The sequence below is a fragment of the Denitratisoma sp. agr-D3 genome (assembly GCF_054658675.1).
Map to the genome: position 1 here is coordinate 107,822 of NZ_BAAGIA010000004.1, position 56,335 is coordinate 164,156.

51 protein-coding genes and 1 tRNA gene (2 of these 52 cut by a window edge) are annotated in these 56,335 nt (G+C 64.6%); 24 read left to right on the plus strand and 28 right to left on the minus strand.

Features of this window, described 5'->3' with window-relative positions; genetic code table 11:
- Positions 1-352, plus strand: the 3' portion of a protein-coding gene (locus ACYQ2U_RS12365) for a flavodoxin (RefSeq protein WP_459950685.1). The gene continues 206 nt to the left of window position 1, outside the view; 352 of the gene's 558 nt are visible here — the last part of the coding sequence; the start codon falls outside the window, past its left edge; it ends in the stop codon at positions 350-352.
- A gap of 247 nt (positions 353-599) precedes the next feature.
- Here the strand turns inward: ACYQ2U_RS12365 and ubiM are convergent, their stop codons facing one another.
- On the minus strand, positions 600-1,775 hold the full coding sequence (gene ubiM, locus ACYQ2U_RS12370; RefSeq protein WP_459950686.1) for a 5-demethoxyubiquinol-8 5-hydroxylase UbiM: 1,176 nt from the start codon (positions 1,773-1,775) through the stop codon (positions 600-602).
- Positions 1,776-2,137: 362 nt separating this feature from the next.
- Between ubiM and ACYQ2U_RS12375 the strand changes: the two genes are divergently transcribed.
- The 6 genes from ACYQ2U_RS12375 to ACYQ2U_RS12400 all read left to right on the plus strand — a co-directional run bounded on the left by ACYQ2U_RS12375 (position 2,138) and on the right by ACYQ2U_RS12400 (position 10,244).
- Positions 2,138-3,070, plus strand: coding sequence for a ZIP family metal transporter (locus tag ACYQ2U_RS12375; RefSeq protein ID WP_459950687.1), 933 nt, complete (start codon positions 2,138-2,140; stop codon positions 3,068-3,070).
- Positions 3,071-3,121: 51 nt separating this feature from the next.
- The gene (locus tag ACYQ2U_RS12380) at positions 3,122-3,586 is read left to right on the plus strand and encodes a Dps family protein (protein WP_459950945.1); all 465 of its coding nucleotides are present in this window, start codon (positions 3,122-3,124) and stop codon (positions 3,584-3,586) included.
- 429 nt (positions 3,587-4,015) lie between these two features.
- Positions 4,016-4,579: an alkyl hydroperoxide reductase subunit C gene (gene ahpC / locus ACYQ2U_RS12385; protein WP_459950688.1), complete on the plus strand. Its 564-nt coding sequence runs from the start codon at positions 4,016-4,018 to the stop codon at positions 4,577-4,579.
- 124 nt (positions 4,580-4,703) lie between these two features.
- A complete protein-coding gene (ahpF, locus tag ACYQ2U_RS12390; RefSeq protein WP_459950689.1) occupies positions 4,704-6,266 on the plus strand; it encodes an alkyl hydroperoxide reductase subunit F in 1,563 nt (520 codons plus the stop codon).
- 144 nt (positions 6,267-6,410) lie between these two features.
- Positions 6,411-7,616, plus strand: a complete 1,206-nt coding sequence (locus ACYQ2U_RS12395; RefSeq protein ID WP_459950690.1) for an ABC transporter substrate-binding protein — start codon at positions 6,411-6,413, stop codon at positions 7,614-7,616.
- 3 nt (positions 7,617-7,619) lie between these two features.
- Complete coding sequence (locus tag ACYQ2U_RS12400; RefSeq protein WP_459950691.1) at positions 7,620-10,244, plus strand: PAS domain-containing hybrid sensor histidine kinase/response regulator; 2,625 nt, start codon at positions 7,620-7,622, stop codon at positions 10,242-10,244.
- A gap of 34 nt (positions 10,245-10,278) precedes the next feature.
- Here the strand turns inward: ACYQ2U_RS12400 and ACYQ2U_RS12405 are convergent, their stop codons facing one another.
- Positions 10,279-11,811, minus strand: a complete 1,533-nt coding sequence (locus ACYQ2U_RS12405) for a protein adenylyltransferase SelO (protein ID WP_459950692.1) — start codon at positions 11,809-11,811, stop codon at positions 10,279-10,281.
- A gap of 446 nt (positions 11,812-12,257) precedes the next feature.
- Between ACYQ2U_RS12405 and ACYQ2U_RS12410 the strand changes: the two genes are divergently transcribed.
- The 5 genes from ACYQ2U_RS12410 to ACYQ2U_RS12430 all read left to right on the plus strand — a co-directional run bounded on the left by ACYQ2U_RS12410 (position 12,258) and on the right by ACYQ2U_RS12430 (position 20,420).
- On the plus strand, positions 12,258-13,553 hold the full coding sequence (locus tag ACYQ2U_RS12410) for a helix-turn-helix domain-containing protein (protein WP_459950693.1): 1,296 nt from the start codon (positions 12,258-12,260) through the stop codon (positions 13,551-13,553).
- 446 nt (positions 13,554-13,999) lie between these two features.
- Entirely contained in the window at positions 14,000-14,152 is a 153-nt protein-coding gene (locus ACYQ2U_RS12415) for a hypothetical protein (protein WP_459950694.1), read from the plus strand.
- A gap of 255 nt (positions 14,153-14,407) precedes the next feature.
- Positions 14,408-18,178, plus strand: a complete 3,771-nt coding sequence (hrpA, locus tag ACYQ2U_RS12420) for an ATP-dependent RNA helicase HrpA (protein ID WP_459950946.1) — start codon at positions 14,408-14,410, stop codon at positions 18,176-18,178.
- Between the two features lie 200 nt (positions 18,179-18,378).
- Positions 18,379-19,137 (plus strand): competence/damage-inducible protein A, encoded by a 759-nt coding sequence (locus ACYQ2U_RS12425; protein WP_459950695.1) that lies wholly within the window; start codon positions 18,379-18,381, stop codon positions 19,135-19,137.
- Between the two features lie 11 nt (positions 19,138-19,148).
- Positions 19,149-20,420: a mechanosensitive ion channel family protein gene (locus ACYQ2U_RS12430; protein ID WP_459950696.1), complete on the plus strand. Its 1,272-nt coding sequence runs from the start codon at positions 19,149-19,151 to the stop codon at positions 20,418-20,420.
- A gap of 317 nt (positions 20,421-20,737) precedes the next feature.
- Here the strand turns inward: ACYQ2U_RS12430 and rpmG are convergent, their stop codons facing one another.
- From rpmG to radC, 3 genes are all read right to left on the minus strand, one after another.
- Positions 20,738-20,905: a 50S ribosomal protein L33 gene (rpmG, locus tag ACYQ2U_RS12435; protein WP_459950697.1), complete on the minus strand. Its 168-nt coding sequence runs from the start codon at positions 20,903-20,905 to the stop codon at positions 20,738-20,740.
- A 16-nt stretch (positions 20,906-20,921) separates the two neighbouring features.
- Positions 20,922-21,158 carry a 50S ribosomal protein L28 gene (rpmB, locus tag ACYQ2U_RS12440; RefSeq protein WP_459950698.1) on the minus strand — a complete coding sequence of 79 codons (237 nt, stop codon included), beginning with the start codon at positions 21,156-21,158 and terminating at the stop codon, positions 20,922-20,924.
- A gap of 192 nt (positions 21,159-21,350) precedes the next feature.
- Complete coding sequence (radC, locus tag ACYQ2U_RS12445; RefSeq protein ID WP_459950699.1) at positions 21,351-22,031, minus strand: RadC family protein; 681 nt, start codon at positions 22,029-22,031, stop codon at positions 21,351-21,353.
- 39 nt (positions 22,032-22,070) lie between these two features.
- Between radC and coaBC the strand changes: the two genes are divergently transcribed.
- The gene (coaBC, locus tag ACYQ2U_RS12450; RefSeq protein WP_459950700.1) at positions 22,071-23,270 is read left to right on the plus strand and encodes a bifunctional phosphopantothenoylcysteine decarboxylase/phosphopantothenate--cysteine ligase CoaBC; all 1,200 of its coding nucleotides are present in this window, start codon (positions 22,071-22,073) and stop codon (positions 23,268-23,270) included.
- Positions 23,271-23,278: 8 nt separating this feature from the next.
- Entirely contained in the window at positions 23,279-23,728 is a 450-nt protein-coding gene (gene dut, locus ACYQ2U_RS12455) for a dUTP diphosphatase (RefSeq protein ID WP_459950701.1), read from the plus strand.
- A 73-nt stretch (positions 23,729-23,801) separates the two neighbouring features.
- Here dut and ACYQ2U_RS12460 read toward each other — a convergent pair.
- Positions 23,802-23,876, minus strand: a tRNA-Val gene (locus ACYQ2U_RS12460).
- 95 nt (positions 23,877-23,971) lie between these two features.
- Here ACYQ2U_RS12460 and gltX point away from each other — a divergent pair.
- On the plus strand, positions 23,972-25,363 hold the full coding sequence (gltX, locus tag ACYQ2U_RS12465; protein WP_459950702.1) for a glutamate--tRNA ligase: 1,392 nt from the start codon (positions 23,972-23,974) through the stop codon (positions 25,361-25,363).
- A gap of 6 nt (positions 25,364-25,369) precedes the next feature.
- Here gltX and thpR read toward each other — a convergent pair whose 3' ends face one another.
- A complete protein-coding gene (thpR, locus tag ACYQ2U_RS12470) occupies positions 25,370-25,936 on the minus strand; it encodes an RNA 2',3'-cyclic phosphodiesterase (protein WP_459950703.1) in 567 nt (188 codons plus the stop codon).
- 55 nt (positions 25,937-25,991) lie between these two features.
- Between thpR and amrB the strand changes: the two genes are divergently transcribed.
- The 3 genes from amrB to amrS are packed head-to-tail and all read left to right on the plus strand — an operon-like array spanning position 25,992 to position 28,439.
- On the plus strand, positions 25,992-26,804 hold the full coding sequence (amrB, locus tag ACYQ2U_RS12475; RefSeq protein ID WP_459950704.1) for an AmmeMemoRadiSam system protein B: 813 nt from the start codon (positions 25,992-25,994) through the stop codon (positions 26,802-26,804).
- Complete coding sequence (amrA, locus tag ACYQ2U_RS12480; protein WP_459950705.1) at positions 26,797-27,363, plus strand: AmmeMemoRadiSam system protein A; 567 nt, start codon at positions 26,797-26,799, stop codon at positions 27,361-27,363. Before amrB ends, amrA begins: the two co-directional genes overlap by 8 nt.
- Positions 27,345-28,439, plus strand: a complete 1,095-nt coding sequence (amrS, locus tag ACYQ2U_RS12485) for an AmmeMemoRadiSam system radical SAM enzyme (RefSeq protein WP_459950706.1) — start codon at positions 27,345-27,347, stop codon at positions 28,437-28,439. Before amrA ends, amrS begins: the two co-directional genes overlap by 19 nt.
- A 78-nt stretch (positions 28,440-28,517) precedes the next feature.
- Here the strand turns inward: amrS and ACYQ2U_RS12490 are convergent, their stop codons facing one another.
- The 7 genes from ACYQ2U_RS12490 to ACYQ2U_RS12520 all read right to left on the minus strand — a co-directional run bounded on the left by ACYQ2U_RS12490 (position 28,518) and on the right by ACYQ2U_RS12520 (position 38,299).
- A complete protein-coding gene (locus tag ACYQ2U_RS12490) occupies positions 28,518-29,267 on the minus strand; it encodes an outer membrane lipoprotein (protein ID WP_459950707.1) in 750 nt (249 codons plus the stop codon).
- 125 nt (positions 29,268-29,392) lie between these two features.
- Positions 29,393-31,360, minus strand: a complete 1,968-nt coding sequence (mnmC, locus tag ACYQ2U_RS12495; protein ID WP_459950708.1) for a bifunctional tRNA (5-methylaminomethyl-2-thiouridine)(34)-methyltransferase MnmD/FAD-dependent 5-carboxymethylaminomethyl-2-thiouridine(34) oxidoreductase MnmC — start codon at positions 31,358-31,360, stop codon at positions 29,393-29,395.
- 74 nt (positions 31,361-31,434) lie between these two features.
- Complete coding sequence (lysS, locus tag ACYQ2U_RS12500; protein ID WP_459950709.1) at positions 31,435-32,955, minus strand: lysine--tRNA ligase; 1,521 nt, start codon at positions 32,953-32,955, stop codon at positions 31,435-31,437.
- 96 nt (positions 32,956-33,051) lie between these two features.
- Positions 33,052-34,254, minus strand: a complete 1,203-nt coding sequence (locus tag ACYQ2U_RS12505) for a PepSY-associated TM helix domain-containing protein (RefSeq protein WP_459950710.1) — start codon at positions 34,252-34,254, stop codon at positions 33,052-33,054.
- Positions 34,248-36,680 carry a TonB-dependent siderophore receptor gene (locus ACYQ2U_RS12510; RefSeq protein WP_459950711.1) on the minus strand — a complete coding sequence of 811 codons (2,433 nt, stop codon included), beginning with the start codon at positions 36,678-36,680 and terminating at the stop codon, positions 34,248-34,250. The genes ACYQ2U_RS12505 and ACYQ2U_RS12510 overlap by 7 nt, the downstream gene beginning before the upstream one ends.
- An 84-nt stretch (positions 36,681-36,764) precedes the next feature.
- Positions 36,765-37,766 carry a FecR domain-containing protein gene (locus tag ACYQ2U_RS12515; protein ID WP_459950947.1) on the minus strand — a complete coding sequence of 334 codons (1,002 nt, stop codon included), beginning with the start codon at positions 37,764-37,766 and terminating at the stop codon, positions 36,765-36,767.
- On the minus strand, positions 37,766-38,299 hold the full coding sequence (locus ACYQ2U_RS12520; protein WP_459950712.1) for a sigma-70 family RNA polymerase sigma factor: 534 nt from the start codon (positions 38,297-38,299) through the stop codon (positions 37,766-37,768). The genes ACYQ2U_RS12515 and ACYQ2U_RS12520 overlap by 1 nt, the downstream gene beginning before the upstream one ends.
- Positions 38,300-38,547: 248 nt before the next feature.
- On the opposite strand from ACYQ2U_RS12520, the gene ACYQ2U_RS12525 reads away from it, so the two are divergent.
- The 5 genes from ACYQ2U_RS12525 to ACYQ2U_RS12545 all read left to right on the plus strand — a co-directional run bounded on the left by ACYQ2U_RS12525 (position 38,548) and on the right by ACYQ2U_RS12545 (position 44,231).
- The gene (locus ACYQ2U_RS12525) at positions 38,548-40,122 is read left to right on the plus strand and encodes a peptide chain release factor 3 (RefSeq protein WP_459950713.1); all 1,575 of its coding nucleotides are present in this window, start codon (positions 38,548-38,550) and stop codon (positions 40,120-40,122) included.
- Between the two features lie 11 nt (positions 40,123-40,133).
- A complete protein-coding gene (locus tag ACYQ2U_RS12530) occupies positions 40,134-40,739 on the plus strand; it encodes a DUF1415 domain-containing protein (RefSeq protein ID WP_459950714.1) in 606 nt (201 codons plus the stop codon).
- A 136-nt stretch (positions 40,740-40,875) separates the two neighbouring features.
- A complete protein-coding gene (locus tag ACYQ2U_RS12535) occupies positions 40,876-41,451 on the plus strand; it encodes a glycine zipper 2TM domain-containing protein (protein ID WP_459950715.1) in 576 nt (191 codons plus the stop codon).
- Positions 41,452-41,475: 24 nt separating this feature from the next.
- Positions 41,476-43,005 (plus strand): CYTH and CHAD domain-containing protein, encoded by a 1,530-nt coding sequence (locus tag ACYQ2U_RS12540; protein ID WP_459950716.1) that lies wholly within the window; start codon positions 41,476-41,478, stop codon positions 43,003-43,005.
- Between the two features lie 137 nt (positions 43,006-43,142).
- On the plus strand, positions 43,143-44,231 hold the full coding sequence (locus ACYQ2U_RS12545; protein WP_459950717.1) for a DUF484 family protein: 1,089 nt from the start codon (positions 43,143-43,145) through the stop codon (positions 44,229-44,231).
- A gap of 63 nt (positions 44,232-44,294) precedes the next feature.
- On the opposite strand, the gene ACYQ2U_RS12550 is transcribed toward ACYQ2U_RS12545, so the two are convergent.
- Genes ACYQ2U_RS12550 through ACYQ2U_RS12570 form a run of 5 tightly spaced genes read right to left on the minus strand, consistent with a single transcriptional unit; the run spans position 44,295 to position 47,754 of the window.
- A complete protein-coding gene (locus ACYQ2U_RS12550) occupies positions 44,295-44,504 on the minus strand; it encodes a hypothetical protein (protein WP_459950718.1) in 210 nt (69 codons plus the stop codon).
- Positions 44,505-44,537: 33 nt separating this feature from the next.
- The gene (locus ACYQ2U_RS12555; protein ID WP_459950719.1) at positions 44,538-45,530 is read right to left on the minus strand and encodes a COX15/CtaA family protein; all 993 of its coding nucleotides are present in this window, start codon (positions 45,528-45,530) and stop codon (positions 44,538-44,540) included.
- Positions 45,530-46,444, minus strand: coding sequence for a heme o synthase (cyoE, locus tag ACYQ2U_RS12560; protein WP_459950720.1), 915 nt, complete (start codon positions 46,442-46,444; stop codon positions 45,530-45,532). The genes ACYQ2U_RS12555 and cyoE overlap by 1 nt, the downstream gene beginning before the upstream one ends.
- A 9-nt stretch (positions 46,445-46,453) precedes the next feature.
- On the minus strand, positions 46,454-46,978 hold the full coding sequence (locus ACYQ2U_RS12565) for a hypothetical protein (RefSeq protein WP_459950721.1): 525 nt from the start codon (positions 46,976-46,978) through the stop codon (positions 46,454-46,456).
- A complete protein-coding gene (locus ACYQ2U_RS12570; protein ID WP_459950722.1) occupies positions 46,975-47,754 on the minus strand; it encodes an SURF1 family protein in 780 nt (259 codons plus the stop codon). The genes ACYQ2U_RS12565 and ACYQ2U_RS12570 overlap by 4 nt, the downstream gene beginning before the upstream one ends.
- Between ACYQ2U_RS12570 and ACYQ2U_RS12575 the strand changes: the two genes are divergently transcribed.
- Positions 47,753-47,941 carry a twin transmembrane helix small protein gene (locus tag ACYQ2U_RS12575; RefSeq protein ID WP_459950723.1) on the plus strand — a complete coding sequence of 63 codons (189 nt, stop codon included), beginning with the start codon at positions 47,753-47,755 and terminating at the stop codon, positions 47,939-47,941. The two genes, ACYQ2U_RS12570 and ACYQ2U_RS12575, sit on opposite strands and share 2 nt — an antisense overlap.
- On the opposite strand, the gene ACYQ2U_RS12580 is transcribed toward ACYQ2U_RS12575, so the two are convergent.
- From ACYQ2U_RS12580 to ACYQ2U_RS12620, 9 genes are all read right to left on the minus strand, one after another.
- Positions 47,936-48,817, minus strand: a complete 882-nt coding sequence (locus ACYQ2U_RS12580) for a cytochrome c oxidase subunit 3 (RefSeq protein ID WP_459950724.1) — start codon at positions 48,815-48,817, stop codon at positions 47,936-47,938. The genes ACYQ2U_RS12575 and ACYQ2U_RS12580 overlap by 6 nt on opposite strands.
- Entirely contained in the window at positions 48,814-49,383 is a 570-nt protein-coding gene (locus ACYQ2U_RS12585; protein WP_459950725.1) for a cytochrome c oxidase assembly protein, read from the minus strand. The genes ACYQ2U_RS12580 and ACYQ2U_RS12585 overlap by 4 nt, the downstream gene beginning before the upstream one ends.
- 9 nt (positions 49,384-49,392) lie before the next feature.
- Positions 49,393-49,518, minus strand: coding sequence for a hypothetical protein (locus ACYQ2U_RS12590; protein ID WP_459950726.1), 126 nt, complete (start codon positions 49,516-49,518; stop codon positions 49,393-49,395).
- Between the two features lies 1 nt (position 49,519).
- Entirely contained in the window at positions 49,520-51,115 is a 1,596-nt protein-coding gene (gene ctaD, locus ACYQ2U_RS12595) for a cytochrome c oxidase subunit I (RefSeq protein WP_459950727.1), read from the minus strand.
- 10 nt (positions 51,116-51,125) lie between these two features.
- Positions 51,126-52,325: a cytochrome c oxidase subunit II gene (coxB, locus tag ACYQ2U_RS12600; RefSeq protein ID WP_459950728.1), complete on the minus strand. Its 1,200-nt coding sequence runs from the start codon at positions 52,323-52,325 to the stop codon at positions 51,126-51,128.
- 355 nt (positions 52,326-52,680) lie between these two features.
- Positions 52,681-53,166 carry a hypothetical protein gene (locus tag ACYQ2U_RS12605; RefSeq protein WP_459950729.1) on the minus strand — a complete coding sequence of 162 codons (486 nt, stop codon included), beginning with the start codon at positions 53,164-53,166 and terminating at the stop codon, positions 52,681-52,683.
- Positions 53,167-53,257: 91 nt separating this feature from the next.
- Entirely contained in the window at positions 53,258-53,836 is a 579-nt protein-coding gene (locus tag ACYQ2U_RS12610) for a hypothetical protein (RefSeq protein ID WP_459950730.1), read from the minus strand.
- 103 nt (positions 53,837-53,939) lie between these two features.
- Complete coding sequence (locus ACYQ2U_RS12615) at positions 53,940-54,653, minus strand: ABC transporter ATP-binding protein (protein WP_459950731.1); 714 nt, start codon at positions 54,651-54,653, stop codon at positions 53,940-53,942.
- Positions 54,653-56,335 carry the 3' portion of a branched-chain amino acid ABC transporter ATP-binding protein/permease gene (locus ACYQ2U_RS12620; RefSeq protein WP_459950732.1) on the minus strand. 12 nt of this gene lie beyond the right edge of the window, so 1,683 of the gene's 1,695 nt are visible here — the last part of the coding sequence; its start codon lies off the right edge, out of view — the gene reads right to left on this strand; its stop codon occupies positions 54,653-54,655. The genes ACYQ2U_RS12615 and ACYQ2U_RS12620 overlap by 1 nt, the downstream gene beginning before the upstream one ends.

Here is a 56,335-nt window from a genome sequence, read left to right on the forward strand (position 1 = left end):
TTGCCTGGAACCCAATTGGGAGGAGTTCCTGGTGCAGATGACCGACGCCGACAAGGCGGCCTTCGCCGGCAAGCGCATCGCCCTGTTTGGCCTGGGGGCCCAGGAACGCTACGCGGACCGCTTTTGCAGTTCCTTGATGCGCCTATACGAAACCTTCAAGGGCTATGGCGCCGAGATCGTGGCCGACGACTGGAGCACCGAGGGCTACACCTATCAGCATTCCGCTGCCGCCGTGGGCGACAAGTTCGTCGGCCTGGTCATCGACCAGCGCACCCAGGGCATGTTCACCGACGAGCGCATCGACGCCTGGCTGGAGAAGGTCAAACCTTTGCTGGTGGAAAAACTGGCCTAGCCTTCTGGGTTTAACCAGTAAGAAAAACAGTGAGTTTTTCTCCGTTGGCTTTGGGGAATTACATACGCGATTTGCAGCATCGTCACGCCAAGTGACTTCCCCTCACCCTATCCCTCTCCCGCAAGGGGAGAGGGGACCTGCTGCCAAGCTTGTGACAAGTACTCTCCCTCTCCCCTTGCGGGAGAGGGCCGGGGTGAGGGGGGATTCAACTCAAGTAAGGGATTCCCTTTTTCTTTGGGGATGCGCCCTAGTTGCGATGGGCCAGCAAACGTCCCGCCACCTGCTGCTTGAAGAAGGGCAGATGGTTGCTCACCCGCAGGGCCAGCTTGCGGGCCAGTTTGGCGGGAGCGCGGTCGTCGGTGAACAGGGTGGCTACCGCGTTGGTGGACAGGAACAGGGGCAGGGTGGCTAGGCGGTGGTTGCGCTCGTAACGGGCGAGGCCTTGGGGATTGGCGATGTCCTGGCCGCTCTTGAGGGCGCCGAGGATTTCCTTGCCCAGGGTTTCCACGCTCAACAGGCCGAAGTTGAAACCGTGGGCGGTCACCGGGTGCATGCCCACGGCGGCATCGCCGGCCAGGGCAAAGCGACGACCGGTGAAACGGTGGGCATAGACGCCCACCAGGGGATAGCCGAAGCGTTCGCTGACCAGTTTCATGGCGCCCAGGCGGTGCTTGAGGCGGCGTTCCATTTCCCGGGCGAAGGCAGTTTCGTCCATGGCCATGTTGTGGGCGTGTTCGTGGCCGGGCAGGGTCATCACCACCGAGGTCACGTTGCCGTTGCAGGGCAGCAGGGCCACGGTCTGGCCGTAGTCAAACCATTCCAGGGCCACGTGGTCGTGGGGCTTTTCGTGTTCCATGCGGCAGACCATCATGGTCCGACCGAAGTCGTGCATGGAGGCACCGATGCCCATCAGGCGGCGGGTTTCCGAGAAGCGGTTGTCGGCGGCCACCACCAGCTTGGCGCTATAGGTTTCGCCGGTGGCGGTGCGCACGCTGGCACTGTCGGCGCCAGTGTCGATGGCGCTGAGGCTGCGTTGGTCGAGCAGGGTGATGTTGGCACAGGCGGCCACACCGTCCCACAGGGTCTGGCGGATGGCGTGGTTGGGAATCAGGAAACCGAGGGGATCGTCGGATTTGGGCGGCGGCGTGAAGTCCAGGCAATAGGCGGCGGAACTGCCATCCTCCACCCGGGCCTTGGCCAGGATGGACACCTCCGGCGCCAGTACGTCGCCCAGGCCGAGGCCCCTGAGCAGCTTCATGGAATGGTGGGTGAGGGCGATTTCCCGGCCATCGAACTTGGGATGGGCGATGTCATCCCGGGACTGGCGCTCGACGATGCCGATCTTGAGGCCAGAGTCCTTGAGGCCCAGGGCCAGGCTCAATCCGGCCGGGCCGGCACCGATGATCAGCAGATCGAAATCCATAGCAAGTCGCTCCCTGGCATTGTGAAAATCCGGCACTGTAGGTGGGGCGGCCAGGGTGCACATTGACCTTGGTCAATAGGTGACGGTAATGGATCCGATTGCCGAATTCATTGCCTTGCCGTAGATCCGCCACTGGTGCGGGTTTTCGCGTGATGATCGACGAAACGCTGGACTTGCGCGGCTTTCACGGGGTGAAGGTCTTTGCTACAGTGACCCACATGGTCGCGGGGGAATTTCCCTGTGCCCATCGACCGACCGGCCAAGGCCAGTCCGTCGGAAAACACCGGGCAGCATCTCGCCGAAACTGGGCGCGAACCCCGGGCTCCCTATCAACGCTCACCATTGATCGCCTTTACGCCGCCATGTCGCTAGAGTTTGTTTCCACCGCGCCCAACTGGTTTTCGCTGCTGCGCGACCATGCCCGGACCCACCGCTTTTCCGCTTTGGGTCTAGGCTTGGGCTTGGCTGCCGTCATCGCCCTGTTGCTGCAAAGCCTGGGTCAGGTGATCGGCGGCACCGCTGCACCGGGGCTGCGCCTGGCGCTGCTGGGGGGCGTGGCCGGCTTTGCCACCACGGCCCTGGGAGCGGTGCCGGCCATGGTCCTGCGCGGCTTGCCGCAGAGGGTCGAGGACAGTCTGCTGGGTTTCGCCGCAGGCATGATGCTGGCGGCCAGCGCCTTCTCCCTGTTGTTGCCCGGCCTGGAGGCCGGTGCCGAGATTCTCGGCAGCAAGGGCGGCGGCGCGGCGGTGGTGGTGCTGGGCATGGCCCTCGGCGTGTTGTTGATGCTGGGCTTGGATGCCTTCATTCCCCACGAACATGAAAAAACTGGCCCTTGCGGTCCCGGCTACGAACGATGCAGTCGCATCTGGCTGTTCGTCTTCGCCATCGCCCTGCATAATCTGCCGGAAGGCATGGCCATCGGTGTCAGTTTTTCCCAGGGCGACATGCGGGTCGGCTTGCCCCTGACCACCGCCATTGCCTTGCAGGACATCCCCGAGGGACTGGCCGTGGCGCTGGCCCTGCGTGGCGCGGGTTTCGCCTCGGGCTTCGCCGTGCTGGTGGCGATCGCCAGCGGCGTGTTGGAACCCGTGGGCGCGTTGTTGGGCGTGGGTTTGTCGAGCGGCTTGGCGGTCGCTTATCCGACGGGGCTGGGCTTGGCGGCGGGGGCCATGTTGTTCGTGGTGTCCCACGAGGTCATCCCGGAAACCCATCGCAACGGCCATCAGACGGTTGCTACCATGAGCCTGATGGCGGGTTTTGCCCTGATGATGGTGTTGGACACCACCCTGGGCTGATTTTTGAAAAGGAGAAGCAAAATGGCAACGAAAAAAACCAAGGTACCAACCATCGACATCGGCATCAGCGCCAAGGACCGGGAACGTATCGTCCAGGGCTTGAACGCCCTGCTGGCGGATAGCTTCTCGCTCTACCTGATGACCCACAACTTCCATTGGAACGTGACAGGGCCCCAGTTCAACAGCCTGCATCAGATGTTCATGGCCCAGTACACCGAGCAATGGAACGCCCTCGACCTGATCGCCGAGCGTATCCGCGCCCTGGGCTATCCCGCTCCCGGCAGCTTCAAGGACTTCCTCAAGCTCACCTCCATCAAGGAAGTCTCCGGCGTGCCCAACGCCGACGACATGGTGCGCCACCTGGTGGCCGCCCAGGAAGCCACGGCCCGCACGGCCCGCAAGCTGTTCGCCGTGGCCGACGCGGCGGACGACCAGCCCACCGCCGACCTGCTGACCCAGCGCCTGGAGATCCACGAAAAAACCGCCTGGATGCTGCGCAGCCTGCTCGAAGGCTGATCCGGTTTCACCGCCGCGACGGGGGAGGGTGCGCAAGCATCCTCCCCCGCGTCGTTTACGTCGCCGCTCGGATTGTCGTGGTGGATTCGGCTACGGCCTGTCGGAATAGGACGCCACCGTTCGGACCGTGAGTGGCGACGCCCCGTGTCCGGGCACCAGGCGTTTCGACAAGCCGATCCTGGGCGTGGTCGCAGTGCCTGGGTAAATGCGCTTATTCCCTCCCTTGCTGCCGACGTGCGGCGCGCTGACAGGGTGCGCCGCCGGGGCGGCATGGTCGTCGTTGAACGATAAATCGCGTCAAGGCACTTCAATAGGAAAGTAGTATTGAGATAATTTTAACAATTGATTTGATCAATCGATGTCGCCTCCCTAAGATGACTCCTGTGTTCAGTCACATCCTTTCAACGACGCAATCAGGAGAAATCGCAAATGGCAACCATCAATTCCGAAGTCAAGCCCTTCACCGCCCAAGCCTTCCACAACGGCAAGTTCATCAGCGTGTCCGACGCCGACCTGAAGGGCAAGTGGTCCGTGGTGTTCTTCTACCCCGCCGACTTCACCTTCGTCTGCCCCACCGAGCTGGGCGATCTGGCGGACAACTACGCTGAGTTCAAGAAGCTGGGCGTGGAAATCTACGGCGTGTCCACCGACACCCACTTCACCCACAAGGCCTGGCACGACACTTCCGACACCATCGGCAAGATCCAATTCCCCATGGTGGGCGACCCCACCGGCACCATCACCCGCAACTTCGGCGTGATGATCGAGGAAGCCGGCCTGGCCGATCGCGGCACCTTCGTCATCGACCCGGCGGGCAAGATCCAGATCATCGAGATCAACGCCGGTGGCGTGGGGCGCGACGCTTCCGAACTGCTGCGCAAGGTGAAGGCCGCCCAATACGTGGCCAACCACCCGGGCGAAGTCTGCCCCGCCAAGTGGAAGGAAGGCGACGCCACCCTGGCCCCCTCCCTGGACCTGGTCGGCAAGATCTAAACCCCAGTCCGTCACACGGTAACCCGCCGCGCCTCCGGGCGCGGCGCGGATTCCAGCGCAAAGCCGCGACGGCATCCGCGGCGCGGCTTTCCAGTGCAATCCGGCAACACGAATGGAGAAAGAAATGCTTGAAGCAAACGTCAAGGCCCAGTTGGGCGCCTATCTCGAAAAATTGCAGCGTCCCATCGAACTGGTGGCGTCCCTCGACAACAGTCCCAAGGCCGAGGAAATGCGCGGCCTGTTGCAGGACATCGTCGCCCTGTCCGACAAGGTGACCCTGCGCGAGGACGGCGCGGCCAGCCTGCGGCCTTCCTTCGCCGTGGCGGTGCCCGGCGAGGCGCCCCGCATCCACTTTGCCGGCATCCCCATGGGCCACGAGTTCACTTCCCTGGTGCTGGCCCTGTTGCAGGTGGGCGGCCATCCGCCCAAGGTGGACGCAGCGGTGATCGAGCAGATCAAGGGGCTGTCTGGCGAGTTCCGCTTCGAGACCTTCATCTCCCTGAGCTGCCATAACTGCCCGGACGTGGTGCAGGCCCTCAACCTGATGGCGGTGCTCAATCCTGGCGTCACCAGCACCATGATCGACGGAGCGATGTTCCAGGACGAAGTGAATCAGCGCCAAATCATGGCCGTGCCCACGGTGTTCCTCAACGGCCAGGAATTCGGCCAGGGCCGCATGACGGTGGAAGAGATCGTCGCCCGGCTCGACAGCGGCGCCGCCGCCAAGGATGCGGAACGGATCAATGCCAAGGACACCTTCGACGTCCTGGTGGTGGGCGGCGGTCCCGCCGGCGCGGCGGCGGCCATCTACGCCGCCCGCAAGGGCATCCGCACCGGCGTCGTGGCCGAGCGTTTCGGCGGCCAGGTGCTGGATACCCTCGCCATCGAGAACTTCATCTCGGTGAAGGAGACCGAAGGACCGAAGCTGGCCATGGCCCTGGAACAGCACGTCAAGGCCTACGACGTGGACGTGATGAACCTGCAACGGGCGGCCAGGCTGCAAGCAGGCGCCGAGGGCGGTCCGGTGGAAATCACCCTGGAAAACGGCGCGGTGCTCAAGAGCAAGAGCGTTATTCTCGCCACCGGCGCCCGCTGGCGCGAAATGAACGTGCCCGGCGAAAAGGAATACAAGGCCAAGGGTGTCTGCTTCTGCCCCCACTGCGACGGTCCCCTGTTCAAGGGCAAGCGGGTGGCGGTGATCGGCGGCGGCAACTCCGGCGTGGAGGCGGCCATCGACCTGGCCGGTATCGTCGCCCACGTCACCCTGCTGGAATTCGACAGCAAGCTGCGGGCCGACGCCGTGTTGCAGAAGAAACTGTACAGCCTGCCCAACGTGACGGTCATCACCGAGGCCCAGACCACCGAGGTGACCGGCGACGGACAGAAGGTGAACGGGCTGTCCTACCAGGATCGCGCCAGCGGCGACGTTAAGCACGTGGCGCTGGAGGGCATCTTCGTCCAGATCGGCCTGCTGCCCAACACCGACTGGCTCAAGGGCGACGTGGCCTTGTCCAACCGGGGCGAGATCGAGATCGACAGCCGGGGCCAGACCTCCGTGCCCGGCGTGTTCGCGGCCGGCGACTGCACCACCGTGCCCTACAAGCAGATCATCATCGCCATGGGGGCCGGGGCGACCGCTTCCCTCGGTGCCTTCGACCACCTGATCCGCAGCTCGGCACCCGCCTGATCGGGCGCGGAGGGAAGGGCTAAGTCCCTTCCATCATTGAGGAATTGCGGGGCGGGATTGCCGATTGGCATCCCGCCCCGCGCCCTTTTTTCATGCCACCCTGTTAAAATTTCTAGAACTTTAGTTATATCAACAGGAGGGGCGATGGACCCATGGCGTGGCATTCCGCTGGCAAGGCGGCTCTTGGGCTGTCTGCTCGTCCTCGGCGCGGCCATCGCCTGGGCGGGGGAGAAGGCGCCCGTGCTGATCGGCCTGGATGCCGAGTTCGGCCACAAGACCAGCACCTCGGCCCAGGCGGTAAAGCAGGGCATGGAAATCGCCATCGACGAAATCAACCGGGCCGGCGGCGTCCTTGGCGGGCGGCCCCTGGTCCTGGTGACCTCGGACAACCGCTCGATCCCGGCCATCGGCGTGGACAACCTGCGGGATATGGCCGCCAAGCCGGACCTGGTGGGCGTGTTCGGCGCCAAGTTCAGCACCGTGGTGATGGAATGGATGCCCGTCGCCCATGAGTTGGGCATGCCGGTGTTCGCGCCCTGGAGTTCCGCTGATCCCATCACCGACCACCAGTACAAGCCCAGCTACAGCTTCCGCCTGTCCCTCAAGGATGCCTGGGCGGCGCCGGCCTTCCTGCGTTTCGCCAAGGAGCAGCGTAAGGCGCGTCAAGTCGGCGTGCTGTTGCCGAACACCAGTTGGGGCCGCAGCAACCAGGCGGCCCTGCACAAGGCCGCCAAGGGCGCGGGCGTCGCCATCGTCGGCGAGCGTTGGTACAACTGGGGCGACAAAAGCCTGATCGGCCTCTATCGCGAATTGCGCCAGACCGGAGCGCAGGCCATCGTGTTCATCGGCAATGAAACGGAAGGGGCGGTGCTGTTCAAGGAAGTGGCCGCCCTGCCGGCGGAGCAGCGGCTTCCCCTCATCAGTCACTGGGGCATCACCGGCGGCAACATCGTCGAATTGGCGGGGGATGCCCTGGCCAAGATCGACCTCGTGGTGGTTCAAACCTACAGCTTCGTCGGCGCCAACCGGCCGGCCGCCAAGCGCGTGATGGCGGCGCTGCGGCGCGACTACGGCATCAACCCGCCGCAACAGGTCACCAGTCCGGTCGGCGTCGCCCATGCCTACGACCTGACCCACCTCCTGGCCCGCGCCGTCAACCAGGCCGGCTCCACCGACCGGGCCAAAATCCGCACGGCCCTGGAGCACCTGGGGCCCTATCAGGGGCTGGTGCGCGATTACGAACAGCCCTTCGCACCGGGGCGGCACGACGCCCTGAGCCCGGCCCAGGTCATCATGGCCCGCTTCGACGAGGGCGGCCATCTGGTGCCCCTTCCCTGGCGGCCGCGCTAAATCATGAAAAAGCCCTCGACCCCCTCGACCCCCTCGACCGACCATCCCCTGCCCAGCGGCGGGCTGGAACAGCGCTTCCGCCGCGCCGCCTTCGGCCTGGCGATGCAGATGGTGGCCCTGCTCGGGGCCGTGATTCTGGTGACCCAGTTCCAGGCCACGCGCGAGAACCTGTCTACGGGCAATGCCACCGCCCTCAAGATCCTGGCGGGGGACATGCGCGCGCGGATCAACCAGCAGACCGACTCCCTGCGCGAACTGAGCGCCAGCCCCCTGGTGTGGACAGCCATTTCCGACACGGTGGGGCGCGAGGCCTATCTGGCGCCTTATTTGCGCAACCTGAACGCGCCGGAGCGAGACTCCTTCCGCGTCGTCCTGCTCGATTATCGCGGCCGGCCCCTTTCCGGCGATGTGTCCCTGCTCACCCGGGGCGGCGACGATCCCCTGATCATGGTGCAGAAAATCCTCGCCAGCGGGCAGCCGGCGTCCCAGTTGGGCGAGGGCGGGGCGCGCCGGCTCCTGATCGGCTTCCCCGTGCGCTATCCCTACGGCGACGAAACCATCGGCGTCCTGCTCGGCGAGCTGGACTTGGCCAGGGAGTTCGCCGGTCGGCACGACGCCATCGAGTCGGGCCTGGGCTACACCGTGTCCATGGACGGCCATGTCCTGTTGCAGATGCCGGCGGAGGCGCCGACCCGCTACGGCGAAGTGTCCGAGGAGGTTTTCCATCCCGCCTTCCCCGCGCTTTACCGCCTGCGCATCGACCTGTACCGCATCGACTCGCCCTGGCTCGGCCTGCTCTGGCCCATGAGCGGCATCTACCTGCTGACGGCGGCCCTACTGGTGTGGATGGTCTGGCGCGCCTCCGGCCTGTTGGCCCGACGTCTGACCCGGCGCCTGACCCGCCTATCTTCCGCCGTGGCCGACATCGACCACCTGTCCGCGCCGTCCATTCCCACCGACGGCGGCAATGACGAGATCGGCCTGTTGTCCTTGGCCCTGCGCCGCACCCTGGACGCCTACGCCGCCCTGACCGGCGAACTGGAAGCCCAGGTCGCCCAGCGCACCCGGGCCCTGTCCGAGAGCGAGGCCCGCTATCGGCAATCCTTCGAGGTGAACACGGCGGTCAAGATCGTGGTGGATCCGGAGTCCGGCGCCATCGTGGACGCCAACCCGGCGGCGGCGGAGTTTTACGGCTACCCCCTGGACTGCCTGCTGACCATGAACATCCGCGACATCAACTGCATGACCAGCGAGGAAGTGCAGGCGGAAATCGAGGACGCCCGCCATAGCCACCGCCAGTACTTCAACTTCCGCCACCGCCTGGCCTCCGGCGAGGTCCGCGACGTGGAGGTGTATTCGGGGCCGGCCCGGGTCGGCGACCGCGACCTGCTGTACTCGGTGATCCACGACATCACCGAGCGGCGCAAGGCCGAGCAGGAGCTGATCCACGCCAAGCTCGCGGCCGAATCCGCCAACATGGCCAAGAGCCAGTTCCTGGCCACCATGTCCCATGAGCTGCGCACCCCCATGAACGGCATCCTCGGCATGGCCCAGCTCCTCATGCTGCCCGGCATCACCGAAAAGGAGCGGCTGGAATACACCCGCACCATCCTCACCTCGGGCGAGACGCTGCTGACGTTGCTCAACGACATCCTCGACCTGTCGAAAATCGAGGCGGGCAAGCTGGAACTGATGCCCGGCGACTTCAACCCGCAGACCCTGATCGAGGAAAGCGTGGCCCTGTTCCAGGAGCCCGCCCAGGGCAAGGGGCTGGAGATCGTCACCCGCTGGCAGGGCGAGGTGGGCCGGCGCTACCGCGCCGATCCCCTGCGCCTGCGGCAAATGCTGTCCAACCTCATCAGCAACGCCATCAAGTTCACACCCACGGGCCGCATCGAGGTCGTGGCCCAGGAGCTGTCGCGCAACGGCATGCAGGCCGTCCTGGGGTTTTCCGTACGGGATAGCGGCATCGGCATTCCCGCCGACAAGCAGCACGTGCTGTTCAAGCCCTTTTCCCAGGTGGATGGCTCCACCACCCGCGAATACGGCGGCACGGGGCTGGGGCTGTCCATCGTCAAGGCCTTGGCGACCATGATGGGCGGCGAGGTCTGGATGGAAAGCGAAGTTGGCGTCGGTTCCTGTTTCGGTTTCCGCCTGTCGGCGGAAGTGCTGCCGGGGCTGGAGCGGGCTCAGCCGGCCCAGGGTGCCGCCGAGGTGTCGCCCTGGGCGGGGGATGCGTCTTTCAAGGTACTGGTCGTCGAGGACAACCGGATCAATCGCGAGGTGATCGAGGCGGCCCTGGAACACCTGGGCATCCGCTACGACTGGGCCGGCAACGGCCAGGCCGCCCTGGAATCCGTGGCCAGCGAGCGGCCCGACCTGGTGCTGATGGACGTGCAGATGCCGGTGATGGATGGCATCACGGCCACCGAGCACATCCGCCGCTGGGAAAACGACACCGGCAACGGCCGCCTGCCCATCGTCGCCCTCACCGCCGGTGCCTTCGCCGACGACAGGGAGCGCTGCCTGGCCGCCGGGATGGACGACTTCCTGCCCAAGCCCATCGACATCAAGCAACTGGCGGCGGTCTTGCAACGCTGGGCCGTCGACTCAGCCCCTAGCCCCTAGTCCCTGGCCACAGCGTGGTTTGCCGTGCTGGGCCTTAGGAAGAGCAACTCACCTCGATGGCCGGTGCATCGGCGGGCGGTGGCGCGGCGTAGTCCTCCCAACCCGGTTTTTCCTCGAAGGGGTCGGCCAGCAGGGCAAGCAGACGCTCAATCTCCGTGGGGTCGCCGGCCTGGGCCTGTTCAATGGCCCGCTGCGCCAGATGGTTGCGCAGTACGTAGCGCGGGTTGACGCGGTTCATGGCGGTAGCCCGGTTCCGGTCCTGGTCTTCGCCGCTTTGGCCCTCGGCACGCAGGCGTTCGCGGTAGGCCAGCAACCATTCATCGAAGGCGGCCATGTCCAGCATCTGATCGCGCAAGCCGGGTGCCTTGGCCTTGGCGTCGTCGCTGCTGACCAGGGCCAGTTGGCGGAAGCTGTCGGTGAAGTCGCAGCGGCTTTGGTGCATCAGGGCCAACAGGTTTTCCACCAGAAGGTTGTCGCCCTCGCGGATTTCCCGCAGCCCCAGCTTGTCGGCCCAGAGGCGGGCCGCCGTCTCCTTGAACACCGTGGCGAAACCCCGGTAGATCTCCCGCGCCATCTCGGCGGCGGCATCCTGGTCCTCCGCCAGCAGGGGCAGGGTGGCCTGGAGCAGGCGCGAGCAGTTCCAATGGGCGATCTGAGGCTGGTTGCCGTAGGCGTAGCGCCCCGTGTCGTCCGAGTGGTTGCAGATGTGGTCCCACTGGAAGGCATCGAGAAAACCGAAGGGGCCGTAGTCGATGGTGAGTCCGAGGATGGAAAAATTGTCGGTGTTCATCACCCCATGGCAAAAGCCCACCGCCTGCCACTGGGCCGCCATGCGGGCGGTACGGGCCACCACCTCGCGCAGCCAGGCGGCGTAGCGCTCCGGCGCGGCGATGTCGAGCAGGTGGGGAAAGTGCGCCGCGATCACGTGGTTGGCCAGGGGCGTCAGGGCGTCGAACTCGCCCCGGTAGTAAAAGAACTCGAAGTGGCCGAAGCGGACGAAGCTGGGCGCCGCGCGGCACACCACGGCGGCGGTTTCCACCGTTTCCCGCAACACCGGCTGGGGCGAAGCCACCAGGCTCAGGCTGCGGGTGGTGGGGATGCCCAGGCCGTGCATGGCCTCGGCGCACAGATATTCGCGGATCGACGAACGCAATACGGCACGGCCATCGGCACCACGGGAATAGGGCGTGCGGCCCGCCCCCTTGAGTTGCAGTTCCCAGCGCTGGCCGTCCTTGTCAGTCAGCTCCGTCAGCATCAGGGCGCGGCCATCGCCCAACTGGCGCACGAACACGCCGAACTGGTGGCCCGCATACACCGAGGCCAGGGGCGCATAGCCGGGCCAAGGGGCGTTGCCGCTCAACAGCCCGGGCAGCGTGTCGGCCGGTAAACCCGCCAGCCCGAGGGCTTCCGCCAGGGGCGGGTTGAGGTGCAGCAACGCCGGCTCGGGCAGGGGCGTGGGCTGCACCGGCTGATGGTAGGGCGCGCCCAGGGCGGCGTAGTGGGGCGAGGGCGGCGGCAGGGCCGAAGCCTCGGCCAGCGCCGGCGCGGTGGAAGTTGTCGGGGGCATGGCAATAGCCTTATGTCGGTGGCCCGTCAGTGCGGGCCTTGCCGGGAGTCTACCGCCGACGGGGGTAGGGTGTGGCTATTGGGGGGATAGGGTGTGCTGACTAGTCTGACTGGTTAATGACTGTTAGCGACCCATTGCTGTCGAACAACCATGCAGGGCACAACGACCGATATCAGTCGAGAAACAGTCGTAGCACTAATTCATACGTCTTGGTCAAAGGCGACACCAGTCATACGCTAGATACAGGTTTCAAAGCCTCACTAAGCGTCAGAGTGACAGCAAAATTAATGCTGCGGCAAAACCGTGCCTTAAGGTGGTCATGAACAGTTCGGAAGTCGTGTTTACCTTTCTGGCATCACTCACTTCATTATATTAAAAGCTGTATTTTTGCTCATTTACAGCGTTAATTGAATGCGTGATCATACCCTCAAGCAAACGGAGGACGTATGACCAGAGGCAGACCATCATTCAAGCTCGACAAACAGCGCTTACGCAGCCAGCGGAAGGAAAAGGGGCTATCGCTCGTCGAGCTTTCCAACGCCATTACCGCCAATTATCCGAACTGGGGCCGAGGAAGTTCCGAAGCAACGCGAACAGCCAACTATCAGCGTATTGAGCGGACAGGGAGTACGAGTCGGAAAACTGCCGAAGCCATCGCCAAAGCACTCGGTGTTTCGCTCGCATTTCTCGAAGGCAATGAGATTCCTGACTCTGCCGACTACCTGAAGCAAATCGCCAAATTGATCGGCGAGCAGATTGCCAACGGAGACAACCAGGCGCTGCTATCCGCCCTATCCAATTTGAATGCCCCATGTAAAGACGAAGGGATTGAATGGCTTGCAGAAGATATCAGCGAGCGCATCGAATCTGTTCAGCTTGGACGCAATCCGGCAGAAATTGCTGATCTCATCGCTTATACCGGATTAAGCGAATCCGAACTGCTAACACCTGCAAACCTGAAGGGGCACTGGTTTATCACGATGACCTCACGCGTATGTAATCGCTCCGACATCCTTCATGGTGCAGGGCAAATCTTGTGGCACATCAAAGAACAGGTCGAGAAATATTTCAACGAAACCGAAACTGACGGCACGATCCGAATGTGGCGCGATGGCTACTGGTATCGCATTGAAATATCCCGCCCATCGCTCCGCGACCTGATGCGCATCGATTTTGTGCGTTGCCAACCTGATCCGAACGGTCTTCGCTGGGTAGCTCAGTCTTGGCGGGACGAATACCTAATTGCCGATCCGCTTAGCGATTGGGCGCGCAGCACATACAACTTCGTTTCAATCTTTGAGGCCCCGACATCACCGCAGAAGATAGAGCAGCTACGTCTGATAGTTACCGAACATGAAGGTAGCTATGCTCAAGCAATCGGAACCGAACTCGTCACTGGCCGCCTAGACGAAATGCATATTCGCACCAAGGAAGGCTTCGCTCGTGAAAGCAGTAGCCATTGCCTGATAGTCAGCTGGCTGCTGGCAGACCTTCGAGAGCGACTGGAGCCAAAGCTCGCTTCTTACCCACTTCAGTATTGGCGTGTTGCAGGAGATCACTGTATTGACCTTCATCTAGACCCACCTTATTCCGACCGCCTAACTCCTCGTGGAATTCGTTATCGGATTCGCTTGGTGGAAGAACTCGCCTGCGGGGAACTGGTGACAGCGCCATGGCGCCATTCGGATATTCAGCTAGCCATAGAAAAAATTCAATCGTGGCTAGCCCCTGAAACCAGTTAGCCACCACTCACCTATTCCAGCATCAAACCGATTGTGCCCGGAAGGACTCGGACGAGCACATTCCTTCATCATCCCGAGCCAAACTTTAGGAGAACCATTATGACATTCCATCTCGACAACGCACCAAGTCAAACCGGCAAACCCTCTGGTGGTGGCCGAGGTAACAACCCGCCGCGCAAATAGCGGAACAAGAATCAAGGGGAGGGGGACCTCCCCGATTAATAGCCCAGAAACAACTAAACACTTCACTGCCTGATGAACTTCCGCTTTAGGGCGATATCAGTCTTCGAGTCTTTAGGACTTACTGTCCGCTACTGGCCGATACCTGCCCAACTGGTATAGCGCTAATCTAGGTGTGTCTTCTTAGCTGTCTCATCCTCTGAGCCTCATCCCTGCCAACATGCCTCCATCCCGGAAACGGAAACCCTGTCCCGATTGGAGCCGCCATGTCCCAGCTTGTTGCTCGCCTTGCCCAGCCCTTTGCCCTGTCCGCCCATGAAGCAGCCCCCGCCGAGGCCGAATGGCCGGCTTTTGACGTGGATACCGCCGTCTTTTGTCTGGTGACCGTGGTGTGCACCGTGGTGCTGCTGGCCCTGTAAAACCCCGGTGAATCGGGGGCAGGGAGGGGCGCGGGGCCGGTAAAATGGCCCCATGTTGATTGACCATTCCCCCAAGGCCCCGTTGTGAGCGGCGATTTGAAGGACCTGCGCCGCCTGTTGGGCCAGCAAAACCAGGACGCCGCCCCACGCGGCAAGCACACCGGAAACGACCGTTCGCCCCGCCCAGGCCGGGCTGAGGAGGGGGCTTCCGCCGGTCGGCGCCAAGGGCGCGGCCCAGGCAAGAGCGGCCCGGCCTTGAGCCCCGAGGAGCGCGCCGCCCAGCGAGAAGCCCGGCTACAGGCTCGCCTCGCCGCCCGGCCCACCATCGAGTACGACGACGCCCTGCCGGTGAACGCCCGGCGGGACGAGATTGCCCAGGCCATCAGTGAGTACCAAGTGGTAGTGATCTGCGGCGAAACCGGTTCGGGCAAGACCACCCAGTTGCCCAAGATTTGTCTGGAGCTGGGCCGGGGCTGCGCCGGGCTCATCGGCCACACCCAGCCGCGGAGAATTGCCGCCCGGGCCACCGCCACCCGCATTGCCCAGGAACTGAAAAGCGAGCTGGGCAAGTACGTGGGCTTCAAGATCCGCTTCACCGATCAGGCCAGCAGCGACACTTACATCAAGCTGATGACCGACGGCATTCTGCTGGCGGAAACCCAGGGTGACCCGCTGCTGCGCCAGTACGACACCATCATCATCGACGAGGCCCACGAGCGCAGCCTGAACATCGACTTTTTGCTGGGCTATTTGCGCCAGTTGCTGCCCAAGCGGCCCGACCTCAAGGTGATCGTCACTTCCGCCACCCTGGACGCGGAGCGCTTTGCCAAGCACTTTGCCTTGAACGGCAAGGATGCGCCGGTGATCGAGGTGTCTGGCCGTCTCTACCCCATCGAGATGCGCTACCGGCCCTTCGACGAGCGCAAAGATGTGGACGTCAACGACGCCATTGTGGAGGCCGTGAGCGAAGCCCACCGCACCGGCCCCGGCGACGTGCTGGTGTTCCTGCCCGGCGAGCGGGAGATCCGCGAAGCCGCCGAAGCCCTGCGCAAGCAACATCCTCCCGGCCTGGAAGTGCTGCCCCTGTTCGCCCGCCAAACGGCCCAGGAGCAGAGCCGGGTGTTTGCGCCCCACCAGGGCCGTCGGGTGGTGCTGGCCACCAACGTTGCGGAAACGTCGCTGACGGTGCCGGGTATCCGCTACGTGATCGACACCGGCGAAGCCCGGGTCAAGCGCTACAGCCACCGCAACAAGGTGGAGCAGTTGCAGGTGGAGGCGGTGGCCCAGTCCGCCGCCAAGCAGCGGGCCGGGCGCTGCGGCCGGGTGTCTTCCGGCGTCTGCTTCCGCCTCTATGCCGAGGACGACTTCAACAAGCGTCCGGCCCACACCGATCCGGAAATCCTGCGCTCTTCCCTGGCCGGGGTGATCCTGCGCATGAAGTCCCTGGGCCTGGGCGACGTGGAGGAGTTCCCCTTCCTCGACAAGCCACTGCCGCGCATGATTGCCGATGGCTACCAACTGCTCAATGAGTTGGGTGCGGTGGATGACGACAAGCAGCTCACCGCCGTGGGCAAGGAACTGGCCAAGCTGCCTTTGGACCCGAAGATCGGTCGCATGATCTTGGCCGCCAAGGAGCAGGGTTGCCTCAAGGAAATGCTGGTGATCGCCTCGGCCCTGTCGGCGCAGGACCCCCGCGAGCGGCCCCAGGAGCAGGCGGGCAGCGCCGACCAGGCCCACGCCAAGTGGAAGGACGAAAAGTCCGAATTCCTCACCTGGCTTAAGCTGTGGACCGCCGCCGATGAAATGTGGAAGCACGAGACCAGCAGCAAGCAGCGCCAGTGGTGTCGGCAGAACTTCATCAGTTGGATCCGGCTGCGGGAATGGCGTGACATCCACGGCCAGTTGATGACCCTGTGCCATGAACACGGCTGGAAGGAAAACCAACTGCCGGCCTCCTACGAGTCCCTGCACAAGGCGCTGCTGACCGGGTTGCTCGGTCACATCGGCCTCAAGAGCGAGGAAGAGGCCCACTACCTGGGGGCGCGGGGCATCAAGTTCTTCATCCATCCCGGTTCCCACTTGGCGAAGAAGGCGGGGCGCTGGATCGTGGCGGCGGAACTGGTGGAAACCTCGCGCCTGTTCGCCCGCTGCGTGGCCCGCATCGAGCCCGAGTGGCTGGAGCAGGTGGGGGAGCATCTGCTACGCAAGCACGTGTTCGATCCCCATTGGGAAAAGGGCCCCGGCCAGGTGGTGGCCTGGGAGCGGGTGACCCTCCACGGCCTGCTGATCCATGCCCGCCGCCGCATCCATTACGGCCCCATCGACGCCAAGCTGTCGCGGGAAATCCTGATCCGCGAGGCCCTGGTGCGGGCCGAGGTGAACGAGGACTGGCTGAAGAAATGGCGCTTCCTCCAGCACAACCTGAAGTTGATGCGGGAGATCGAGCATCTGGAACACAAGTCGCGCCGGCCCGATGTGCTGGTGGACGAAGAACTGATCCACGCCTTTTTCGACTCCAAGGTGCCGGACGACATCACCACCCTGGCCGCTTTCGACCACTGGCGGCGGGAGGCCGAGCAGGAAAACCCCAAGCTGCTGTTCCTGCAAAAGGAACAACTGATGCGCCACGAGGCGGAAGGCATCACCACCGATGCCTTCCCCGCCCATTGGGAACAGCGTGGCCAGCAGTTCAAGCTGGCCTACAAGCACGACCCCGGCGCGGCGGACGACGGCGTGACCCTCTCGTTGCCGCTGCCGGCCCTGAACCAGATCAACGCCGTGCGCTGCGAATGGCTGGTGCCGGGCCTGCTCAAGGAAAAAGTGGTGGCCCTGCTCAAGACCTTGCAGCAGAAGTACCGCCACCGCTTGCAGCCCCTGGATGCCTTTGCTGAACAATTCTGCGAGAGCAATCCGGAAACCGACGAGCCCCTGGTGAAGTCCCTCAACCGGGCGGTGGAAGAGGCCCTGGCGATGAAGCTGCCCCTGGATGCCTTCCGTCCCGGCGAGTTGCGTCCCCACCTGTTGATGAACTTCCGCCTGCTCGATGAACATGGCGGCACCCTGGGCTTTTCCCGTTCCTTGCCGGAACTGCGCGCCCAATACGGCGACCGGGTGACCCAGACCTTTGCCCAGGCCGAAGTGAAGGCCAGCAGCGAGGGCGGCGGGGAAGGGGAGTTGAGCGGGCTGACCGGTTGGAGCTTCGGCGCCTTGCCGGAACTGATGGAAGTGGTGGTGGGCAAGCGCACGGTGGTGGGTTTCCCCGCCCTGGTGGACGAGGGCGACACCGTGGCCCTGCGGGCCTTCGACACCGAGGAGATGGCCGCCGCCAAGCACCGGGCCGGCCTGCGTCGCCTGTTTGCCCTGGCGCTCAAGGAGCAGGTGAAGTTCATTGAGAAGAACCTGCCCCGGGAGCTGGGCCTGGCCTACATGAACCTGGGCACGGAAAAGGAACTCAAGGAGCAGGTCAGCGCCGTGACCCTGGACCGCACCTGCATGATGGAACCGCTGCCGGCCAGCCAGGCGGACTTCGAGGCGCGGGCTGCCGCCGCCAAGGGCCGCATCACCCTGGTGGCCCAGGAAGTGGGGCGCTTGGTGGGGGCGATCCTGACCGAGTACGGCACGTTGCAAAAGAAACTGGCCGGGGCGCAGAAGGCCTTCCCGGCGGTCTGCACCGACATCGGCGCCCAGGTGACGGCGTTGATCGGCAAGCACTTCATCACGGCCGTCAGCTATGAGCGCCTCAGCCACTATCCGCGCTATCTCAAGGCCGCCGCCCTGCGCCTGGACAAGGCCCGCAACGACGCCGAGCGGGACGCGCGGTCGATGGCGGATTGGCAGGCCCTGTCCAAGCCCTTCGAGCGGGAACGCCTGGCCCAGCTCAAGAACGGCGTGAACGATCCTTTCATGGAAGAATTCCGCTGGTTGCTGGAGGAACTGCGGGTCGCGCTGTTCGCCCAGGAGTTGAAAACGCCTTCGCCGGTGTCGGTGAAGCGCTTGCAGAAGATGTGGGACGGTAGGCCAAGGTGAGGATTGATGGCTGCATGGCGTCATTCCCGCCCTTCGCCACACTCAGGACAGGCCGGGCTTTGCCCGAGCGGGAATCCCGTGTCTTGGGGCATTTCTGCTAGAAAGTCGCTGGGTCCCCGCTTTCGCGGGGACGACGTGCAGCGCCAACAAATGCGAGCGGCAGCGGACGAACGCTTTTGCTGAATTAGAGAGGAATTGTTATGGGCTTTGGTGCCATCATCATCGGTGACGAGATTATTCGCGGCAAGCGCCAGGACAAGCATTTTTCCACCCTGGTGGAGATGCTGAAAAAACGTGGCTTGGTGCTGGACTGGTCGCTTTACATGGCCGACAACCGGCAACGTCTGACCGATACCCTGCGCCGCAGCTTCGCCACCGACGACGTGGTGTTCAGCTTCGGCGGCATCGGCGCCACGCCGGACGACCACACCCGTCAGGCGGCCGCCGCTGCTGCGGGCGTGGAGCTGGCCCTGCATCCCGAGGCGGAGGTGGAAATCCGTGCCCGCTTCGCCGATCTGCAACAGGAGGTGACGCCCCAGCGCCTGCAATTGGGCTTCTTTCCGGTGGGCAGCCGCATCATTCCCAATCCCTTCAACCGCATGCCGGGCTTTTCCTGGGGGCATCACCACTTCGTGCCGGGTTTTCCGCAAATGGCCTGGCCCATGGTGGAATGGGTGCTGGACACCCACTACGCCGACCGTTTTCATCTGGTGGATGAAACCGAGGAGGCGATCCTAGTGTGGGAGGGCATGGAGGGCATCATGATTCCCCTGATGCAGCGCATCGAGGCGGAGTTTCCCGGCACCACGGTGTTCAGCCTGCCCAACCTGGGGGATGCGACCACCCGGCGTCATGTGGAATTGGGCGCGCGGGGCCGGCCGGCGGATGTGAAGGCGGCGCTGGAGATCATGCGGCGGGAAGTGCCGGCCCTGGGTTTCAGCTTTAGCGACAAGGTGTGACGGAGATTTCCATGGAGCGCGACCTCGATAGCCTGTTCAACGCCCTGCGCGGGGACCTGGATCATCCCGACTTCTGGTGGCAGGGTTTGTTGCTGCTGGCCTGCCTGGCGGTGGCCTGGCTGGTGGCGCGGAGCTTTCGCCAATACGCGGCGGCGACCCCCAGCGAGCGTCACCACGTGGGCCAGAGCGGCCTGAAGCGCCTGGTGTTCCCGCTGACGGCGATGCTGCTGGTGTTCGTCGGCCGGGCGGTGTTGAAGCAATGGCATCCGGTCAATCTGCTGTCCGTGGCCTTGCCCCTGCTGGGCTCCCTGGCGGTGATCCGTGCGGTGTTCTACGCCCTGCGGGTGTCCTTCCGCAGTTCGCCCTGGCTGGTGGGCTTTGAGCGCATCTTTTCCACCCTGGTGTGGCTGGTCGTGGCCTTGCACATCCTCGGCCTGCTGACGCCGGTGGTGGACATGCTGGAGGACATCCGCTTTACCGTGGGCAAGCAGCATCTCAACTTGTGGTTGCTGGGCCAGGGCCTGGTGACCGTGGTGATGAGCCTGCTGTTCGCGCTGTGGATCGGCGGCCTGGTGGAGGACCGCCTGGCGCGCACTGCGGGGCTGGACGGCAATCTGCAATTGGTGCTGTCGCGGCTGGTGAAGTCGATCCTGATCTTGGTGGCGGTGCTCATCAGCCTGCCCCTGGTGGGCATCGATCTGACCACGCTGTCGGTGTTCGGCGGCGCGCTGGGGGTCGGTCTGGGCTTTGGCCTGCAAAAAGTGGCCAGCAACTACGTTTCCGGTTTCATCATCCTGCTCGACCGTTCCATCCGCATCGGCAACGTGATCGCCGTGGGCACCGACCGGGGCGAGGTGACCCGCATCACCACGCGCTATACGGTGCTGCGGGCCCAGAACGGCGTCGAGGCCATCGTGCCCAATGAAGTGCTGATGGGGTCGGTGGTGCTGAACGAATCCCTAACGGATCGGCGGGTGCGGGTGGCCTTGCCGGTGCAGGTGGCCTACGCCACCGACCTGGAACAGGCCATGGCGCTGATGGTGGCTGCCGCCGCTGCCCAGGAGCGGGTCTTGACCGATCCGCCGCCGACGGCGGTGGTGCTGGGCTTCGCAGATTCCGGCATCAATCTGGAGGTCGGCTTCTGGATCGCCGATCCCGAAAAGGGCAGCGGCATCCTCAAGTCCGAGGTCAATCTGGCCATCTGGCGCAGCTTCAACCACGCCGGCATCGAGTTTCCCTTCCCGCAGCGGGAGGTGCGCCTGCTGTCGAATCCGAATCCCTGAGCCGTACCGTTCCGGCGGGAGAGGGGCTTGGGCCGGTCGGTGTTGCGATGCAAGCCGCTAACAGAGCCGGGAAGTGCCAATATAAAAAGTGTTGCCTATTTGACTGGCAACACTGCACATGAAGCGTGCGGCCCCTCACCCTGTCCCTCTCCCGCGAGGGGAGAGGGAACCTGCTGCAAATATGGTTGCAAGAACTCTCCCGCACCCCTGGTGGGAGAGGACCGGGGCAAGGGAGAATGCCGGACGGAAAACGACGACAAGCTAAATACCCATAAAAAAACCCGCCGGAGCGGGTTTTTTTATGGGGAAGCGCCGAATTACTTCAGCTTCACTTCCTTGTACAGAACATGCTTGCGAGCCTTGGGGTCGAATTTCATGAATTCGAGCTTTTCGGGCGTGGTGCGCTTGTTCTTGTTGGTGGTGTAAAAGTGGCCGGTTCCAGCAGTGGATTCCAGCTTGATCTTTTCGCGGCCGCCTTTAGCCATGATCTATCTCCGGTAGTTAAAACGCTTCGCCGCGTTCACGCAGCTCGGCGAGGACGACTTCGATGCCCTTCTTGTCGATGGTGCGCAGGCCGGCGTTGGAAACGCGCAGGCGCACGAAACGGTTTTCAGATTCCACCCAGAAGCGGCGGCTCTGAAGATTGGGCAGGAAGCGGCGCTTGGTCTTGTTGTTGGCGTGGGAAACGTTGTTCCCTACCATCGGGGCCTTCCCCGTTACTTGGCACACGCGGGACATTTGGGTTGCTCCAGTTCGTCGGTAACAGCAAAGCGCAGCATTCTATTTGAAAAAACCATAGGACTCAAGTCCTTCTGTAATTTGTTTCGACGCGGAATTGGCCGGCCTTTTGCCGCCTGTTCGGGCCAATGGCGGGGCGTAGCCGGCGCCTTACCGCCGTGCTTGGCGTCCATGTCGGCACTTACCTTATTGTTATAAAAGCCCTTTTTCTGCCAGGGAAAGGGGTGGGGCGTTACCGGCCACGATGAAATGGTCCACCAGCTTGACCTCCACCAGGGCCAGGACTTCCTTCAGATTGCGGGTGAGCAGGGTGTCGGCCTGGGAGGGTTCGGCGACGCCGGAGGGGTGGTTGTGTACCAGGATCGCCGCCGCCGCGTTGCGCAGCAGGGCCTGCTTGGCCACTTCGCGCGGGTAAACGCTGGTCTGGCTGAGGCTGCCGCGGAACAGTTCGTCGTACTCGATCAGGCGGTTCTGGCTGTCCAGCCAGAGGATGCCGAACACCTCGTGGGGCAGGGCGGCCAGGCGCAGGCGCAACCAATCGCGGACGGCGGTCGGGCTGCCCAGCAGGTCCTGGTGGTGCAGGCTTTCCTTGAGGGCGCGCCGGGCCAATTCGAAGACCGCCGCCAACTGGCTGGCCTTGGCGGGGCCCAGGCCCGGCAGGGCCGCCAGCTTGGGCGCGGCGGTCCGGGCCAGGACCGATAGCCGCCCCTCGCAGCGGGACAATAGGTCCCGCGCCAGGTCCACCGCGCTTTTGCCGGGCATGCCCACCCGCAGGAAGATGGCGAGCAATTCCGCGTCGGAAAGGGCTTCCGCGCCCTGGGCCAACAGCCGCTCCCGAGGCCGCTCCGCGGCGGGCCAGTCGCTGATTGCCATGTAGAATTCCCCTCTCGGTTTTTACGGAATTCTAATGTCATGACAATGCTTTCCGGCAAGCGCATCGTGCTCGGCGTCACCGGCGGCGTGGCGGCCTACAAGTCGGCGGAACTGACCCGTCTGCTGGTGAAGGCCGGCGCCACGGTGGATGTGGTGTTGAGCGAGGCCGGAGCCCGTTTCGTCGGCGCCCAGACCTTCCAGGCCCTGTCGGGCCGGCCGGTGTGGCAGAGCCTGTGGGACGAACGGATGGGCAATGCCATGGCCCACATCGATTTGAGCCGGGGCGCCGATGCCCTGGTGGTGGCTCCCGCCACGGCGGATTTTCTGGCCAAGCTGGCCCAGGGACGGGCCGACGACCTGCTGTCCACCCTTTGTCTGGCCCGGGATTGCCCCTTGCTGGCCGCTCCCGCCATGAACCGGCAGATGTGGTCCAACCCGGCCACCCAGCGCAACGTGGCCCAGTTGCGGGCCGATGGCGTTGCCCTGTTGGGGCCAGCCAGCGGCGAACAGGCCTGCGGCGAAGTGGGCGAGGGCCGCATGCTGGAAGCGGTGGAAATTTTCGACGCCCTGGGTGCCGCCTTGGCCGCCAAGCCTCTGGCGGGGCGCAAGGTGCTGCTGACGGCCGGGCCAACCCAGGAGGCCGTCGATCCCGTGCGGGTGTTGACCAATCTGAGTTCCGGCAAGATGGGCTTTGCCCTGGCCCGGGCCTGCGCCGAGGCGGGCGCCGAGGTGACCCTGGTGGCCGGCCCGACGGAATTGCCTACGCCGCCGGGGGTGCGTCGCATCGACGTGCGCAGTGCCCTGGACATGCGCCAGGCGGTGCTGGAAAACCTGCTGCAACAACAGGTGTTCATCGCCGTGGCGGCGGTGGCCGATTACCGGCCCGTCGCTCCGTCGGAGCACAAGATCAAGAAGTCCGGCGCAGCCCTGACCCTGGAACTGACGCCCAATCCCGACATCCTGGCGGAAGTGGCGGCATTGCCGAACCCGCCGTACTGCGTGGGTTTCGCCGCCGAGAGCCGCGACCTGGAAACCTATGCCCAAGGCAAGCGTGTGGCCAAGAAGCTGCCCCTGGTGGTGGGCAACCTGGTGCAGGATGGCCTGGGCGGCGACCACAATGTCGTGACCCTGTTCGATGCCGCCGGCGCCCATCCCCTGCCGGCCGGCGACAAGCTGACGGTGGCGCGGGCCATCGCGCAGCAACTGGCCGAGCGCCTTCCCCCTGTTTTTGCCCACTGAGGATCCCCATGAGCACCGTCGACGTCAAAATTCTGGATGAACGCATCAAGGAACTGCCCCCGGCCTACGCCACGCCCGGTTCGGCGGGCATGGACCTGCGGGCCTGCATCGACGTTCCCCTCAAGGTACATCCCGGCGAGACCCACCTGGTGCCCTCCGGCATCGCCATCCACATTGCCGACCCCGGCCTGGCGGCCATGGTGCTGCCTCGTTCCGGCCTGGGCCACAAGCATGGCATCGTGCTCGGCAACCTGGTTGGCCTGATCGATTCCGACTACCAGGGGGAAATCTTCGTCTCCCTGTGGAACCGGGGCAAGGAAACCTTCACCCTCAATCCCCTGGACCGCCTGGCGCAATTGGTGGTGGTGCCCGTGGTGCAGGTCAAGTTCAACGTGGTCAAGGAATTCGGCGACAGCCATCGCGGCGAGGCGGGTTTCGGCAGCACCGGCCACGCTTGAGGCCAGGCGGCCGCGACAACGCGGCCCGGCAAAGCAAAAGGCCCCGGTTCGTTGGAACCGGGGCCTTTTCATTTGGTGGGTGGTACAGGGATTGAACCTGTGACCCCTGCCGTGTGAAGGCAGTGCTCTACCGCTGAGCTAACCACCCGTTTGCGGAAGGCGCGCATTAAATCACAAAGGGTCGGGAGGGTCAATTAAACGCGGTTAAAATTCTTTCCTTTTCGTCCTTCGATGCCCGTCGCCATGACCGTTCGCACCCGTTTCGCCCCCAGTCCCACCGGCTATCTCCACATCGGCGGCGCCCGTACCGCCCTGTTTTCCTGGGCTTACGCCCGGCGCCACGGCGGCCAGTTCATTCTGCGCATCGAGGACACGGACGTGGCCCGGTCCACCCCCGAGGCCGTGCAGGCCATTCTCGACGGCATGAAATGGCTGGGGCTGGAACACGACGAAGGCCCCTTCTATCAAATGCAGCGCATGGACCGCTACAAGGCGGTGATCGCGCAGATGCTGGCCGAGGGCAGCGCCTACTACTGCTACACCTCCCGCGAGGAACTGGACGCCCTGCGCGCCGAGCAGGAAGCCCGCAAGGAAAAACCCCGCTACGACGGCCGCTGGCGGCCTGAGCCCGACAAGACGCTGCCGGCCGTGCCGGAAGGCATCCAGCCCGTGGTGCGCTTCAAGAATCCCATCGGTGGCGTGGTCGCCTGGGATGACGCGGTGAAGGGTCGCATCGAGTTTGCCAACGACGAACTGGACGACCTCATCATCGCCCGGGCCGACGGCACGCCCACCTACAATTTCTGCGTGGTGGTGGATGATTGGGACATGGGCATCACCCACGTCATTCGTGGCGACGACCACGTGAACAACACGCCGCGCCAGATCAACATTCTGAAGGCGCTGAAGGCGCCGGTGCCGATCTACGGCCACCTGTCCATGATCCTCGGCGACGACGGGCAGAAACTGTCCAAGCGGCGCAACGCCGTGGCGGTGACCGACTACGACGATGCCGGCTATCTGCGCGACGCCATCATCAACTACCTGGCCCGCCTGGGCTGGAGCCACGGTGACGAGGAAATGTTCAGCCGCGAGCAGTTCGTGGAATGGTTCGACCTGGACCACATCACCGCTTCCGCCGCCCAGTTCAACACCGAGAAGCTCAACTGGCTCAACCAGCAATACCTGAAAGCCGCCGACAACGCCTATTTGGCAGGCGAAGTCAGCCGGCGCCTGGGCAAGCGTGGTGTGACGGTTGCCGCCGATGCCTACTTGGCGCAGGTGGTGGCCCTCTACAAGGACCGCGCGGTCAACCTCAACGAGCTGGCCGATGCCGTGGAGCCGGTGCTGGTGGAACTGCATCCCAGCGAAGAAATGAAAGCCACCCATTTCACCGAGGCCGGCCTCAATGCCCTGCGCGAGCTGCGGGCCAAACTGGCGGTCGTTGCCTGGGAAAAGGCCGCCCTGAGCCAGGCCATCAAGGAAACCTGCACGGCCTTGAGCGTGAAAATGCCCGCCGTGGCCATTCCCCTGCGGGTGGCGTTGCTCGGGTTGCCCCAGTCGCCCTCCATCGACGCCGTTCTTGAAGTGATGGGACGGGATCGGGTATTACCCCGCCTCGACCGCTTCCTGTAAGGCCGGCTACGCCGCGCCCGGCCCCAAGGGCCAGCGGCGCAGCGGGTGGTAATGGGCCCGGCCCGCTTCGGGCCGGGATTCCACCAGCAGGAACTCCCCGACCGGCCAAGTGACCTCACGGGTCAACGGCGCGGCCGTGCCCCGAGGGCAGTGGCGGAGCAGGGTGACGTGGGGCGTGAATCCTTCGCCGATCGGGAGTGACAGCCCGGCGCTACGAAGCCCGTCTTGCAGCGTGCGCGCCAGGGACAGCAGTGCCTCTGGGGTTTGGCTACAGCCGGCCCAAAGAATCTTCTTGTCTGGCCAGTAGTCCAGCTTGTCCAGGGTCAGGTCAAAACGCATCCCGTGCAGTGCATCGGCCACAGCGATCGCCCGTGCCAATGCAGCGCGATCGAGACTGCCCAGGAAGGCCAGGGTCAGGTGCAGCGTGGCTTCGGCCATCGCCTTGCCGCCCCGGTCGTTGGCCAGGTGGCGGGCTGTCTGATGGAGTTGCGCGGCATGGGCGGCCGGCGGCCAGAGGGCGAAGAAAACCCGTTGTGTAGCCGCGCCGCCGCTGGGCAGGGAACTGTCTGTCATGGGGCCGATTGTAAGGACTAGAATGGTCCGGCTCCCATAGGCAAGGGGTGTCGCCATGACCGAAACGTTGCGTCCCGCCGCGGTGGCGGGAATGTTCTATCCGGGCAATCCGGGGGAATTGGCTGGCCAAGTGGCGGCCCTGTTGGCCGACGCACCGGCCGAATCGCAGGACAAACCCAAGGTGTTGCTGGTGCCCCATGCCGGCTATGTCTATTCGGGACCGGTGGCGGCGCGGGCCTACGCTTGCCTGACCCCGTGGCGTGACAGCATCCGTCATGTGGTGTTGCTGGGGCCGGCTCATCGGCTGCCTTTCCGTGGCTTGGCCGCCAGTAGCGCGGCCTGGTTTGAAACGCCGCTGGGGCGGGTTCCCCTGGCTGAGGAGGCCTTGGCCCGCGTGCTCGCCTTGCCCGAGGTGAAGGTCAACGACGATGCCCATGCCCTGGAGCATTCCCTCGAAGTACAACTGCCCTTTTTGCAAACCGTGCTGGCGGATTTCGACTTGCTGCCCCTGGTGGTGGGGGCGGCCGATGGCGAGGCCGTGGCCCGGGTGCTGGAAACGGTGTGGGGCGACGATGACACTTTGATCGTGATCAGTTCCGATTTGTCCCACTACCATCCCTATGCCCTGGCCCGGGAACTGGATCAGGCCACGGTGGACCAGGTGCTGCACCTGGTGCCTCTGCAAAGTTACGAGCAGGCCTGTGGTGCCACGCCCATCAACGGTTTGTTGGCGGTGGCGCGCAGTCACGGTCTGTGGCCGCGCTTGCTGGATTTGCGTAACAGCGGCGACACGGCCGGGGATCGGTCGCGGGTGGTGGGATATTCCGCGTTTGCTTTTTTCGAGGGAGGCGAGACGCACCGTGACTGAGGATGTCGCCCTCGGCCAGGCCCTGCTGACTCGGGCCCGCAATGCCATTGCCCAGGAGTTGGGACTGCCCTTGCAGCCCGAGCCGGATCATCCCGCGCTGGCCGCGTCGGGGGCCACCTTCGTCACGCTGACCAGTCCCGGCCATGGCAGCGATCAATTGCGGGGATGCATCGGTACCCTCGACGCATGGCGCAGCGTGGAGGAGGACGTGCGGGCCAATGCCCGGGCGGCGGCTTTCCGCGATCCCCGCTTCATGCCCCTGCGGCGGGACGAATTTTCCCGCATCCATGTTGAAGTGTCCTTGTTGACCCCGCCCCAGCCCTTCAAATGTCGGGACGAGGATGACGCCATCCGCCAACTCCGGCCCCATGAGGATGGCGTGATCTTCCAGTACAAGGATGCGCGCAGCACTTTTCTGCCCCAGGTCTGGGAAAACCTGCCCGAGCCGAGGGATTTTCTTTACCAGCTCAAGTGCAAGGCCGGTTTGCCTGGCTATTTCTGGGCGCCGGACGTGCGGCTATACCGCTACGAGGTGCGCAAATGGAAAGAGACGACGTGACCCTGGGCGCGCCCGCCCGGTGGTGGCATGCCATCGACGGCGGCCGCATTCAGTGCGATCTGTGTCCCCGCGACTGCAAGCTCCACGAGGGTCAGCGCGGCGCCTGCTTCGTCCGCGCCATGGCCCAGGGAAAAATGGTGCTCACCACCTACGGGCGCAGTTCCGGTTTCTGTCTCGATCCGGTGGAAAAAAAGCCCCTGCATCATTTCTATCCCGGCAGCAGCATCCTTTCCTTCGGTACCGCCGGCTGCAACCTGGCCTGCAAGTTCTGCCAGAACTGGGATATTTCCAAGTCGCGGGAAATGGATACCCTGATGGATGACGCCTCGCCCGAGGCCATCGCCCAGGCCGCCCGGGATCATGGGGTGAAGAGCGTCGCCTTCACCTACAACGATCCGGTGATCTTTGCCGAATACGCCATGGATACCGCCGATGCCTGCCACGCCCTCGGCATCAAGACCGTGGCGGTCACGGCGGGCTACATGCACCTCGAACCGGCCAAGGCGTTCTACACCAAGATGGACGCGGCCAATGTGGACCTCAAGGGTTTCAGCGACGACTTCTACGTCAAACTCTGCGGCGGGCATCTGCAACCGGTGTTGGACATCCTGTCCTACATCCACCACCAGACCGAATGCTGGCTGGAGATCACCACCTTGTTGATCCCCGGCCAGAACGACGATGACGGACAACTGACGGCCATGTGTCGTTGGTTACGCCAAGCCCTGGGCCCGGATGTGCCCCTGCATTTTTCCGCCTTCCATCCCGACTGGAAAATGCTCGACATTCCCGCCACGCCGCCCCAGACCCTGCAACGCGCCCGTGCCATCGCCATGGAGGAGGGGCTGCACTACGTCTATACCGGCAACGTGCACGACCGTGTTGGCGATGCGACCTATTGTCCCGGCTGCGGCCGGGCGTTGATCAAGCGCGATTGGTACGACATTCTCGATTACCGTCTCACCGAGGACGGCCATTGCCCAGAGTGCGGCACGGCCATCGCCGGGCGCTTCGGTGATTTCGATGTCCCCTTCGGCCCACGGCGGATTCCCTTGCGACTGCACAAAGCGGCCTGATTGCAGGAGGAGGGCAGATTTAATGCCCATGAAAAAGCCGACCGTGTTGCCACGGTCGGCTTTTTTGAACTTCAGCGATCAGCGCGGAATGATCTGACCGTTGATGACCTTCACCCGGTCGCCGGGACGCCAGGCGGTTTCCCGTTCGCTGACGAAGGTTTGGCTGGTGCCGTCGTCGAAGCGTACGGTGGTGTGATAGCTGACGGTCTGGCGTTGGTTCTTTTCGATCTTGTTGCCCAGCACGGCACCGCCGATGACGCCGGCGATGGTGGCGATGTCCCGGCCGGTGCCTTGGCCGACGCCATTGCCGAGGGCGCCGCCGACGACACCGCCAGCCACGGCGCCGAGGCCGGAGCCGTCGCCTTCGCGGGTGACGGCCCGCACCGACTCGATCACGCCGCATTCACGGCAATAGGCCGGCGGGGCGTTGTAGCTGGGCTCAGGGTAGTGCACCACGGCGTCCTCGCGGCCATTGTCGTATTGGCTGTACTGGCGGCGAGCGGGGCGGCTGCTGTATTCCCGGCTGTTGTCGACGCTGCGGGGCACGGTGGCATGTTCCGTCTTCTTGACCGTAATCGCCTTGTCGGTGGCGACGGCCGGTGCGGCGGCAACGGGAGCCGCCGGTGTTTCGGCGACCGGGGCGACAGGGGCGGCGACCACGGGGGTGGGGGGCTCGGCCTCATGGCGCGGCAGCAGACCCGTGACGTAGGCAGTGCCGGCCAGGGCGAAAACGGTGACGGCGCTGGCGGCGACCCAGAGCATGGGATGCAGGCCGCCCCGTTTGGGCGCGGCGTTGGAAATTGGGGTGGGTGTGTTGTCGTCGCTCATGGCGTTCTCCTCGTTAGTGCGAATATGGGCACATTAACGCCAGCCGGTGCCGGCGGAGGACAGCGGCAACAGACCGTTACAAAGCTGGTGAAAGCATTAAAACCTTGCGCGAGTGCCTCTCGGTCTTAGCTTCCACTGTTTTTGCGTTGGCTACGCAACAGGAAACGGGACGGGTCCAGGGCATCGGCCAATTCCCGTTCCAGGGGCAGCGGATCGCCATCCAGGCGGGAGGCCAGCAATTCCGCCGCCAGCGGGGCCCAGACCATGCCCCGGCTACCGAGCCCCACCAGGCAATGGAGTCCTGGCTGGCGCGGCACTTCGGCCAGTTGGGCTTCCCGTCGCAAGGGATCGGCGAGGAAGGCTGCCGTGTCGGGCAGCGGGCCCACCAGGGGCAGACGGTCCGGGGTGGCGGTGCGAAAACCGACCCGGCCTTCCATGTCTTGCGGGTCGAAGGCCGACAGGTCGATGCCGGGCAGCAAGGCCCGGAGGTGGTCCAGGTTGGTGACGTGGCCCTCGGCGCGTGGATGTGGGTCGTCGTCGTTGAAATCGAAGGTGGCACCGAAACAATGGCGGCCGTCCAGGGCGGGCGTCAGATAGCCGTTGCCGCACAGGGCGGCCTTCAGGGCGGGAATGGCACCGCCTTGCGCCGCCGTGCTGGCGATGCTGACCTGGCCCCGCACTTTCGACAGCGGCAGTTCGGGGACGAGGGACAGGGTTTCGTGGGCGCTGGCCAAGATGACCTGGGGCGCACTGGCCAAGACTTGGCCGTTGGCAGCGAGGGCCCGCCATTCCCCATCGCGGTAGGACAGGTGGGCCACCTTGGCGTTGAAGGTCGCGGTCACGGGCCAGCGGGCGAGCAGGGCGCGGCACAGGGTGGGCGGCGACAGCCAGCCCGAACCCGGGTAATACCAGGCACCGGCAGCGACCGGCGCGCCGGCCAGGGCCGAGGCTTCGGTGGCGTCCACGTATCGGGCGTAATCGGCGGGAAAACCGAGGGCCTCGATGGTTTGTCTTTGCTGTTTTTCCTGTTCGCCATCCCGCGCCAGTTGCAGGACGCCGCTGGCACCCCAGCGCAGGCCGGGGTTTTCCGCCGCCAGGGTGGCAAACAGGCGGGCACCGTAGAGAGCGCAGGCCCGGGTGATGCGGGCCATGAAGTTGTCGTCCCGGGACAGTACCGGGTGCATCAGGCCCACCAGGTTGCCCGACGCCTCCTGGGCTGGGCCGTCACGACGTTCCAGCAGGCGCACTTGCCAGCCCCGGGCGGCCAGGCGCTCCGCCGTGGCGCAACCGGCAACCCCGGCGCCGATGACCAGCGCACGTTTGTCAGCGACGCCACTAGGGTCGGCGGCGGCAGGGCGCGGTGCCCCCGTGCCCTTGCTCCGCACGGGGGCGAATCTCCCGACCAGCATTTCACGTTTGCGGCCAAAACCGGCGCTCTTGTCCAATTGCCAACCCTGATGGCCCAGGGACTGGCGCACTTCACTGGCCACGCTCCAGGTGGCGAGGCTGGCGCCGGGGACACACAGGCGACTGACGGTACGGATCAGGCCCGGGCTCCACAGGGCGGGGTTCTTGGCCGGGGCGAAGCCGTCGAGGTAAAGGGCATCGGCTCGGGCCACCATCTTGGGCAATAGCTTGAGGGCATCCCCCAGGAACAGGGTCAGGGTGACCCGGCCAGCGTCCAACAACAAACGATGGACGCCCGGCGTGAGGGGCGGCCAGGCCGCCAGCAATTCGGCGGAGAGTGCCGCCAATTCGGGCCAGCGTTGGTGCAGTTGGGCCAGGTCGTCGCGGCGGAAGGGGTGGAGTTCCACCGAGACGAAATGCAGCCGTCCGCTGCGGGCCGGATCGCGCCGCCAGGCATCCCAGGTGGCGAGGAAATTAAGGCCGAGACCGAAGCCGGTTTCCAGCACGGTGAAGCGGTCGCGATCCTGCCAGCGTTCGGGCAGGCCATTGCCGCCGAGGAACACGTGGCGAGCCTGTTCCAGGCCGCCGTCGGTGGAGTGGTAGACGTCGTCGTAGGCGCTGGAAAGGGGCACGCCCTGGTCGTTGAAGGCCAGGGGGGCGGGGACGATGGCGTCGGGATGGGTCATGGCTGGCGCGGCATCAGGGCTTCAGAAAAGCAAAAGGCCCTGCGCGGGCAGGGCCTGGAACGTGTTGCGAGCGTTCAATCCTCGCGCCGCATCTGGGGGAACAGGATCACGTCGCGAATGGCCGGGCTGTCGGTGAGCAGCATGACCAAGCGGTCGATGCCGATGCCGCAGCCGCCGGTGGGGGGCAGGCCGAATTCCAGGGCGCGGATGTAGTCGGCGTCGTAGTACATGGCCTCCTCGTCGCCGGCGTCCTTGGCCTTGACCTGCTCCAGGAAGCGGCGGGCTTGATCCTCGGGGTCGTTCAGCTCGGAGAAGCCGTTGGCGATTTCGCGGCCGACGATGAACAGTTCGAAGCGTTCGGTGATGTCGGGACGGTCATCGGAAGCGCGGGCCAGGGGGCTGACTTCCACCGGATAGTCGATGATGAAGGTAGGTTCCCACAGCTCGGCTTCGGCCAGTTCCTCGAAGGCCAGCAGTTGCAGGGTGCCCAGGCCGGTACCGGGTTTCACGTCCACCTTCATGGCCTTGAGCTTGTCGGTGAGCCAGGCGGCGTCGCTCAATTGCTCGAAGCTGAAGCCGGGGTGGAATTTCTGGATGGCTTCCACCATGGTCAGGCGGTGGAAGGGCTTGGACAGGTCCAGCGCCTTGCCTTGGTATTGGAATACCTCGGTGCCCAGGGCTTCCCGGGCGGAGTGGCGCAGCAGGCCCTCGGTGAAATCCATGAGGGTCTGGTAGTTGGCGTAGGCCTCGTAGAACTCCATCATGGTGAATTCGGGATTGTGCCGGGGGCTCAAGCCTTCATTGCGGAAGTTGCGGTTGATTTCGAACACCTTCTCGAAACCGCCCACCACCAGGCGCTTGAGGTAAAGCTCGGGGGCAATGCGGAGGAACATTTCCAGGTCCAGGGCATTGTGGTGGGTGACGAAGGGCTTGGCCGAGGCGCCGCCGGGGATGGGGTGCATCATGGGCGTTTCCACTTCCATGAAACCGGCGTGGATCATGTAGTTGCGGATGCTGGAAACGATCTTGCTGCGGGCGACGAAGGTGAAACGCGACTCTTCGCTGGTGATGAGGTCCAAGTAGCGCTGGCGGTACTTGGTTTCCACGTCGGACAGGCCGTGGAATTTTTCCGGCAGGGGGCGGATGCACTTGGACAGCAGGCGGATGGAGACGGCGCTGACGGTCAGTTCGCCGGTCTTGGTTTTCATCATGGTGCCGACCACGCCGACGATGTCGCCCAAGTCCCATTTCTTGAACTCGGCGTAGCTTTCGTCGCCCACGCCATCCTTGCTGACGAAAATCTGGATGCGGCCGGACATGTCCTGGATGGTGGCGAAACTGGCCTTGCCCATCACGCGCTTGAGCAGGATGCGGCCCGCCACCTTGACTTCGATGGGGGTGGCTTCGAGCTCTTCCTTGGTCTTGTTCTCGTAGAGTTCGCCGAGCTTGCCCGCCAGATTTTCCCGAACGAAGTCATTGGGATAGGCCTTGCCGGCGTCACGCCAGGCTTTCAGCTTCTCGCGCCGCTCGGCGATGATGTGGTTCTCGTCCTGGGCGGGGGCGGAAGGGGCGGCGTTCTGTTCGGCTTGACTCATGGCGAAGGCGCTTTCGGGAAGTTGGTGCGGAAGTTGATGCAATTAAGCCCGCTATTGTCGCCGATTCGACCTTGATTGAACAAGCCACATCGATTCTCAGGATTGCCTGGTCTTGTGCTTGCGGGCTTTGCGCTTGCGCCACCAGAGGATGGCACCGGTCGCCGCCAGCAGGGCTGTTGCCAGGCCGGCGGCGGTGAGCAGCATGCGATAGGGCAGGCCGAAAACATGGCCCATGTGCAGGGCGCCCAGCCAGTTGCTGAAGGTATTTCCCCGGGCACCGCCGGTGGGCAGCCATTGTCCGCGCACTTCACCGGTGTTGGCGTCGATGAGGATGCCGGTGTTGCCGACATCGTGGCGCAGGTCAGCGCTGCTGTGGACCATGTAGGCGTAGATGCCACGACCCTGGTCGAAACGCAGTCTTTCTTCAGAATCAACGGTGAATCCCTGGCGGTGGGCCAGGACGGCCATCTGGTGGCGGGCCTTTTCCAGGGCCACCTGCCAACCCAGGACCGGTGTGGTCAGCGGTTCGGCCTGTTTGGGCACGTTGCGCCAGGAAAGATCAAAGGGGAGCAGACGGCTCATGATTGGCAAATAGACCTGGTCGCGCAGGGTGAACATGACGCTGGACCAGGCCAGGATCAGCAGCAGCCCCCAGAACCAGAGTCCTCCGGCGCGATGCAGGTCGAGGGTGCGGCGATGGAAGCCGGCGTCGCGCTTGATCTGCCAGGACGTTCGCCATTTGCTCAGGAACGGACGGCCCTTGGGCATGGTCAGGATTGCCCCGGCAAAGCAGTCGATGGTCCAGAGTACGGCAATGACCCCCAGCAACAGGGTTCCCCAGGGGTTGGGCAGGGCCAGGGTGTAGTGCACCCGGGCGATGAAGGGCATCAGGGTTTCCCGGTCCCAGTGGAAGGTGCCCCGGGAGCGAATGCCCTGTACGGTGCCTTGCCAGGGATCGACGAAGACCTCATCCTGAACGGTTGATCCCGGATGGGCGATCCGCATCCGGACCGTGTGGCCGGGGTGCGGATGCAGGGGCATGTCATCGACGCGACGGGTTTGCTTGAGGCCTGCATCTTGATTCAGCCAAGTCTCCACCTGGGCTCGCAGGAGGACGGGGTCAAGGGGAGCCTGTCCTGCCGTTGGGGAGGCCGTCAGATGGAGCGATGGCGCCAGCCAGGTGTCCAGCTCCTCATACCAGGCCAACAGCGCCCCGGTGAGGCCCGTGATGACGAGAAAGAGCGTTGCGGTCAGCCCCAGCCAGCGGTGGATGAGGACTAGGTGTGGGCGTTTTACCATCGTAGGGTGAGGCTGGCGATTGCGCTTCGTTCGGCACCGTAAAAGCAGGTCGTGGTGCTGTAGTAGCAGGATTGAATGTAGTTCTTGTCGAACAGGTTGTTGATGTTCAAAGCCGCCCGCCAGGCGCCGGTATCGTAGGCAATCAGGGCATCGACGACGGTGTAGTCGGGCAGTCGGGCCGGCGTCGGGGTGCTGCCCAGGACATAACCGCTGGTGCCCATGATGCGTCTTACGCCGGCACCGATTTGCAGACCTTGCAGCTCAGGCGTGTTGAAGCTGTAGCGAGTCCAGAGGGATACGGTTTGCTTGGGTACGCCGGAAGGAACCGTGCCCAGGTCGGCTCCATTGCTTTTGGTGACCTTGGCGTCGGTATGGGCGTAGGAAGCCAGCAGGTCCACGGTCTTGCCGACCTTGGTGGCGGCTTCCAGCTCCAGGCCGCGGGAACGGATTTCCCCAGTCTGGACTTGGTAGCCGGTATGGGACGGGTCCGGGTCGGTGGTCAGCACATTGCTGCGGCGCAGGTCGAACAGGGCGGCGGTGACGCTGCTGTCGCTGCCCGCTGGCTGGTACTTGAGGCCCACTTCCGTCTGTTTGCCGGTGAGGGGATCGAAGGCTTTGCCGTTGAAGTCGGTGCCGCTGGCCGGTTCAAAGGATTTGGCGTAGCTGACGTAGGGCGACAGGCCGTTGTCGAACAGGTAAACCACGCCGGCCCGTCCCGTGAGGGCGGATTGCTGCTGGGACGTGATGGTCTTGGCAAGCAAGTCCTTGGTGCTGCTGCGGGCCCAGTCCTGGCGCAGCCCCACTAGGAAAACCCAGTGCTTTTGGTATTTGATCTGCTCCTGGGCGTAGAGCCCGGTCTGGATGCTGCTGGTGTCCGCGTTGCGGCTCAGGTTGGCGTTGGGGGTGATGGTGGCGCCGTACACCGGGGCGTACAGGTCCAGGGCCGCCACGGTGCCCCGGCGTTCCTGGCGGGTGGCCGGGGCATTCAGGTAGTCGAGGCCGATCAGGCTGGTGTGCTCGAATTCCCCATGATGCCATTTGGCCTCCATCTGGTTATCCATGGTCAGGGCCTGGTATTCATCATTGCGCATATAGGCAAAGCGGTTCAGCAGGCGCTGATTGGCTTGCAGGCCGCTGCCGTAGGCGGAGTTCCAGACCATTTCCGAGTGGTAGTAGCGCAGGTTCTGACGGAAGTTCCAGGTGTCGTCGAGACGGTGCTCCAACAGATAGCCGACCGTGGAGGTCTTGGTTTCCCATTTGTCGAAACCGGGTTCGCCGGTGAACAAATTGCGCGGCAGTTCGCCGTAGGGATTGGCCTTGGCCGTTCCCGCCACGGGCAGGCCCCAGTTGTAGGCGGTGCGGGTTTCCTGGTAGCTGGCCAGCAGGGTCAGGCTGGTGTCGGCGGACGGTCGCCAGGTCAGGGCGGGGGCGATGTAGGTGCGCCGGTCGGGAATGTGGTCGGTCATGGAGTCCGCATCCCGTGTCATGGCGGTCAGGCGGTAGGACCACTCTCCCGTGGCGCCCACGGGCCCGCCCAGGTCGACGCCCACCTGGCGACGGTTGTAACTGCCGGTCTGGAACTGGGCTTCATGCAAGGCTTCCTGGGTCGGACGTTTGGTGACCACGTTGATCACACCACCCGGGGCGACCTGGCCGAAGAGGACGGACGCCGGCCCCTTGAGCACTTCCACCCGTTCCAGGCCGTAGGGCTCGACGGTGGAGGCGTAGATACCCAGGGCCTGGCGCATGCCATCCCGATAAACCGCCGTATCGGTGGTGGCGAGCCCGGCGGCAAAGCCGCGCAGGTTGAAGGAGTCGTCGGTGAGGTTGATGCCCCGGGCGGATACGACGCCGGCGCTGTAGCGCAGGGCGTCCTGAAGGGAGGGCGCGCCCTGGTCGTCCATCTGGTCCCGGGTGACCACGGTGACGACCTGGGGGATTTCCGCGAGGGGCGTGTCGGTTTTGGTGCCGGTGGCCGTGCGCCGGGCGACATAGCCGTGCACGGGGCCCCAGGCGGTCTCTCCTTCCTGGGTCGCCTTGACGTTGACGGCGGGGAGCACCGCTTCGGTTTTCGTGGTGGGAATTGGACGCAGGGTGTAGCTGCCCAGATCGGTCTTGACCAGTTCCAGGCCCGAGCCGGCCAGGGCTTGGCGCAGGGCTTGTTCGGCCCCCATGCGGCCCTTGACCGGCGCGGCCTGACGGCTGCCGATGGTGGCGGCGTCCACCGTCAGGGTCAGGCCGGCCTCCCGGCTGATGCGGTTGAGACTGGCGGCCAGGGGGCCGGCGGGCAGGTCGTATTCATGGGCCTGGACCTGGGCCGGGTTGGCTTGCGCCAGCACCGGGAAGGGAAACGACAGGGGCAGGAGAAGACCCAGGGCCAGCACAAGCGGCGTGGGACGGAAGCTCGGGGTGAAATCACGGGGCATGGGGATACTCCAAAAGCAGGGGATAGGGGTGTTTTTCCCTATGCCGAGCGAGGAGCGAAAAGTGACAGGGGCCGGGCGAAATTTTTAAGGTTCCTGCCGTTCCTCGATGCGCAGCCAGAGGTTTCCCCGTCGTGTCAGACGGACGGGAAGCACCTGGGTCAGCGAGGCAATGGCGTAGTCGGTGTTGCCGAGGGGGACCGTGCCGGTGACGCGCAGCTGGGCAAGCGTCGTGGCGACGGAAAGGTAGCCAGGGCGGTAACGGGCAAGTTCCTTGACCAGTTCATCCAGGGGCATGTTTTCCACGGCCAGCATGCCGCTTACCCAGGCATCCGCCTCGGGCCGGGCCGGTTGGATCTCGCCGAGACCCTGGGGGCCAAGGCGCAAACTGCTGCCTGCCGTGACCCGTTGCTCCTCCCGGCAAGGGCTGTCCACGGCGTCGTTGCATGCGCGGGGGCGGGCAAGCACGGCCGACTCGGTGACGGTGATCATCGTGCCTTGCTCGTCTCGGCGGGTAAGGAAGCGTGTGCCCAAGGCACGCAGACTGCCGTCTTCGGTCAGGACTACAAAGGGACGGGGATCACCGTGGCCGGTTTCGACCTGGATTTCCCCGGACAGTAGGCGCAGGGCCCGGCGCGATGGCGTGAATTGGAGGTCTACGGCGCTGCGGGTGTTGAGCACGATCACCGTCTGGTCGGGCAGCACCACGCGGCGTTGTTCGCCGGTGCCCGTGCGGTAATCGGCCAGCAGACCCGACAGGGGCTGAAAACGGTCCACCGCGCCCAGGCCGATGGCGGCGAGCAGCAGCATGCTGGCAACCGTGGCGAGGGGCTTGACGCGATTGCGCCGTGGCTTGAGCAGCACCTGGCGCAGGGCAGGGGCCTGGGGCAAGGACTGGAGGCGGGCATCGATCATGCCGAGCTGACGCCAGGCACGGGCATGGTCGGCATGGGCGTCAAGCCAACGTTGTAGGCCGGGCAGATGTTCAGTCGAGTCCGCATCGAGGCGCAATTGCCAGGCGATGGCGTCATCCAGGACTTTGCTGGATACCGGCTGTTCGTCTTCCTGTCGCGCCGTTTGTGTCGCCATCACGGTGTCACCGCGCCGAATCGAAGTTGGTAGCAGTGCCTGGCGCCGGTAGCGAGATACTGGCGCACCCGGGAAACGGAAACCCCCAGTTCCGCGGCAATCTCGGCATGCCCCAATCCGTCCAGCCGGCTCATGAGCCAAGCCGCGCGCACCTTGGGGGCAAGGCCGTCGAGAAGGCGGTCCACTTCCAGCAGGGCTTCCAGTATCAGATGCTGCTGTTCCGGCGAGGGCGCCGTGGCTTCCGGCTGGTGGGCAAGGGATTCGAGCCAGGCTTTTTCCAGTTCCCGGCGGCGATAGAAGTCCACCACCAGGCCGTGGGCAATGGTGGTGAGGAAGGCCCGGGGTTCGCGGACATGCTCAAGCTGCTCGCTGCGGGAGGAGAGGATGCGGAGGAAGGTGTCGTGGGCGAAGTCGGCGGCCCGCTCGGCACAGCCGAGCTTGAGCCGCAACCAATTCCGCAGCCAACCGTGATGGTCGTGGTAAAGGCCTGCGATAGGGTCCGATGCGACGTTGGATGGGGAAATGATGCTCACGGCTGCCTCCGGGACGGTCCAGGGACCGCAAAATTGGCTGGCTGGCCGGAGGTGGGCTGGCTTGCTCTAGTTGAGAACCATTCTTATTTTCCCATTGGGGTGGTCCTCCGTCAATGGCTGTCCTTCCAGATGGTTGTCTTGGGGCGGCCAACTTGGCTGCTTGGGTATAATCGCGCCCCTTTGCCGCGCATGCGCCGCCTGTTCGCGCATGGCCTTCATTCGGCATCCCTCCCCCAGGAAAGCCCGCTGTGTCCGCCCTCGACCAAGAAATCGCCCGTCGCCGCACCTTTGCCATCATTTCCCACCCGGACGCGGGTAAGACCACCCTGACCGAGAAGCTGCTCTGGTTCGGCGGTGCCATTCAGGTGGCCGGCGAAGTGCGTGCCCGCAAGGCCAGCCGCCATGCCACGTCTGACTGGATGGAGCTGGAAAAGCAGCGGGGCATCTCGGTCACGTCGTCGGTGATGCAGTTCCCCTACCGGGACTACATTGTCAATCTGCTGGACACCCCCGGCCACGAAGACTTTTCCGAGGATACTTACCGCACCCTCACCGCCGTGGATTCGGCCGTGATGGTGATCGACTCGGTCAAGGGCGTCGAGGAACGCACCATCAAGCTGCTGGACGTGTGCCGTCTGCGCGACACGCCCATTCTCACCTTCATCAACAAGCTGGACCGGGAAGGCCGGGAGCCCATTGATCTGCTGGACGAAATCGAGTCCGTGCTGAACATCCAGTGCGCCCCCATGACCTGGCCCATCGGCATGGGCAAGCGCTTCCGCGGCGTCTACCACCTGACCAACGACAGCGTGCAGTTTTTCGACCCCCAGGCCGAGAAAGGCACGTCCGAAATCATTCAGGGCCTGGACAATCCGCGCCTGGACGAACTCCTCGGCAGCCAGGCCGAGGAGTTGCGCAACGATATCGAACTGGTGCGCGGCGCGTCCCATGCCTTCGACCAGGAAGCCTATCTGGCCGGCAAGCAGACGCCGGTGTTCTTCGGTTCCGGGGTGAACAACTTTGGCGTGCAAAGCGTGCTCGACGCCGTGGTGGACATGTCGCCGCCGCCCCTGGCCCGCCCCGCCCAGACCCGCACGGTGGCGCCCAACGAACCCAAGTTCGCCGCCTTCGTCTTCAAGATCCAGGCCAATATGGACCCCAAGCACCGGGACCGCATCGCCTTCCTGCGCATCTGTTCCGGCAAGTTCGAGCGCGGCATGAAGATCAAGCAGGTGGCCGGCGGCAAGACCATGGCGGTGAACAATGCCATCACCTTCATGGCCCAGGATCGCAGCATCATGGACGAGGCCTATTCCGGCGACATCATCGGCATTCCCAACCACGGCACCATCCGCCTCGGCGAAACCTTCACCGAGGGTGAGGATCTGCGCTTCACCGGCATTCCTTCCTTCGCGCCGGAACTGTTCCAACGGGCCGTGCTGAAGAACCCCCTCAAGCTCAAGCAATTGCAAAAGGGCTTGCAGCAGTTGGCGGAGGAGGGGGCCACCCAGTTGTTCCGTCCGGTCGGCACCAACGACCTGATCCTGGGCGCCGTGGGTGCCCTGCAATTCGACGTGGTGGCCCACCGTTTGGAAAACGAATATGGCGTCGATGCCGTGTTCGAATCCGTGTCCGTGGCCACCGCCCGTTGGCTCACCGGCACGCCGGACCAACTGCGCGCCATTGCTGACAAATATCCCATGAACGTGGCCCTGGATGGCGGCGGCGACTACGTGTATCTGGCTTCCAGCCGGGTCAACCTGCAATTGACCCAGGAACGCTTCCCCGACATCCAGTTCCACGAAACCCGCGAAGTGCATTGAGTGTCCCGGCAATGACCGCCATGGTTCACGACACGCCCGTGCTCAAGCCCTTCGACGATGCCGGTTTCGTGGCCACCGTCCAGGCGGAAACCCAGCACTGGCTGGAGAAGGCCGTCATTGGCCTCAATCTGTGCCCCTTCGCCAAGGCGGTCCATGTCAAGAAACAGGTGCGCTATGCCATCACCGCGGCGGAAACCGCCGACGAATTGCTGGCCGAACTGGCCAACGAGTTCCGCCTGCTGACCGACACCGAGCCCAAGCTCCTGGACACGATTCTGTTGGTTCATCCCCGGGCCATGGTGGATTTCCTCGACTACCATTTCTTCCTCCAGGAAGCCGAAGCCCTGCTGCGCAACGAGGGCTACGAGGGCATCTACCAGATCGCCAGCCTCCATCCCCAGTACGAGTTCGCCGGCAGTGCGCCGGACGACATCGAGAACTACACCAACCGCTCCCCTTATCCAACCCTGCACCTGCTGCGGGAAGCCAGTATCGACCGGGCCGTGGCGGCTTTTCCCGATCCCGAGTCCATCTACGAGCGCAACATGGAAACCCTGCGGCGCCTGGGACCGGAGGGGTGGCAGCGCCTGTTGGCAAAGGACGAACCTTCGTCCTGACGCCGTCGTCCGAGCGTCGTACGAGGGCGAACGTGACACAGGCAACTACACGGCTTGCTCCGTGGTGGTGCATCCCTTAAAGTGGGCCGATGCCGGATGGCCGGCGCCGATTGATCGTTCACCGCAGGAGATTGCCATGAACAAATTCCTTTTCCGTACCTTCTGTCTCGCCGCCCTCCTGGCTGGCGCCACGACCGCCCACGCCATGGACCGGCGCCAGGCCGAGGCCCGTTACGCGGAGGACAAGAAGCTTTGCTATGAGGAATCCTCCTCCAGCGCCCGCATGCAATGCCTGCGCGATGCCCGCGCCGAGTACGACCGCGCCCTGACCACGGTGCAGACCGCGCCCTCGTCCTCCACCTACCAAAGCCGCCAATACTGCGCCGAATGCGGCCAGGTGGTGGCGGTGAACGTGGAGGAGCGGGCCGGTGAGGGCAGCGCGGTTGGCACCATTGCCGGCGGCGTCGCTGGTGCCGCCCTGGGCAGCGGCGTGGGACAGGGCACCGGCCGCGATCTGGCCACCATCGCCGGTGCCGTGGGCGGTGCTTTTGCCGGCCGGGCCATCGAGGGCAAGATGAAGTCGGAAAAAGTCTGGAAGGTCACCGTCCGCTTCGAAAATGGCGGCGAGCGTATTTACAGCTTCGACAACGATCCCGGCCTGGCCATCGGCACGCCGGTCCGCGCCAGCGGCAGCAGCATCCAACGGCGCTGATCCTTCCGTTCGCTCCGCGCCGCCGTGGCCGAAGAGGTCGAACTCAAGCTCTCCCTGGCCGGCGCGGATCAGCGTCGCCTGTTGCGCCACCCGCTGCTGAAGCGCGGTCGGCTGCTCCAGCGGCGGAAAATCGTCAATCTGTACTTTGATACGCCCGATCTGCATTTGTTTAGGCGGGGCGTTGCCCTGCGCTTGCGCCGCCTGGGCAGCCAATGGTTGCAGACGGTCAAGGCCGAGGGCGTTTCCGGCGGCGGTTTGAGCACGCGACCGGAATGGGAGACCGCCTATATCGGGCGCTTCGACTTTTCCGTCGTGGATGACCCGGCCCTGCGGCGGTTTTTGCAAGGACCGGATTGCCAGCCGCGCCTGTTGCCCTGCTTTGAAACCACCTTTTGGCGCAGTACCTGGCGCTTCGAACCCCGTCCCGGCCAGGGCCTGCTGCTGATGTTGGACCGCGGCCAGGTCTTGGCTGGCGGTCGGCAGGAAGAAATTTCCGAGCTGGAACTGGAGTTGGATGGGGCGACGGTGGACGATGCGTTCGATCTGGCGGAAGGCCTGGGGCAACGTATCTGTCTGCTGCCGGAGTTGCGCTCCAAGGCCGAACGGGGCTATCGCCTGGCCCTGGGCCAGGCGGAGTCCCCCCACAAGGCCGGCATTTCTCCCTTGTCGCTCCAGGGCACGGCGCGGTCGGCCTTTCGCACCCTCTGGCTCGATTGCCTGGAGCATTGCCTGCGCAACCAGCCCGGCGTTCTCCAGAGCGAAGACGAGGAATTCATTCACCAGATGCGGGTGGCCTTGCGCCGCCTGCGGGCGGTCCTGGCACTGTTCGCCCCGGTGTTGCCGGCCTCGGCCCAGACGTTCTTGCCGGCCTTGCGGCCCTTGTTGGCGGCCTTGGGCGAGGCACGGGACCTGGACGTGGTGGCGCTGGAGATGGTCGCTCCCGTGCAGGCCGAGCGTCCCCGGGATCGTGCCCTGACCGCCCTGGTGAGGGATCTCCAGGTGCGGCGACAGGCAGCCCGGCATCGGGTGGCGGCCCTGATCCGCAGTCCAGCCCATGGCCGCTTGCTGTTGGCGGCCTTGCGTCTCGCCCATGGCTGGCACGCCAATGGGCCGACCCAGGATGGGGAGGTGGCCCTGGTGCCTTTTGCTGCCCACCGCTTGGCGCGGGCCCACCGGCGCGTAACGCGACGGGCGACGGAAGCAGAGCCGGAGGATTGGGCCTCTCTCCATCGCCTGCGGATTGCGATCAAGCGGCTACGCTACAGCCTGGAGTTCCTTGCCCCCCTGCTGCGGCACAAGGCCCGGGAACGACTGCTGGCCGGCCTGGCCCGGCACCAGGAGACGCTGGGCTTGCTCAATGACTGGGCGACTTTGGACGCACGCCTGGGCAAGGATTTTGACGGCACCGCCACTACCCGCGCGGCCGCCAAACGGGTCCGGCACTGGCATGGGGAGCGACGTCGGGCCCTGGCGGCAAGCATGGCGGGGGACCTAGCTTTTCTGGCGCGGTTACCGGCGATTCCCTGGAAACGACGACTCGTCGGCAAGCGCTGACCCCGTTTGTGGTGCGTCGATAGGCTAGGGGCCGAGTGTTGCGGCCGGGCAAATATCGTCGCCATTACGTCACAAAAGTCACACCTCCTCCAGAACCCCTCGGCTACCATGACGTCACTGCCTTGTGCCGTGATCCCATGGATAACGCTCTGACCGTCGAAAACCTCTACTTGCGCCAGCAGCTGCAATCGTTGCTGGCGAAAGCGCGGCAGAACGAGGAAAAACTGCGGCGTTTCGACCAGATCGAGCGCCGCTTGATCGGCATCCGCTCCCTGGTTGAATTGATCCAGTTCCTGCTGAAGGACTTCCGCGAGGCTTTCCGCCTCGATGCGATGGCCTTGCTGCTGGTGGATCCCGAGTACGAAATCACCCGACTGTTGGAGCAGGAAAGCGCCGGGCGCATGCCTTTCCCCGGCCTGTGCCTGCTGGAGGATGCCTCCTCCTTCTCCTCCCTGTATCCCCGCAACCGTCCCTGTCTGGGGCCCTACGACCCGGGGCGGGCCGCCCAGCAGTTTCCGCCCCATGCCGAACTAGCCTCGGTGGCTTTGCTGCCCCTGCTGCGCCAGAACACGTTGATCGGCGGCCTTCACCTCGGTAGCGCCAGCGCGGACCGGTTCAGCGCCGACGACAGCACCGACTTCCTCGAACGGCTCACCTCCATTGCCAGCATCTGTCTGGAAAACGCCCTCAACCACGAACGGCTCCAATCGGTGGGGCTGACCGACGTGCTGACCGGCATCAACAACCGGCGCTATTTCGAAAGCCGCTGCCTGGAAGAAGTGGCCCTGGCCCGACGCAACGGTTCTCCCCTGGCGTGCATGTTCTTCGACCTGGACCATTTCAAGCACATCAACGACAGTCTCGGCCATCAGGCCGGGGACGAAGCTTTGCGCAAGGTGGCCAGCGTCATCAAGCTGATGCTGCGTTCCTGCGATGTGCTGGCCCGTTACGGCGGCGAAGAGTTCGTCGCCCTGTTGCCCCAGACTTCCCTGGCCCACGCCAAGGAAATCGCCGAGCGCATCCGCGCCGCCATCGCCGCCCATTGCTTCGAGCCCATGGCCGGCGAGGCGCCCCTGGTGGTCACGGCCTCCATCGGCGTCTCGGTATTGCCGCCGGTCAAGGCCGGCGCCCGGGCCGAAGAACAATCCGCCCAGATGATCGCCACCGCCGACCAGGCCCTTTATCAGGCCAAACGTGGCGGCCGCAACCGGGTGGTGGCGCTCTGAGCCGCTCAGCGCCTTAGTTCCGTTTGTCCCGTTTAGCCGTGACGTCCTATTGCCGTTAGCCGGCTAGCGTCGCCTGGCGGGCGGCTTTTCCGTGAAGCACTGGCAGCTCATGCCCGAGGCGGCAACCACTTCCCGTTCTGGCGCGGTCCGGCTTTTGAAGCCCAGGGCGCGGCAACCGTAGGGAAACCCCGGATCGAAGGTGATGTAGTAGTGAAGACAACGCGGACAGCGGATGTCGAGCGGCGTGTCGTCTCGGGTTTCGGTGGCGGACAAAGCGGAGCGGCGGAAAAACAGGAAGCCCGGATTCTAGCTCCAGCCGCGCCGGGGCCAGAGCCGGGCCGCGGCGATGGTGAGGGTGGCCAGCAACAGGGCGGCTCCCGCATTGTGGGCGACGGCCAGCGGCAGCGGCAATCCGCCCAGCACATTGCCGATCCCCAAACCGATTTGCAGGGCCAGGGCCGCCAGCATGGCGTTGCCGACTGCGCGCAGGGCGCCATGCTGGCGTAGGACCAGGGCCAGGCCGGCCACCGTCAGGCAGACGACGAGGGCACCGCCCCGATGGGCCAGATGGATGGCGGTCATGGCTGTGGTGGGCAGCAATTCGCCGCTGGCGGTATGGCCCAGTTCCCGACGTAGTTGGAAGCCCTGGGCGAAGTCCGCCTCTGGCAGCCATTGGCCGGCACGACAAGAGGGAAAGTCGTCGCACATGAGGGCGGCGTAGTTGCTGCTGACCCAGCCGCCGAGGGCGATCTGGCCCAGCACCACCACCATCGCGGCCAGGGTCCAGCGGTGCAGGGAGCCGTGGTCGCGGTCGCCGTATGCCATGTTGCGCCGGCAGAACAACCAGAGCAGCAGGGCGAAGATGCTCATGCCCCCCAGCAGGTGGGCGGTGACGACTGCGGGCTTGAGCAGCAGGGTGACCGTCCACATGCCCAGCAGGGCCTGGCCGATCACCAGCAGCAAGAGCAGGCTGGGCACCCAGGGGGAATGACGGCGCCGGTTGTGGCGCCGCCAGGACGACAGGGCGATGACCAGGATCAGCAGGCCCAGGGTGCCTGCGGCGTAGCGATGCACCATTTCTTTCCAGGCCTTGTGGGCCTCCACGGGCTTGTTGGGAAAGGCGGCGCTGGCGGCGGCATGCTCCTGGGGCGCGCTGGGCACGGTTAGGTGGCCGTAGCAACCGGGCCAGTCGGGGCAACCCAGGCCTGCATCGGACAGGCGCACGTAGGCGCCCAGGGCGATGACGCAAAAAGCCAGCAACAGGGCCAGGGCGATGGGCAGGGTGTCGCTTTTGATCATCAGATCAGCCGGTCGGCGAACAGAGCGGCGAACAGGCCGGTCAGATAGACGATGGACCAGCGGAAGGCGGCCCGGGCGGCGGCATCGGAGTAACGACGCCAGAGATCCCAGGCCACCGCCAGATAGCGCAGATTGAGCAAGGTCACCAGGCCGACGTAGATCGGTCCGGTGGCGCCCAGGGTGAAGGGCAGGTAGCTCACCGCCGCCAGCAGCACGGTGTACAGCAGGATGTGCAGGCAGGTGAGGGGCACGCCGTGGGTCACGGGCAGCATGGGGAGGCCGGCGGCGGCGTATTCGTCGCGCCGGTAGCAGGCCAGGGCCCAGAAGTGGGGCGGCGTCCACAGGAAGATGATGAGGAACAGGGCCAGGGCGGTGAGGCTCACTTCCCCGGTCATGGCGGCCCACCCCAGCACCGGCGGCATGGCGCCCGAGGCGCCGCCGATGACGATGTTCATGGGGGTGTTGGGCTTGAGCAGCAGGGTATAGACAATGGCGTAGCCGAGGAAAGTGGCCAGGGTCAGCCACAGGGTGAGGGCGTTGACCGCGCTGCCCAACAGCCAAAGACCAAGGCCGCCCGTGAGGCAGGCCAGGGTCAGGGTTTCCGCCGGCGAGATCAGCCCCTGGGGCAGGGGACGGGCCCGGGTGCGGGCCATGCGGGCATCGATGGTGCGTTCCACCAGGCAGTTGATGGCCGCCGCGGCCCCGGCCACCAGGGCGATGCCGACGCTGGCGAACAGCAGCCGTGTCAGGGAGGGCCAACCGGGGGCGGCCACCAACATGCCGATCATGGCGGTGAACACGATCAGGCTGTTCACCCTCGGCTTGCATTGGTCGACAAAGGCGGCCAGCTTGAGTCGCAGGGGCGGGAGAGCGAGGGGGCTATGGGCGGTATGGGTGGGGGCGGTGCGGTTCATGACATGCTCCTAGCTATAGCGCAGCAGGCGTTCCAGGTCCTTGAGAATTCCCTTGGGGGCGGCGTCCACCGGGTAACGCATGACCAAGCGCCCCTTGGGGTCCATCAGGTACAGGCGATAACGCCGATCCGTGGCGCTGTCCGAACGCTCTCCCCAGGTGGGCAGGGCGGCGCTCAGCAAATCCGGCTGCGCTTGCTTCAGCCTTGCCCCGTCCGCTGCGATCGCCTTGGCGTCGTCGCTGAGCCAGAGCCGGGCGACGCGGGGCATCTGTTTGTAGAGGGCGACGTGGACGCGACGGCTTTCCTCCAGCAGTTTTTCGCATTGGGCCGTGCACGGGCCGTTGCCGGCCACCACCAACATCCATCGGTCGTTGATCAGTTCGGCGGGCAAGGTCAGTGATTGCGCCGGTTGCAACAATTCACCATTGGGCTGTCCGCCGGGTTGCCAACCGGACAGGTAAAGGACGCTGGCGACGACCACCGGGGAAACCAGCAGACCGACGATGAGCAGCAGGGTGCGGGTGCTTTTGTTCATCGCCGTTGCCATCCCATGAAGAACCAGATCAACAGGGCCGAGACCGCGAAGCCGTACCACTGCAAGGCATAGGATAGGTGTTTTTCCCAACGCTCGTCGGGACGCGGCCAGTCGCGCACGAAGCCGGCGGGCGCGCTGGCGTCCAGTTGCAGCACCAGGCCGTGTACCGGATAGGGCACGGCAGCCTGGAAGCGGGCCAGGTCCAGGTTCTGCCAGAGTACCTGCCAGGGGATGCCGGCCCCCTGGGGCGGCTCCGCGCCGAGGGTGAAGAAGCGCTGGCCGGGGACCAGGGCGATACCGCTCAGGGTCAGTTCTTCCCCTGGCGTGGTGATGGGCGGAATATCCCGATGATCGGCGGCCGCGGGTATCCAGCCCCGGTTCACCAGCAAACGCAGATCGGAGCCGGCCAGGTGCAGCGGGGTGATGACGTGGTAACCGGCTCGCTCCTGGTACACCCGGTTATCCACCAGGAACTGCCGTTCTGGCTCGAAGCGTCCTCGCACCGTGACCGGTGCGTAGTTCAGGGCGTCCAGGTCGGTCGGGGCGAGGGGGATGGTGGGCAGGGCGATGGGACCGCGATGGACCTGCTGCGCCAAGCGTTCCTGCGCCTCCTGCTTGCGCTCGGCCTTGCCCTGCTGCCATTGTCCAAGATGGACGAACAGGGCCACGCAGGCCGCCACCAAGGGAATGCTCCACCAGCGGGGTGCGAAACGCTTGCCCTGGAAGGGGCTGGCGGCGCAGAATCGGTCCAGTCCTTTACGGAGCGCGCTCGTCATGTATACCTTGCTGGTGGTGCTCATGCTGTTGGGAATCGTCTTCAGCCTGTTCTCGGGACTATTCTTCGTCTATCGGGATCGGGGCGCCGGTTCGCGGGTGGCCAAGGCCCTCACGGTGCGGATTTCCCTGTCCATCGCCCTGTTCATCGGCCTCTGCCTGGCGTTTTGGTTGCGCCAGCATTCATAGCCAATACACCAGCACGAACAGCAGCAGCCAGACCACATCGACGAAGTGCCAATACCAGGCCACCGCCTCGAAGGCGAAGTGGCGTTCGGCGTCGAAATGCCCCGCCAGGGTCCGGGCCAGGATCACCGCCAGCATGATGGCGCCGAGGGTGACGTGGAAACCATGGAATCCGGTGAGCATGAAAAAGGTGGCGCCGTACACGCCGGCTCCCAGGGTCAGGCCCAGTTCCGTGTAGGCGTGGTGATATTCCCAGCCCTGGCAGCAGAGGAACAGCACACCCAGTAGCACGGTGAGCGCCAGGCCGAGGGTGAGTTGGCCGCGGCGGTTCTTGAGCATGCCCCAGTGGGCCCAGGTCAGGGTGGCCCCGGAGGTGAGCAGCAGGGCGGTGTTGATGGCCGGCAGGCCCCAGGCGCCCATGGGGGTGAAGCTCGGGCCTTTCGGGCCCGCGCCGGACAGGGGCCAACTGCCCTGGTAGTCCGGGTAGAGGGAGGTGCCGTGGTTGGCCATCATGGACAACAGGTCCGGCACCGAAATGTTGCGGGTGTAGAACAGTGCGCCGAAAAAGGCGGCAAAGAACATCACTTCGGAACCGATGAACCAGATCATGCCGTGACGGAAGGAGCGGTCCTCCCAGTCGCTGTAGGCCCCGGTCTGGTTTTCGTAGATGACCTTGCCGAACCACTTGAACAGCACGGCGATGATGGCTGCCGCCGCCGCCGTCATGATCCAGGCGCCGGGGCTGTAGTGGTTCATCTTGAGGATGAAGCCCAGGGCCAGGCTGAACATGCTGGCCGCCAGGATGACGGGGTAGATGCTCGGCTGCGGGACGAAGTAATGCTGGCCGGCGGTACTGGCGTGGTGGCTGTGGGAGGTCATCGTTGTTCTCCTGGGGGGGCAGGGAAGAAGGCGTAGGCCAAGGTCAGTTCACGGATGTTCCGGTCGAGGTCGGGATGGATGACGAAGGTCAGGGGCATTTCCCTCGCCTCGCCGGGGGCCATGGTCTGTTGGCGGAAGCAGAAGCATTCGAGTTTCTGGAAGCTCAAGGCCGCCTGGGTCGGGGAAACGCTGGGGACGGCCTGGCCGACGACGGTCTGGTGGGAGATGTTGCGTACCAGGAACCGGGTGGTGCGCATCTCGCCCGGATGCAGGTCGATGACCGGCTCCAGGGGTCGGATTTCCCAGGGCAGGCCAGGCATCAGGGTGGCGGTGAATTGCACGGTGAGGGTGCGCGCGGCGTCCACCTGGAGTGGGGCCACATCCTTGGCGGCGACAGCATCCTTGAGGGTTTTGCCGTTGAAGCCCACGGCCTTGCACAGGGTGTCGTAGAAGGGCACCAGGGCAAAACCGAAGGCAAAGCTGACGGCGGTCAGGCCCACCAGCTTCGCCACCAGGGCGCGGTGGCGACCCAGGGGCGAGGGGGCGGGGGGCAGGGCGGTGCTCATGACGCGGACTCAGCGCGGAATCAGAAAGCCGAGGCCGTAGAGCAGGGCCGCGACGGCGAACAACACCCAGGCGATGCGGCCGGCCAGGCGGCGTCGGCGGACCAGCTCCTGGGGCGTGAATTGGGCCGTCATCATCTCAGCGCACCGTGGGCTGGGTTTCCCAGCTGTGGTGGGGCGGCGGCGAGGAGAGTTCCCATTCCAGCCCCTCGGCGCCTTCCCAGACCTTGGCCTGGGCCTTTTCCCCACCCTTGATGCAACGCCAGATGTTCCAGGCAAAGAGCAGTTGGGAGAAGCCGAGGATGAAGGCACCGATAGTGGAAATGGCGTTGAATTCGGCGAATTGCAGGGCGTAGTCGGGAATCCGCCGCGGCATGCCGGCCAGGCCGAGGAAGAACTGGGGCATGAAGGTCAAGTTGAAGCTGATGGCGGTGAGCCAGAAGTGCAGCTTGCCCAGCTTTTCGTCGTACATGTGGCCGGTCCATTTCGGCAGCCAGTAGTACACCCCGGTCATCACCCCCATGATGCCGCCGGTGAACAGGGCATAGTGGAAGTGGGCGACGACGAAGTAGCTGTGGTGGTACTGGGCATCCGCCGCCACGTCGGCCAGCACCAGGCCGGTGAGGCCGGCGATGCCGAACAGCACGATGAAGCCGAGGGCGAACAGCATGGGCGTCTCGAAGGTCATGGCGCCGCGCCACATGGTGGCGATCCAGCAGAAGAACAGCACCGCCAGGGGCAGGGAAATGGACATGGTGCTGTACATGAAATACAGCAGGGCCGGCACCGGCATGCCGGCGGTGAAGAAGTGGTGCGCCCACACCACCAGGGACAGCACGCCGATGGCGATGAAGGAATAGACCTGGGCCTTGTAGCCGTAGGTGGGCTTGCGGGTGAAGGTGGACAGCACGTGGGGCATCAGGCCCCAGACCGGCAGCAGCAGGATGTACACCTCGGGGTGGCCGAAGAACCAGAACAGGTGCTGGAACAGGATGGGATCGCCGCCGCCGGCAGCGTTGAAGAAGTGGGTGCCGAAATGCCGGTCGGTGAGCAGCATGGTCACGGCGCCGGCCAGCACCGGCAGGGTGATCACCAACAGAAAGGCGGTGATCAGCCAGCCCCAGACGAAGAGGGGCATCTTCATCAGGGTCATGCCCGGGGCACGCATGTTGAAGATGGTGACGATGATGTTGATGGAGCCCATGATGGAACTGATGCCCAGGATATGCACGGCGAAGATGGCGAAGTCCACGCCGATGCCGCCCTGCACCGAGAGGGGTGCGTAGAAGGTCCAGCCCGTGGCCAGGGCGCCGTCGCCAACGCCGAACAGGGCGAGGACGAAGGGCAGGGTCAGCATCAGCGCCGCCGGTGGCAACAGCCAGAAGCCCCAGTTGTTGAGCCGGGGCAGGGCCATGTCCGGGGCGCCGATCATGAGGGGGATCTGCCAGTTGGCGAAGCCCGTGGCGGCGGGCATCAGCGCGCCGAAGATCATGACCAGGGCGTGGTTGCCGATGAGCTGGTTGAAGAACTCGGGGTGCATGAATTGCAGGCCGGGCTGGAACAGCTCGGCCCGCACCAGCAGGATCATCAGGCCGCCGAGGAAGAACATGACCAGGGAGAAGGTCATGTACATGGTGCCGATGTCCTTGTGGTTGGTGGTGGTGAGCCAGCGCATCAGGCCCTTGGGCTCATGGTGATGGGCGTGGCCGTCGTGGGCGATGGTTGCGGTATTCATGAGCCGTCTCCTAGCGAAGGGCCTTGATCTGGGCGGGTTGGATCATGTCGCCTTGGGTATTGCCGAAGCTGTTGCGCTCGAAGGTGATCACCGCTGCCAGCTCGACGTCGGACAGGGTGGCCTTGAACGCCTGCATGGCCGTACCGGGCTTGCCGTTCAATACCCGAGCCACATGGGAGTCGGGGACCAGTTTGCCGTCGGCGGAGAGCAGTGGCGTATTGACCACCTTGCTGCCCGCCAGGGCCGGGAAGGCCGGCGGCAGACCCTGGCCGTTGGGTTGGTGGCAGGCGGCGCAGTTCTTGGCATAGACCTCGCTGCCCTTGGCCACCAGCTCGTCCTTGCTCCAGGTGCGGTCGGAACTGTTGGCGGCGGCGGCCTGCTCCGCTTTCTTTTTCTCCACCCAGGCGGCGTATTCGGGCTCGGTCACCGCCTGCACCACCACCGGCATGAAGCCGTGGTCCTTGCCGCAGAGTTCCGCGCATTGGCCGCGGTAGATGCCCGGCTGGTCGATCTTGACCCAGGTTTCCCGCAGGAAGCCGGGAATGGCGTCGCGCTTGGCGCCGAACTGGGGCACCCACCAGGTGTGGATCACGTCGGTGGAGGTGATCAGCACCCGCACCTTCTTGCCCACGGGCAGCACCACCGGATTGTCCACTTCGAGCAAATAGTGTTCGCCCTTGTCCGCCTGGTTCTCGATCTGTTCCCGTGGCGTGGCCAGGGCCGAGACGTACTTGATGCCGGAGTCCGGATATTCGTATTGCCACTTCCACTGCATTCCGGTGACCTTGAGCACCATGTCGGCCTTGGTCTGGGTGTCCTCCATTTCGATCACCGCGTGAAAGGCGGGGATGCCCATGAGGATGAAGTCGATGAACAGCAGCATGGCGAAGGGGACCAGCACCCAGAACCATTGCAGCTTGCCGGTGGGGCCGGTGAACTTCGCTGGCTCGACCCCCTGGCTCTTGCGATGCTTGATCATGGAATAGACCATGATGGCGAACACCACCACGAACAGCACGGTGATGATCAGCATGAACTGGTTGTGCATGTGCAAGGTGTCCCGGGCCATGGGGGTGGCGGGTTCCGGGAAGTTGAACTTGTACTCTGCGAGGGCGGGGAGCGCCGGAAGTAAAAGGCCGGCACCTAAAAGGCGTGTTGCCAAGCGGCCAAGGGGCCACCGGCTGTGTTGCACAGTCTCTCTGCGATTCATGCAATCCTCCGAAGCGTTTTACGGGTGTTACGCATTGCGGGGATGGCTCTATGGCCACTTGATACCCTGGGTGTCATCAGGGTGACCAGATGTGATGTGACTTAATCGAAGCTGGTTATTTTTAAATCTAACGTATTTTCGCGAGATCGGGAAGTGCCGGTGAAAAGAATGGCGCCGGCGGGCGGCAAATAAACATCGAGGTATGTGCCCTGGAAGCGGCACGGCACCGCGTGTTTAGGCGACCGCTATGTGTGACGGGCGAGGGGTTTGCCCAAGCAGGGAGGAGAAAGAAGGAACTGACTGCGGGCTTGGGGAGAGGCACCGGAGCGACGGCGATATCGCCACCGATGCCGCTTTAGTGCTTGCGGGTCCCTTTGGCCGGGGCCTTGCGCCAGCGGCCGTCCACCTTGAAATAGCGGTCGGCTTCGGCCTTGGGCATTAGCATGTTGTCGCCCGGGGTTTTCTTGACGGCCTTGTGGGCCACCAGTGCATCGGTGATCTGGGCTGCGGTGAGTTCGATGGCCTCTTGCTGGCGGTAGGGGTAATAGGCGACGACCTTTTCCTTGAGCAGGGCGATATGTTCCTCCGTGCTGCCCTTGCGCGGCAGGGAGGCCAGCAGGGTTTGCGCCGCGGGGGTGAGGGTATAGCCATCCCCGGCGGCACAGATCAGCCCGTGTGTGGAGAGCCGGATGAAGGCACCGTGGAGTTTCGACTCGTAGGGGATGAAGCCCTGAATCATGTCGGCGGCGGCAACGATCTCATCCAAACGGGCGGGGCGGCGTTTGGAACAGAGGGTGGTGGCCATCAGGATGACGACATCCACGTCATGGGTCGGGTGCATCGGGAACCTTTGTCTTTCAGGAAATGGGCAGTGGCGCAGGGCCGGCGTTGCCGCCGGGCGAGGCGGGGCGGCAGTGTAACAGGGCAGGGGCTCAGCCCATGAATACGGGATCGGAAAAGACCAGGGTGCCGTCCTTGCGCATCATCAGGTTGTCGGCCTTGATCAGGTCGGGCAGGGCGCCGTAGCCTTCGCTGAATTCCTCGAGCGCCTTGAGGGACTGCTTCATGGCATCGCTCCAGCCCATGGGTGTCGCGGCCAGATGGTAGAGGGCGATCAGGCCCATTTCGTGACCGAGGCTGCTCCACATCCGGCAGGCGTCGAAATAGGCGCTGCTGATCTTGGTGGCCAGCTCGGCGGCCTGGCCGCTACCGGGCAGGGGGTACAGCCGTTCCACCTCGATGATGTGGAAGGGGTGGCCGTGGCTGGACATGCCCGCGACACCGTGGTCGCCGAAGACGACGGGAAAGTGGGGGCCACGGGGCCGGTCCTTGGCGGTGAAGAAAGCGTAGTCGGTCGGCGAGGAGAGGATCTTGAAAACCCGCTCCTGGCCCCGCACCGTGTCGCCCTCGACGACGATGGTGTTTTCGCCGCGACCGAGCTCCTTCCTGCCCTTGAGCAGGGGGTGATCGGGAATGGGGTCGCCCAGGATGCGGCGTTGGCTAGTGCCCATGAGTGCAGCAGCGGATTGCCGTGGCAGGGAGGAAAGGGGTCATCGCAATCGAAAACGGGATGATGACGTATGAGCATACGCCGTTCATCCTGACGGCAAGGTGTCAGGTGCCCAGGTAGGCTTCCAGCACCTTGGGATTGTGCAGCAGGTTGTCTCCGGCATCGGCCAGGACGATGCTGCCGGTTTCGATGACGTAGCCGTGGCGGGCGATCTTCAAGGCCTGCTTGACGTTCTGTTCCACCAGCATCACCGGCAGACCGCCGGCGTTGATCTGCACCAGGGTGCGGAAGATTTCCTGCACCATCAGCGGTGCCAGGCCCATGGAGGGTTCATCCAGCAGCAGCAGCCGGGGTTTGGCCATGAGGGCGCGGCCGATGGCCAGCATCTGCTGCTCACCGCCGGACAGGTTGCCGGCAAGTTGTTCGGCCCGATCCTTGAGGCGGGGGAAGAGGTGATAGACCTCTTCCAGGGAGGCGGCGATGGTGGCCTTGTCCTGGCGGGTGTAGGCGCCCAGCAGCAGGTTTTCCGCCACGGTCAGGGTGGTGAGAATGGCGCGGCCCTCGGCCACCTGCACCAGGCCACGCTTGACCCGCTCGTGGGGTGGCAGGCGGGTGATGTCCTCGCCGTTAAATTCGATCTTGCCCCGGCCCGGCTTGAGCAGGCCAGACAGGGCCAGCAGGGTGGTGCTCTTGCCGGCGCCGTTGGCCCCCACCAGGGCGGTTATCTCGCCGTCGTTGAGGTGAAAGGTGAGGCCCTTCACCGCTTCGATGTGGCCGTAGGACACAGCAAGGTCTTGGACGCGGAGGATGACGCTCATTACTCGTCCTCCTTACCCAGATAGGCTTCGATCACTTCGGGGTTGTTGCGGATTTCCTCCGGCGTGCCCTCGGCGATGATGCGGCCGAAATTGAGCACGGCGATGCGGTCGCACAGGCCCATGACGAAGCGCATGTCGTGTTCGATCATGAAAACGCTGTAGCCCCGGTCGCGGATGGCGCGGATTTCCGCCATCAGGGCGGTTTTTTCGGCCGGGTTCATGCCGGCCACGGGTTCGTCCAGCAGCAACAGGCGGGGCTCGGTGGCCAGGGCCCGGGCGAATTCCAATTTGCGCTGGTCGCCATAGGAAAGGTTGTCCGCCACCTGGTCGGCCTTGGCGTGGAGGTCCACCCAGGTCAGCAGTTCGTAGGCCCGTTGGCGGGCCTGTTGCTCGGTCTTGCGGAAAGCCGGCGTGTTCAGCAGCAGGGCCGGGGCGCCGTAAGTCAGGTGGGCGTGCATGCCCACCATGACGTTTTCCAGGATGGTCATTTCCTTGAACAGGCGGATGTTCTGGAAGGTGCGGGCGACGCCCTGGCGGGTGATGGCGTGGGGTGCCTTGCCCACCAGGTTCTGCTCCTGGAAGTCGATCTGTCCGGCACTGGGCGGCAGCAGGCCCGTGACCAGATTGAACACGGTGGTCTTGCCGGCGCCATTGGGCCCGATCAGGCCGTAGATGCTGCCGGCGGGAACGGTGAAGCTCACGTCGTGGAGGACATGGAGGCCGCCGAAGTGCTTGCCCAGGTTGCGGATGGAGAGCAGGGGGGCGGAAGGGGCTGCCGTATCGGGTTGTTGCGCTTCGCGGGTCGCGTGCTGTTCGGCCCTTCCTGCGGCTAGGTCAGCTTCAAGGCCCAATGCCGTGCCTAGTGTTTTCCGGCGTACGCCGCCGACAATGCCTTTAGGCAGGAACAGCACCACCAGCACCAGCACGGCCCCATTCACCAAAGAACGGAAGTCGTGGAGGGAACGCAGCAGTTCCGGTAGCAGGGTGAGGATGCCGGCACCGAGCACGGGGCCGAGCAGGCTGCCGGTGCCGCCGAGGACGGCCATAGTGAGGATGTCTACCGCCGCTTCAAAGCCGTATTCCCGGGGGCTGATGAAGAAGGTGAAGTGGGCATTCAGTGCCCCGGCGATGCCGGCGATGAAGCCGCCGAGAACGAAGGCCAGCAGCTTGTAGCGATCCACGGGGATGCCCATCAGCCGGGCGGCCACTTCGTCTTCCTTGATGGCCTCGAAGGCCCGGCCGATGCGGGAGCGGCGCAGGCGAGTCAGACCATAGACGGTAAGGGCCAGCAGCAGGGCGATGTGCCAGCCCTCGGTGGCGAGGGGAATGCCGTTGAGACCTTCCGGCCCGCCAGTAATGTCCAGATTGAGTACGGTGATGCGCACCACCTCGCCGAAGGCCAAGGTCGCCATGGCCAGATAGACGCCGGACAGGCGCAGCACCGGGGCGCCGATCAGCAGGGCCACCAGGGCCGGAGCGATGCCGCCGGCGGCCAGCACCGCCGGGAAGGACCAGTCGGCATTGAGGGTGAGCAGGGCCGAGACGTAGGCGCCGATCCCCATGAAAGCCGCGTTGGCCAGGGACAGCAGGCCGCAGGAGAGGGTGAGCAAGATCGACAGGGCCAGCAGCATGTGTACGCCGACGCTGAACACCAGCGTGCTGTAGGTGGCCCAGAAGTCAGC

Bases quoted from the DNA above. Each gene is read 5' to 3' on its own strand.
- rpmB (WP_459950698.1), bottom strand. From the start codon at position 21,158: ATGTCCCGCGTGTGCCAAGTAACGGGGAAGGCCCCGATGGTAGGGAAC.
- ACYQ2U_RS12515 (WP_459950947.1), bottom strand. From the start codon at position 37,766: ATGGCGACACAAACGGCGCGACAGGAAGACGAACAGCCGGTATCCAGC.
- ACYQ2U_RS12510 (WP_459950711.1), bottom strand. From the start codon at position 36,680: ATGCCCCGTGATTTCACCCCGAGCTTCCGTCCCACGCCGCTTGTGCTG.
- ahpF (WP_459950689.1), top strand. From the start codon at position 4,704: ATGCTTGAAGCAAACGTCAAGGCCCAGTTGGGCGCCTATCTCGAAAAA.
- ACYQ2U_RS12565 (WP_459950721.1), bottom strand. From the start codon at position 46,978: ATGAACAAAAGCACCCGCACCCTGCTGCTCATCGTCGGTCTGCTGGTT.
- coaBC (WP_459950700.1), top strand. From the start codon at position 22,071: ATGACAATGCTTTCCGGCAAGCGCATCGTGCTCGGCGTCACCGGCGGC.
- ACYQ2U_RS12590 (WP_459950726.1), bottom strand. From the start codon at position 49,518: ATGATGACGGCCCAATTCACGCCCCAGGAGCTGGTCCGCCGACGCCGC.
- ACYQ2U_RS12585 (WP_459950725.1), bottom strand. From the start codon at position 49,383: ATGAGCACCGCCCTGCCCCCCGCCCCCTCGCCCCTGGGTCGCCACCGC.
- thpR (WP_459950703.1), bottom strand. From the start codon at position 25,936: ATGACAGACAGTTCCCTGCCCAGCGGCGGCGCGGCTACACAACGGGTT.
- ACYQ2U_RS12615 (WP_459950731.1), bottom strand. From the start codon at position 54,653: ATGAGCGTCATCCTCCGCGTCCAAGACCTTGCTGTGTCCTACGGCCAC.
- ahpC (WP_459950688.1), top strand. From the start codon at position 4,016: ATGGCAACCATCAATTCCGAAGTCAAGCCCTTCACCGCCCAAGCCTTC.
- ACYQ2U_RS12425 (WP_459950695.1), top strand. From the start codon at position 18,379: ATGGGCTTTGGTGCCATCATCATCGGTGACGAGATTATTCGCGGCAAG.
- ACYQ2U_RS12545 (WP_459950717.1), top strand. From the start codon at position 43,143: ATGGATAACGCTCTGACCGTCGAAAACCTCTACTTGCGCCAGCAGCTG.
- amrS (WP_459950706.1), top strand. From the start codon at position 27,345: ATGGAAAGAGACGACGTGACCCTGGGCGCGCCCGCCCGGTGGTGGCAT.
- ACYQ2U_RS12580 (WP_459950724.1), bottom strand. From the start codon at position 48,817: ATGACCTCCCACAGCCACCACGCCAGTACCGCCGGCCAGCATTACTTC.
- ACYQ2U_RS12375 (WP_459950687.1), top strand. From the start codon at position 2,138: ATGTCGCTAGAGTTTGTTTCCACCGCGCCCAACTGGTTTTCGCTGCTG.
- ACYQ2U_RS12430 (WP_459950696.1), top strand. From the start codon at position 19,149: ATGGAGCGCGACCTCGATAGCCTGTTCAACGCCCTGCGCGGGGACCTG.
- dut (WP_459950701.1), top strand. From the start codon at position 23,279: ATGAGCACCGTCGACGTCAAAATTCTGGATGAACGCATCAAGGAACTG.
- ACYQ2U_RS12505 (WP_459950710.1), bottom strand. From the start codon at position 34,254: ATGGTAAAACGCCCACACCTAGTCCTCATCCACCGCTGGCTGGGGCTG.
- cyoE (WP_459950720.1), bottom strand. From the start codon at position 46,444: ATGAACCGCACCGCCCCCACCCATACCGCCCATAGCCCCCTCGCTCTC.
- rpmG (WP_459950697.1), bottom strand. From the start codon at position 20,905: ATGGCTAAAGGCGGCCGCGAAAAGATCAAGCTGGAATCCACTGCTGGA.
- ctaD (WP_459950727.1), bottom strand. From the start codon at position 51,115: ATGAATACCGCAACCATCGCCCACGACGGCCACGCCCATCACCATGAG.
- ACYQ2U_RS12575 (WP_459950723.1), top strand. From the start codon at position 47,753: ATGTATACCTTGCTGGTGGTGCTCATGCTGTTGGGAATCGTCTTCAGC.
- ACYQ2U_RS12555 (WP_459950719.1), bottom strand. From the start codon at position 45,530: ATGATCAAAAGCGACACCCTGCCCATCGCCCTGGCCCTGTTGCTGGCT.
- ubiM (WP_459950686.1), bottom strand. From the start codon at position 1,775: ATGGATTTCGATCTGCTGATCATCGGTGCCGGCCCGGCCGGATTGAGC.
- radC (WP_459950699.1), bottom strand. From the start codon at position 22,031: ATGGCAATCAGCGACTGGCCCGCCGCGGAGCGGCCTCGGGAGCGGCTG.
- mnmC (WP_459950708.1), bottom strand. From the start codon at position 31,360: ATGACCCATCCCGACGCCATCGTCCCCGCCCCCCTGGCCTTCAACGAC.
- ACYQ2U_RS12400 (WP_459950691.1), top strand. From the start codon at position 7,620: ATGAAAAAGCCCTCGACCCCCTCGACCCCCTCGACCGACCATCCCCTG.
- ACYQ2U_RS12570 (WP_459950722.1), bottom strand. From the start codon at position 47,754: ATGACGAGCGCGCTCCGTAAAGGACTGGACCGATTCTGCGCCGCCAGC.
- ACYQ2U_RS12530 (WP_459950714.1), top strand. From the start codon at position 40,134: ATGACCGCCATGGTTCACGACACGCCCGTGCTCAAGCCCTTCGACGAT.
- ACYQ2U_RS12610 (WP_459950730.1), bottom strand. From the start codon at position 53,836: ATGGGCACTAGCCAACGCCGCATCCTGGGCGACCCCATTCCCGATCAC.
- gltX (WP_459950702.1), top strand. From the start codon at position 23,972: ATGACCGTTCGCACCCGTTTCGCCCCCAGTCCCACCGGCTATCTCCAC.
- ACYQ2U_RS12605 (WP_459950729.1), bottom strand. From the start codon at position 53,166: ATGCACCCGACCCATGACGTGGATGTCGTCATCCTGATGGCCACCACC.
- coxB (WP_459950728.1), bottom strand. From the start codon at position 52,325: ATGAATCGCAGAGAGACTGTGCAACACAGCCGGTGGCCCCTTGGCCGC.
- amrB (WP_459950704.1), top strand. From the start codon at position 25,992: ATGACCGAAACGTTGCGTCCCGCCGCGGTGGCGGGAATGTTCTATCCG.
- ACYQ2U_RS12405 (WP_459950692.1), bottom strand. From the start codon at position 11,811: ATGCCCCCGACAACTTCCACCGCGCCGGCGCTGGCCGAGGCTTCGGCC.
- ACYQ2U_RS12395 (WP_459950690.1), top strand. From the start codon at position 6,411: ATGGACCCATGGCGTGGCATTCCGCTGGCAAGGCGGCTCTTGGGCTGT.
- ACYQ2U_RS12415 (WP_459950694.1), top strand. From the start codon at position 14,000: ATGTCCCAGCTTGTTGCTCGCCTTGCCCAGCCCTTTGCCCTGTCCGCC.
- ACYQ2U_RS12490 (WP_459950707.1), bottom strand. From the start codon at position 29,267: ATGAGCGACGACAACACACCCACCCCAATTTCCAACGCCGCGCCCAAA.
- ACYQ2U_RS12535 (WP_459950715.1), top strand. From the start codon at position 40,876: ATGAACAAATTCCTTTTCCGTACCTTCTGTCTCGCCGCCCTCCTGGCT.
- lysS (WP_459950709.1), bottom strand. From the start codon at position 32,955: ATGAGTCAAGCCGAACAGAACGCCGCCCCTTCCGCCCCCGCCCAGGAC.
- ACYQ2U_RS12410 (WP_459950693.1), top strand. From the start codon at position 12,258: ATGACCAGAGGCAGACCATCATTCAAGCTCGACAAACAGCGCTTACGC.